Below are 57,671 nucleotides of genomic sequence, written 5' to 3' on the forward strand. Positions count from 1 at the left end.
CCGAAAAAGACCAAACCTTGTGGCATGCTCCCGGTTTGTTTGATAAAGTGTCCGGCGAAATCGTCAAGAAGAAATTCAATACGCCTCAGCCGCCCAAGTACCAGGATGTGTTTGGTCACAGCATCATAGAACTGGCAGAAATGAATCCCAAAATTTGGGGTGTTACGCCGGCTATGCCCAGCGGTTCTTCGCTGAAGTTTATGATGGAGAAAATGCCTGACCGTGCCATCGACGTGGGCATTTGCGAACAACATGCAGCTACTGTGAGTGCCGGTTTGGCTACACAAGGCATGCGGGTGTTTTGCAATATCTACAGCAGCTTTATGCAAAGAGCCTACGATCAGGTAGTGCATGATATTGCTATTCAAAAACTACCCGTAACGCTTTGCCTCGACCGTGCCGGTTTGGTAGGCGAAGATGGTCCTACGCATCATGGTGCTTATGATATACCGTATTTCCGTTGCATTCCCAACATGATCATCAGTGCCCCGATGAATGAGCAGGAATTGCGCAACCTGATGTACACTTCGCAACTGGAAAGCACTACGCTGCCCATGGTAATTCGCTACCCCCGTGGCGAAGGTGTAATGCCTGAATGGCGGACGCCATTTGAAGCCATTGAAATTGGCAAGGGCCGCAAGCTGAAAGATGGTGAAGAGGTAGCGATTCTGAGCTTTGGTCACCCGGGCAATTTTGCCAAAAGTGCCATGGTAGAACTGCATCAGTACGGCATCAACCCCGGCCACTACGATATGCGTTTTGCCAAGCCATTGGATGAAGCCTTGCTGCACGAAGTATTCAGCAAATACAGCAAGATTGTAACCATTGAAGACGGCACCACTATTGGTGGTTTCGGTAGTGCTATACTAGAATTTATGGCACAGCATGGTTACAGTGCTCAGGTGAAAATGCTGGGCATCCCCGATCGCCTGGTAGAGCATGGCACACTGAAAGAGCTGCATGCAGAATGCGGTTACGACGCCAACGCCATTGTAGCTACTGTAAAAGAACTGATGAAAGACAAAGTACAGGTAACCAGCGGCGCATTGCTGCAATAAAGACCTGCTAGAATAATACGATACAACGCCGGCCATTGGTCGGCGTTGTTGTTTTTGCGCCAATTGGTTTCCGTTATATTCGTAGCCATGAACATGGCAAATCTATCAGGCTTCTCCCGTTGGCAATATGCTGTGGCGGCGCTATTGCTGTTGCTCATCGAAATAGCGATAGCCCTGTTTGTTCACGACCGCTTTGTACGGCCTTACATTGGCGATGTGTTGGTGGTTGTCCTCATCTATTGCAGCGTTAAATCTGTGAAACCTTCTTTGCCATGGCGCAGCACCGCCATAGCAGTATTGCTTTTTGCCTTTGCCATTGAAGGCCTGCAATACTTGAAGCTGGTGCGTTTACTAGGTTTGCAACACAACCGGCTGGCCCGCACCATCATTGGTACCGATTTTGCCTGGGCCGATATGTGGTGCTATGTAGCCGGCATTGCGTTGGTTTGGTGGATTGAATTTCGAAGAGAATCATCATCCCGGAAAGTTGGCAGTTGGCGGGAAAATCTGTGAATCTGCGGCTATTTTTTTCGCCATAAATGCACAGATTAAAACAGCAAAACAATAGTTGTACAACAGATATTCAGCAATCTTTAAAAATGATAGGTGGTTGCTTGTTGGTCTTTAACCAAACTATATCATCTGCATTGTATCATGCCTCTATGGTGATTCGTTTTTACAGAAACGAAAAACATGATGCGAATAAGAATGCTGCTATTGCTCAGCGTTGTTTTTACCCAAGTTTTTGCCCAACAATACAGCACTGCTGCAGGCATCAGATTGGGTGGCGACATTGGACTTACCTTACAACAACAGGTGGCAAAAAATATAACGGTAGAAGCCTTACTGCAACAGCGCATTTTACATCGCCAAACCACCGGCACGGTCTTGCTGGAAAAACATTTCCCATTGGCAGGCAAAGGCTTTAACCTCTATGCCGGGGCTGGTCCGCATATTGGGCACTGGGGACGGCGCAACCCCGAAGCAAACAGCAACAACCAATTGCTGTATGGTGCCACGGTAATTGCGGGCCTTGAAATCAAACTCGGCAAGCTACTACTGAGTGCTGATTACAAACCAGCTGTCAACATCAAAGGCGGTTGGCAAACCTTCGACAGCCAGACCGGATTATCGGCCCGCTACATTTTTATTAAAAAAGCCCGGCCTGCTAAAAAGAAAAGAGAGCCTATTCATTGGCCATGGCAGAAAAGAGACGCATAGGTATTTCAGACGCTATCGAAACATACGCCAAAACTTCTTCATTCATACTAACACCATATCTGTTTCAAGTAGTTGAATGAGATTGTACCTTCATGATAATCACATCATGAAACGCAACCGCCATCAGTTTTTATTGAGTCAGTATCATCACAACCATGCCGTGCAATTGGTGCATGGTGGTAAATCGTATTTTGATAAGCTGATTGCAATGATTGATAGTGCCAGCAATTGCATCCATTTACAAACATATATTTATGAAAATGACGCAACAGGGCAGCAGGTTACGCAAGCCCTGATAGCAGCTGCGGGTCGTGGTGTGGCGGTATATGTATTGCTCGATAGCTACGGCTCAGAAGGCTGGAAACAAAGCTGGCCTGCCGCACTGGAAGCAGCAGGTGTTCATTTTCGTTGGTTTAGCAGCGTTGCCAACAATCAGCATTTTTATCTTGGTCGCAGGCTGCACCACAAAGTGGTAGTGGCCGATGCGCAACGTTGTTTGGTAGGTGGTGTCAACATCAGCAACCGGTACAATGATTTGCCCAATGACCCTGCCTGGCTCGACTGGGCATTGTACTGCGAAGGTCCTGCCGCAGCTATACTCGATGTAGTTTGCCTACGCATTTGGCAGCGGGATGTGAGCCGCAAAAAAAGACTGACCGCTCAACAATTCGACTGTGATACCAGCTTGCACAACTGCATGCCCGTAAGAGTACGCAGAAACGATTGGGTACGAGGCCATGTGCAAATTACCCGCAGCTATCTGGAAATGTTTCGGGAGGCCCAATCGCACATCATGATGATGTCGAGTTATTTTTTGCCCGGCAGAAAAATGCGCAAAGCCATGCAGCAAGCTGCCAACAGAGGCGTCAAGGTTTGTGTGATTACTGCAGGAAAATCAGATGTAAAAACCGCAAAATATGCAGAGCGGTATTTATACAATTGGATGCTGCGCCACAACATGCAGATCTATGAATACATGCCCCATATTTTGCATGGCAAACTCAGCACCTACGACGGCAAATGGGTAACTGTTGGCTCATTCAACGTGAACAACATCAGTACTTTTGCCAGTGTAGAATTAAACATGGATGTATTGAACGACCGCTTTGCACAAGACGTGGAAGTGCAACTCAAATACATCATGCAGCACCAATGTACGTTGGTCGACAATGACTCGTTTACCCGACAAACCAAGTGGTATCATCGCCTGTGGTACCGCATCAATTACGATTTCATCCGCATCACGTTCTTCTTATTTACGTTTTACTTCAAACAAGAAAAGCGTCAACGCTAGCTACTCTCCAATTGTTCTCTTGACCAGCCCCTTTGCTACCTGCCAGTTCCAGCCTTTAAAACGACCACGCTGCACAATCACTTTGTTGTCATCGGGATGTTGTAAAAAATAATGGAACACAAAACGACCCCGTGGGTTTTGCCAGCCCAGCATTTGGCCAAACCGAAGGTCGTTGAACACCAGGCTGTCATTCCATTGTTCTACCGTATAAAACTCTTGCGAAAAACGAATGAGTTGCTGCACATCCGTATGATCAGCTATGGTATCGAGCAAGTGTTGATTGCGGGGAAAATATTCGAAGTGTATGCTGTCGGTTGTATCAAATAAAGAACGAAAGCCTACATGATAGCCGCTATCGTTACCAGCCACCACAAACCACAGCCAGTTGTTGAGCGGAGCCGGTGTGGTAAAATATCGTTGGTGTGGAATGTGCTGTTGTGCAAAAGCCTTCTTCACCGTACTATCTATCGTCCATTTATTGAAGCTGCAATACACGAGGTATAATGCGGGCATGAGTAAGCCCATCATCCACCACATTTTTCTTTTTGCCGCAGGCTTTTTGCTCCACCAAATAGCCACACAAGCCATTGCCGGAATGATGCTGAAAAACGGATCGGCCACATACACAGCATTGAAAGAAATCCGCTCATGACTGAATGGTTCAAACCAACCGATGCCATAGTTATTAAACGCATCCATAAACAGGTGCAATCCAACTGCCACCCCAAAAAACAACAGCCACTGTGCCATGCGAATGTTGTGTGGGCGGTGCAGCCTGTCGGCGGCCAACGCCAGTGCTGGCGTAGCAATTAACCCAAACAGCAGCGAATGCGTAAAGCCACGATGAGCTAGCAATTCTTCCGCAGTAGGCATCCAAAAGCCAGCTACAAAATCGATGTCGGGCAGGCTATTGGCCAGTGCGCCCCACAGCATGGCTTTTTTGCCCAGCTTTTTGCCCAGCATGGCTTCGCCAATGCAGGCGCCAATGGCTATGTGCGTTAAAGAATCCATGCCGCAATGATACAACGGATTTTGACCATGCCCCGCTAATCGAGGGTGAGTACTTGCACACCGGTGCGTTGCTCCATGGCTATGATGATGCGTTCGATGGTTTTGTTGTTGTAATAAAATTCAATGCTGCCTTCGTCGAAAGGTTCGGATAAAATAATGGCGGATAAATACATGGACAGCTCCAGCAGCGATGAGCGGTAAAAACTAAACTTAGGATTGCGCAGGTTGACCCAACCTCTATGCCATGCATGCCAGTTGAACTCGAACACCACCCCATAACTCAGCAATAACTGATGCCATTTTTTAAACACCGGATGATGAAGCACATTAATAGTAATGCCAGTATTGCAAAAATGCAGATAGCCTTCAAACAGTTGCTGCCATTGGGCTGGCGTTATATCGCTCAGCAATTGACGCTGCCGCTCAAACACCGGATCTTTTGCATTGAACTGATGCCGTTTGTAAGCCTTGTAATGATCGTACACTTCGTGCAGGTACCATTCCAATGCCCAGCTGTCTTGCAAAATAAAAGCATCATCGGGTACTGCTTCTTCCGAATCCAGTTTCATTGTTTCTGTAAGTAGCACAGGCGTTTCAAAAGCTGTGATAGCAGGTTGCACTTGCCCATTGCCCCGCCAGCGAAGTATGCCGGCACAATTGCCTTGCAGTACTATTTGCAGCCGGCTCTGCGGACATTCCAAATAGCCATCGTTGTTGAGCTGCATGAGCACCTGCTCGCCATGCAACAAACATTCGGGGCAATATCCATCAAATTGTACCATGTGTAAACGTCAGAAATTTATGCATTTTAAACCTGCCGCAAACTACAGGCCATTCCTTTTTTACAAAAAGACCTTCATCATCTTTTAAAAAAAACATGCACAAGCCAAAGCCTGTGCATGCTGTCATTAAAACCAAGTTGTTCGTAAAACGCTTATTGTTCTGTTGCCGTTTGGCCCAGCAGTTCTTTATCAATCACTGATTTCAGTACATGCTTGGGCAGTGCTCCGGCCTGCATCATAGGTTTGCCTTCCATGGGTATGAACAGCAAAGAAGGAATGCTCTGAATACCAAACACCATGGAGAGTTCTTGTTCGGCATCGGTGTCTACTTTATAAATGTCTACCTGCCCGGCGTATTCATCGCTAAGTTGCTCCAGCACGGGAGCCACAGCTTTGCAGGGGCCGCACCAGTCGGCATAAAAATCAATGAGGGCGGGCTTATCGCCGCTAAACGCCCATTCGGTAGCGTTTTCGTAGTTAAATACTTTAGCCTTAAAATCGGCGGTGGTCATTTTTATTGTTGCCATAATAAATCGTTTACAAATGTTTGAATTGGAATGGATGTAGCACAAATGTAGCCCCCATCACAGCAACTGAAGGGGATATTCGTCACACAGAAAGCGCAGCAAAACAAGTAGGTCCCATTAACAGGCCGGTTTGCCGCGGCCCCAAAGCGGGCTATGGCAGGCGGCGGATGTAAAGAACTGCAAAAGGGGAGCCATAAGTATCAAACATTACCCATCGGTTTAACAAATACACCTTTCTTTGCCACCTAATTTATTCTGACAAATGAACAAGCTGATTCTGGCACTGGCCGCCGTAGCGCTGTTGGGTGCATGCAAACAAAAAGACGCCAACAGCCTCGAAGGAGGTTCGGTAAAAATTAAAGGTACCATTGCCGGTGTAGATACAGGCTGGATTGAAATGATTGTGCCTTCCCGTGAATCTGAAAAAATAGATTCCATTAAAATTGATAAAGCCAGCTTTGAATATAAGCTGGATGTAAAATCGCCCGACCTGCTGGTGATGCGTTTATCGGGCACTCAGGGTGCAGAGCTGGCCTTTTGGGGCGACCCCGGTACAGTAACCGTTACTGCCAATAAAGACTCGATGTGGACATCGAAAGTAGAAGGCGGCGCTACCCAAAAACTGTTTAAAGATGTAGAAGGCAAGGTTCGCTCCATTATGGAAAAAGGACAACCCCTGTACGCCAGCTACATGGCGGCGCAGCAGCAGCAAAACATGCAGGAAATGCAGCGTATAGAGCAGCAAATGATGGGCCTGCAGGCGCAAGCCAAAGAAGAAGCCGTAAAGTTTGCCAAAGCCAACAACGGCAGTGTTATTGCAGCTTACCTCGGCCTGGTATACCTCGGCCAGCAGCCCGGTAGCGAAAGCGAATTGAAGAAACTGTACGACACCCTTTCTCCCGCAGTAAAAAATACATTCTTTGGTAAAAAGATGAATGAGATTGTAACTGCGTCTGCAGCTACTTCCATTGGCTCACCCGCTCCTGAGTTTGCCATGAACGATGCCAGCGGCAAACCCGTTTCGCTCAGCTCTTTCAAAGGCAAAGTGGTACTGGTAGATTTTTGGGCCAGCTGGTGTGCTCCCTGCCGCGAAGAAAACCCCAACGTGGTGGCCGCTTACAATCAGTTTAAAGACAAAGGCTTTACTGTATTCGGCGTATCGTTGGATAAAGACAAAGCCGCTTGGGAAAAAGCCATTGTAGATGATAAGCTTGCGTGGACGCATGTAAGCGACCTGAAATACTGGGACAACGCCGCTGCCAAGTTGTACAAAGTGCAATCTATTCCTGCCAACTTTTTGCTGGATAAAGAAGGCCGCATTATTGCCCGTGACCTGCGTGGCCCGGCCCTATCCGCTAAGCTGGCCGAAGTGCTGAAGTAAACTCCTGAAAGTAGTAGACATAAAAAAGCAAAAGAGGAATACCAACGGGTATTCCTCTTTTGCTTTGGGCTTGTGTTGTAATTTTAAATACTACTTCATTTTAAAAAATGACAGGCCCCTTCCTATGCTTCAATCCCATATCTCAAAAAAACCGGTTCGCCATTCAGAGGCCATTTTTGGCCACGACATAAGAACGGCCATTTTCAACCTCATACTGGCCAGCCATCCCGATTTTACAGCAGACAGTGTACTGTCGATAGACGAACTGAACCAATTTAGGCGGCAATACCTGGCAGAACTGGTGATGCAGGAAAAAGGTGAACTGGCAGCCATCGACCAAGATGTAATGGCCGCCATTCAAACAAACACCATTCTCACCGAAAACATTGAACCCAATATAGAAGCCCAACTCACAGCCGGCCAAAAAGCAGCAGATAAAATTGCCAGCTTTGGCGGCAGCTGGGGATTCATTTTGCTCTTTTTCGGATTTATTCTGGCATGGATGTCCGTCAATATCTGGGCACTCAACAGCAAAGCCTTTGACCCCTATCCCTTCATTTTGCTCAACCTTATTTTATCATGTGTGGCCGCTATTCAGGCCCCCATCATCATGATGAGCCAAAACCGGCAGGAGCAAAAAGACCGGCAAAGGGCCGAGCAGGACTATAAAATCAACCTGAAAGCAGAGTTGGAAATAAAACTACTGAGTGAAAAAATGGATCACCTCCTTATTCATCAAAACAAAAAACTGCTGGAAATACAAGCCATTCAAATAGACTATCTCGAAGACCTGATGAAGAAGATGGGAAAAGCCTGAGTGCAGCTTTTTGCTATAGACTTATGATGGAAAAGCTTGTAAAACACCAGCCACTTTACCCATCAAAAAAAGCCGGCCCAGTATTACCTGAGCCGGCTTTGTATGTTTTGCTTCGTTGCAGCTTATGCCAGCTCGAAGCGGTCGAGGTTCATTACCTTATGCCAGGCGGCTACAAAGTCGTGTACAAACTTTTCGGCACCATCGGCGCAGCCATATACTTCGGCTATGGCACGAAGTTCTGTGTTGCTGCCAAAGATGAGATCAACACGGGTACCGGTCCATTTTACAGCACCGGTTTTGCGGTCGCGGCCTTCAAACAAATCCTGCTTATCGCTGGTAGCACGCCAGGTGGTGCTCAGGTCGAGCAGGTTTACAAAGTAATCGTTGCTCAGTACACCGGGGCGGTTGGTAAATACACCATGAGCCGAGCCATCATAATTGGCGCCCAACACCCTCATGCCACCCACCAGGGCAGTCATTTCAGGCGCAGTCAGGGTCATCAACTGTGCTTTGTCTACCAGTATATCTTCAGCCATGGCCGCACAGCGGTGGTTTTTGGCATAGTTGCGGAAGCCATCTGCCATGGGTTCGAGCACAGCAAATGAAGCTACATCGGTTTGGTCTTGAGAGGCGTCGGTACGGCCGGGGGTGAAGGGTACTTTTACAGCTACACCTGCATCGGCTGCTGCTTTTTCAATAGCAGCTACACCACCCAGCACAATCAGGTCGGCTATAGAAATTTGCTTGCTTGTTTGCGCCGCATTAAATGCCTGCTGAATGCCTGCCAGCACATCGAGCACCTTGCTCAATTGTGCCGGGTTGTTGGCTTCCCAGTATTTCTGAGGTGCCAGGCGCAAACGGCCGCCATTGGCACCGCCACGCTTATCGCTGCCGCGGAAGGTAGAAGCCGAAGCCCATGCAGTAGACACTAATTCTGCCACCGTGAGGCCGCTGGCCAACAGCTGCTTTTTCAATTCGGCTACATCTGCATCACTTACCAGTTCGTGCTGTACGGCAGGCACGGGGTCTTGCCAAATGAGCACTTCCTTTGGAACTTCGGGGCCAAGGTAGCGGCTCAGCGGACCCATGTCGCGGTGAGTAAGCTTGAACCAGGCACGGGCAAATGCATCGGCAAACTGGTCGGGATTTTCGTAGAAACGGCGGGAGATTTTTTCGTATGCCGGATCAAAACGCAATGATAAGTCGGTAGTAAGCATGAATGGCTTATGAAACTTACCGGCCACATGTGCATCGGGCACGGTGGCTTCTGCATTTTTAGCAATCCACTGGTGAGCACCGGCAGGGCTCTTGCTCAGCTCCCATTCGTATTCAAACAAATGGCGGAAAAAATCGTGGCTCCATTTTGCAGGCGTGGTTGTCCAGGCACCTTCCAAACCGCTGGTAATGGTATCTTCTGCATTGCCTTTGCCGAAGCTGTTTTTCCAGCCCAAGCTCATTTCTTCAATAGGAGCACCGGCTGGTTCGCGGCCTACGTACTTGCTTGGATCGGCGGCACCATGGGTTTTACCAAAAGTGTGGCCGCCGGCAATAAGGGCAACAGTTTCTTCGTCATCCATAGCCATGCGGGCAAATGTTTCGCGGATGTCACGTGCTGCTGCAATAGGGTCAGGGTTGCCGTTGGGGCCTTCGGGGTTTACATAAATCAAACCCATTTGCACCGCACCCAGCGGGTTTTCCAAATCGCGGTCGCCGGTGTAGCGTTTGTCGCCCAGCCACTCGCTTTCGCTACCCCAGTAAATGTCTTCTTCGGGTTCCCAAATGTCTTCGCGGCCGCCGGCAAAGCCAAAGGTGTTGAAACCCATGGTTTCCAATGCCACGTTGCCAGCCAAAATCATCAGGTCGGCCCAGCTAAGGCTTTTACCATATTTCTGTTTGATGGGCCACAGCAGCAGGCGGGCCTTGTCGAGGTTACCATTGTCGGGCCAGCTGTTGAGCGGCGCAAAACGCTGGCTGCCACTGCTGGCGCCACCACGGCCGTCGGCTATGCGGTAGGTACCGGCGCTATGCCAGGCCATCCTAATCATGAAGGGGCCGTAATGGTTGTAGTCGGCAGGCCACCAGTCTTGTGAAGTGGTCATCAACTCAGCCAGGTCTTTTTTCACCGCCGCCAAATCCAATTTCTTGAAAGCCTCGGCATAGTTGAAGCCTGGCTCCATGGGGTTACTCATCGATGAATGCTGACGCAGGATGTTCAATTTCAACTGATTGGGCCACCAATCGCGGTTGGTGGGCGCAGAGCCAGCGGTTCCTTTGTTCATAGAACCGTTGTGAAACGGGCACTTACTAATGTCGCCCATAGCATGCGAAGCTGTGTTTTGTTCCATATACTTTTTTAATTGATTGATATTTCTCAGGCCGCCAAACATAGAACATCGGCAGCATAAGTTTTATTTATAATTATTATCGAATTATAGTCAAAGACTATAATTTTTATATCAACTGCAACAGGCATTATTTCTCTGCAATAATTGGCAACGCAAAGCATATAAAAGTACCAAAACAAGTTGGGCTTTCCTCGAAAGGAAAGTTTAATTGCAGGTTATTTTCATGTGGTAAAAAGTAGCTTGGCTCATAGTTTGCTGACTGGTTGTGCAATTGCTTTCGAGTCGTTTTTTCCCAATCAGCCATGGTATATGCCGATGGTCATGAAATGTTGGGCAAATGCAGTGCAGCACTTATTTTCACTACATGGCACACGTACTCGAAGTAAACAACCTTGTAAAACACTATGGCCGCATACAGGCACTCAAAGGTGTAAGCCTTACGATACCTAAAGGCACGGTGTATGGCATTCTTGGCCCCAACGGCAGTGGCAAAACCACTATGCTGGGCCTAATTATGAACATATTGCAACCCACCTCGGGCAGCATTCAACTGTTTGGCGAAACACCCACCGCAAACCATCGCAAAAAGATTGGCACCCTGTTGGAAACGCCCAACTTTTACCACTACCTGAGTGCCGTGCAAAACCTGCGCATTGCAGCCGCCATTAAAGGAGTGAGCAACCCCGACATAGATGGCGTACTGGAAAGGGTAAACCTGCTGCAACGCAAAGACAGTCCGTTTCAAACCTACTCGCTGGGTATGAAACAACGCCTGGCCATAGCCAGTTGCCTCATTGGCAACCCGGAAGTGATGGTGTTTGACGAGCCCACCAACGGCCTCGACCCCGTGGGCATTGCAGAAATACGTGACCTGATTAAAAAGCTGGCACTCGAAGGCAAAACCATTATTATGGCCAGCCACCTGCTGGATGAGGTTGAAAAGGTGTGTACCCATGTAGCCATTTTGAAAAAAGGCGAACTCATAGCCAGCGGTCATGTAGATGAAATACTGGCGCATGATGATGTAGTAGAAGTTGGTGCCGCTAACGGAGCTGCATTAATGCAGGCACTCCGCAGCATGCCACTCAATACCGGTGTGCACGAAGCCGAAGCTGGCAAATGCAGCATTCACTTTGCACAGGGCACCGCCGATCTGGCTGCGGTAAACAAATATTGTTTTGACCAGGGCATTGTACTCAATCATTTACAACAGAAAAAGAAAAGCCTCGAAAGCAAGTTTATTGAACTGACTGAATGAGCAGGAAATATTGAATAAGAAATAAGGAATGAAGAATAAGAAATTGAAAAACTTACTCTGATTTATTTGCCTTTTTGCATTTCGCTTTTTGCTTTCAGCCTTCTGCTTTTAGCCTCTTAAAAAACATATTATGAAATCGCTACTACAAATAGAATGGATGAAAATAAGGCACTACAAAACCTTCTGGATTTTGTTTGCCCTCTTCATCATCTCCGTGTTTGGTTTGAACATGATTGTGTTCAAAGTAAAACAAGCCATTGACGAAGCCGACCCCTTGCTGAAAGCCATGACCAGCGGGCCTTTTGGCTTTCCCGAAGTATGGAAAACTGTTGGCTGGCTCACCGGCTGGCTGCTGTATTTTCCGGGCTTCATCATGATCTTTTTGGTGACCAATGAATTTACCTACCGCACCCACCGGCAAAACATTATTGATGGCTGGAGCCGCAAACAGTTTGTGAATGTAAAACTGGTGATGGCTGCCATCCTTGCTGCTATTTGCACCCTCATGATGGTGTTGGCATCGCTGGTGTTTGGCTTTGCTTCGGGCACTTCATTTTCTGTAAGCAACCTCGAGTTTATCGGGTACTTTTTCCTTACCAGCTACACATATATGCTCTTTGCATTTATGCTGGCGTTGTTTCTGCGGAGAGCGGCGTTGTCGGTGGGCATCTTCTTTATCTACGCCCTTATTTTCGATAACCTGATTAGTGGTTTCATTAGCGGGCAAACCAACACGCCATTGGGTAGCTACATAGCACCATTGCAGGTGGCTGATGATTTGTTTCAGATTCCGTTTATTGGTAAAATGCTGCCCAACCGGCCAGAGCTGTGGATTCTGCTGGTCATTATTGCTGCATGGATTGTGTTCTACCACTTTATATCGCTGCGCAAATTTGAAAAACAGGATTTGTAAAGCAAACAATCTGTATCAATAAAAACGGGCAAGCATCTGGATGCTTGCCCGTTTTTATTATTTCTCAATTTTTTCTTGTTGTTGCGAACAGATTCGCTTACAACTACGAAACTGATTGTAATGTGTCATTGTTACTTTCTTTTTCTTGAAAAAAAGAAAGTAACCAAAGAAAATTCAAGGCAAACCCGATGCCTCCGGCCGTTTTGCCCGGCCAACGCCTCCCCCTGTGGCACTCAATGACAAATCCATTTTTTAAACAAAGTCTACCCTAAAAATGCACTACCGATAGTTTGATAATTGCTTACTTCCCAGCCAAATCTTGCAATGCTTTTTCTATGGTTGGAAACTGAAAAGCAAAGCCCGCTGATTGAATTTTATGTGCCGAAACATTCGTGCTTTTCAATACTTCCACACTGCGTTCGCCCATCATAGTTTTGAGCACAAATTCGGGTACGTTCATTTTGACGAACGCTTTGCCGTGCATGGCTTTTGCCAGTATTAGCGTCAATGCTTCGTTGCTTATAGGATGTGGGGCTACCGCATTGTACACACCATTTACCGAAGGTTCATACAAGGCGTAAATAATCATGCGGCAGAGGTCGTGAATGTGAATCCAGCTCACCATTTGCCTGCCATTGCCAAGTACACCTGCCACCCTGAATTGCAGCGGTTTTTTAAACTCAGCCAAAGCGCCGCCATCTTTCGCCAGTACAATACCAATGCGGGGTATCACCAAGCGGCGGCCCATGCTGGCTACGGGTGTTATAGCGGCTTCCCACAAACGGCAGGTTTCACCCAAAAACTGTGCATCTGCAGGATCCGTTTCTACAAACGCCGGATGACCCGGCACATCGGCACCATACCAACCAATGGCTGATGCACTCACTACTGTACTGATTTTATTGTCGAGGGTACGCAAAGCTTCCGCAATGAGCTGCCCGCTTTGTACACGACTGTCAACAATTTCTTTTTTGTAAGCATCGGTCCATGGCTTGGCTACCACAGGGGCGCCAGCCAAATGCACCACCGCATCTGCTGCTGCCACCGCAGCAGCATCTATAAAGCCAGATGCTACATCCCATTTGGCAAAAGACAATCCTTGTTTGGCAGGCTGATGGGCGGGCTTTCGGGTAAGCACAATCACTTCGTGACCCGCCGCCAACAACATGTTGGTGAGGTATTGCCCTACCAAGCCTGTGCCACCAGTAATCAATATGGTTTTAGGATGCATGTGTACAATTTATGATATAACAGCAACGCTGCTACACTGTTCGGCAAAGATGCCCACAAAAAAATTGCCCCGCTAAAAATAGCGGGGCCTTACTTCAACTAAAAACACAATCTAAGCTAATACGACTAATCAGGCTTTTCACCATGCAGGAAGTTGTTCAACGTACTGATGGTGGCCTGGTTGTTATCATCTGATTTTACCTGAGCACGGCTGTAGAAATCTTCTACATTGGCAATGCTGTTGTGCAGGTTCATGTCACGGCGCAAGTAAGCAGGCACCTGCTCAAACTCGCTGTTGGTATCGAGGTGAGAAGGATTGTAGCTCAGGTTGCGCAACCGGTTGATGCGTTCCTTTGCCCGGCGCTTTTGCTCTTCATCTTCAGATAAATCTTGTGCACTGCTATTGTCGAACATGCTGATTTGGCCATGCTCTGCAACAGGTGAAGTTGACTCTTCGAAAGAGAGGCTGATGCCAGATACTGCAGCGGCTTCTTCGTTGTACTCTTCCTGCAAAGTAGGCTTCCAAGGGTCTGCCGGTGTTTCCGTTACCATGGGTGCCACAGGTGCCGCAGGTGCTTCTACTTCAGGCATTTCCTGCATGGTGGGCATTACATTTTCCTCAGCAGACGTTTCCTCTTTTTGCACCGCAGGTGTTTCTGCATAAATCTGTGCTGGTCTGCTTAAAAAGCCCGGTGTAGGAATAACAACTTCTTCTTTTACTTCTTCTACCGCAGGAGGAATAACAGTAGGTGCATCTTCTACCTGCAATTCAAACATGAATGGCATGGTCGGTTCTTCTTCTACAGCACGAAGTGTTTCCATCACCGTTGTTTCAGGAGCGATGGTTTCTGGTGCCATGGCTACAATAGTTTCCTCCTCTTCTGTTTCCACTTCAGGTGTGGCAGGAGTTGCTACTGTTGCAGTCAGCTCGGGTGTTTCCAGTGTAAACACTTCAGCTGTTTCTTCATTCACAACGGGTGCAGCGGGAGCTACTTCTGTTGGCTTATGAAAAAATACTTCTTCAGTTTTAGCCTCAGTAGCATTCATGTCGAGGGTGAGCACAATTTGAGGCTCAGCTACCGGCATGGCTTTGGGAGAAGCTGTTTTTACAGCACTTGCTTTTTCAAACGGGTCTTTGTGATCAAAACCCGTAGCTATGATAGTTACACCCAATTGGTCGCCCAGATTTTCATCGTAGCCCATACCCATGATAACGTCGGTATCGTCACCGCTTTGCTCACGTACATAGTTCTGAATGGCTTCCAGTTCTTCCATGGTGTATTCATACTCACCTTCAGCAGAGCTGATGTTGAGCAGAATCCATTTGGCACCGCGAATGTCATTGTCGTTGAGCAATGGTGAATTAGTAGCAGCTTCGATGGCTTTGATGGCACGGTTTTCACCAGCGGCAGTAGCACTACCGAGGATGGCCACACCGCCATTGCGCATTACAGTACACACGTCGGCAAAGTCAACGTTGATGTGACCGTTGGCGTTGATCACATCGGTGATACAACGGGCCGCAGTAGTCAAAACATCATCGGCTTTTGAAAATGCTTCTTTCATCTTCAGGTTGCCAAACTGACTGCGCAGTTTATCGTTGCTGATCACTAGCAAGGTGTCTACATGCTCTTTCAATTCTTCAATGCCTTTGCGGGCTTGCGCCATACGCTTGGGGCCTTCAAACTGAAAAGGCGTAGTAACAATACCAACGGTAAGAATGCCAAGGTCTTTACAAATTCTGGCTACAGTTGGTGCGCCACCAGTACCTGTACCACCACCCATACCGGCAGTGATAAAAGCCATCTTGGTATCGCTTTCGAGAATGCGGCGAATTTCTTCGAGGCTTTCTTCAGTAGCTTCTTTACCAACCTGAGGGTTGGCACCTGCACCCAAACCTTGTGTGAGGTGTGGGCCCAACTGAATTTTATACGGAACGGGTGAACTATTCAATGCTTGTGCATCGGTATTGCAAATGATGAAATCAACATTTTGAATTTGCTGCCGAAACATGTGGTTCACCGCATTGCCGCCACCACCACCAAAACCTAAAACCTTGATGATGTTGGACTTTTCCTGAGGCATATCAAAGTGGATCATAATGTTTGTTTTTTGTTGCCTTCTTCACAGGCGGGTTAGTAAGTAAAAAACGAATGGATATATGGGGAGGTGATTATTTTAATTCTGTATCGTCCTCTTCTTTGAAAATGTCGTAGATCGAATCCTTGAGCTTATCCCAGATGCTCTTGCGACCTTCCATGGTGGCAGGAGGCACTGGTGTTTCTTCAGGAAACTCGTCGGCAACGATAGTCACTTCCGGTGCTTTAAACTGCTCGGGCACTTTAATTGAAAACTCAGCATTTGAAGTCACGAATTCTTTCTTCTTCCGTTCGAAATCTGAGTATCCTTTTAAAATCAAACCAATACAGGTAGCATACATCGGCTTGGTCAGCTCATCAATGTAACCACTGCTCAAATGCTCGTTGGGGTAACCAATGCGGGCATTCAAACCGGTTTGATATTCGGTGAGCTGCAACAAGTGCTTGAGCTGCGAACCACCACCGGTAAGGATGATGCCGCCATTGAGCTGCTTGTTGTCCATGCCTACCTGCTTGAGGTGATAAATCACGAAGTCGAGAATTTCACTCATGCGGGCCTGAATGATTTGCGACAAGGTTTTTACACCAACCTGCTTGGGCTGCATGCCACGAATACCGGGGATGGTAATGATGGCATTTGCTTTTGCTTCCTGACTCAGCGCACTACCAAACTGCACCTTCATGGCTTCGGCCTGGCTCTTGAGTACACCCAATCCGGTTTTGATATCGTTGGTGATGTTTTCGCCACCAAAAGGAATCACCGCAGTGTGCTTCAATATGCCTTCGTGAAAAACAGCGAGGTCGCTGGTTCCGCCACCAATATCGAGGATGGCCACACCTGCTTCGAGGTCATGATCACACATAACAGCATCTGCAGAAGCGAGGGGCTGCAGCACAATATCTTTGATGCTGAGTTCGCTGCGGTTTACAGCACGGGTGATGTTACGGATAGCGTATTTATCACCGGTAATGATATGAAAATTGGCACCCAGTTTTACACCACTGTAGCCAATAGGATTTTTAATGTTTTGAAAATTATCTACGTTGAATTCTTGCGGAATAACGTCGATAATTTGATCGCCTGCAGGGATGTAGGTTTTGCGCTGATCAGCAATCAGTTTATCTACATCAGCCTGAGAAATTTCCATTTCCATTTCCTGACGAACGAGGTCGCCACGGGTTTGCAAGCTCTTGATGTGATGGCCGGCAATGCCCACATACACTTCGCTGATGTTGAGACTGGGGTTGCTCTGGCGACAAGCGGCCATAGCTTCTTTTACCGCCAATACAGCGTTGTCGATGTTGAGTACCTGGCCATGCTGTACTGAGTTGTTGGAGCTGGCTTTACCAAAGCCAAGAATCTCCAGCTTTCCATACTCATTCTTGCGGCCGGCAATAGCAGCAATTTTGGTAGTGCCTATATCAAGGCCTACAATGATGGGATTCGTGTTACTCATATAGATCGTGTTTTAGTTGTTGTTATTGTTGGGTGATAAAATCGCTTTCGGGGTTTTGACTGAATCATTGTTTTTTGGTGTGATGGGTTTATTGTTGGCAGCAGGTGTTTTGTTGTTGGTTGTTGCCGGCAATTCTGTTTTGATACCGGTTTCTGCTTCTTGTACAATTCGTCCTTGTCCGGCAGTCATTTCAATAGCGGTAGCATTCACTTCATTCTTGCTTTGCTCTACCAACTGATTGAAAAGTTTCAATGCCTGTGCGGCATCTACACTACGCAAACTGTCGGCGCCTTTCGATGCCACAATTTGATTTTTGAAAGCCACGCTAATCCGTGAATACGCATCAATGGGTTGCTTCGCCATTACCTGCTGGTAAAAGAGTTTCAAACGTTGCAGTTTGTTTTTCATATCGCTGGTATCACCCAGGTCTACGGTATGAAAACCAATGGCAGGATACAACTCAAAACGATTGCCCGGCATGTATTCAATTTGTGCAGCCTGCGCATCCCAAAATTCATCTTGATGCATAGCGGCCACCACTTTTAAGACTGCTGCAATGGCTTGCTTGTGCAATGCTTTATTGTTGTTGTTCAACGCTGGCAAACCAGTGAACACAGGCACTTCGGCACGGTCGCTGCGGCTGATGGGCAACTGCATACCGGCACTGTCTATATAGAAAGTAGAACCTTGTGTATCAAAAATTCTGGCCAGCGGTACCCGCTCCTGAATATTCACATGCAGCACCGCTTCATTGTCCACATACAACTGTGCATCTTGTATCCAGATTTCTTTACGCAGTCGCTCTTCCATTTTGCGCAAATCAAACTGATGGATATCTGATTTCAGGTTGCCGCCTACTGATGCTGCCAGCATGTTGCGTACATCTTTCTCTTCAATAAAGATTTTGCCTTCTACAGCATCGATATTGATGATAACACCAGCACATGGTTTTGTTTCACGTACCTGCATGCTAGTAAACATGAGTACCACAACTCCTGCTATCAGCAGCAACCAAACCGTGTTGCCCAGTATGCGATATATTTTTCTTTTACTCAATTGGCGTGATACAGTTTTTCTTTTACCAATGGCAGCAATGTGTCTATGTCACCGGCACCTGCTGTTACCAGCATGTCGGGTTGATGAATATCTAAATCGGCCATCCATTCTTCCTTCGTCAATACCTGTACTTTATCCTTCGGCATACCTGCAGCTATGAGCTCACTGGTTACACCGGGCATGGGCAATTCTCTGGCCGGATAAATGGGTAACAGCACTACTCTGTCGGCGATGCTCAGCACTTCTGCAAAGGCAGCAGCATGGTCTTTGGTGCGGCTAAACAAATGCGGCTGAAACACCACCGTCATGGCGAGTGCAGGATACAATTGTTTGGCACTGTTGAGCAATGCCCGCAGTTCTTCGGGATGATGTGCGTAATCATCGATAGCTACTTGTGTGCCGGTCGATTGATTATTCCACAGGTATTCAAAGCGACGCTTCACCCCTTTGTAATCAGCTACTGCTGCAATGATTTTATCATCATCAATACGCAACATTTTCGCCACAGCAATCGCCACCAGCATGTTTTCTACATTGTGCATGCCGCCAATGTTCAGCTGCACATTGCGAATCCACTGACCAGCCACATACGCATCAAACAAATAACCGCCTTGCTCAATGCGAATGTTGTCCGCATGAATATCAGCCGGTATATCATCATGACTGTGGCAATCTTCGCCACAATCATGCGTATGCAGTTCGTTAATCAAACTATAGGTGAGCTGCCGTTGAATGGGTGCTTCATCCAACCGCTTCAATTGCTTTTTGCGAATGAGTACACCAGCTGATTTAATGCGTTGTGCAAACTCTACAAAAGCATCTTCCATGGCTTCTACCGTTCCGTAGATATCGAGGTGATCGGCATCCATCGAAGTGATGGCGGCGATATCGGGCGACAGCTTGTGGAAGCTTCTGTCAAACTCATCGGCTTCTACTACACACACGTTATTTTCACTGCCCCAGAAGTTGGTGCCGTAGTTGACAGACACACCACCCAAAAACACATTGCATCCATACCCAGTGTGGCGCAGTAAGTGGCCCACCATGGTGCTGATGCTGGTTTTGCCATGCGTACCGGCAATGCAGATGTTGAAGCTATCAGCTGTAATGATTTGCAAAATATCGCTGCGCTTCACTACTGTATAACCATTGTTGCGGTACCAGTTCAACTCTTCGTGCTGAGCAGGAATAGCAGGCGTGTACACTACGAGTTGAACGTCTTTGTCCAGCAGCGCTACCTCATCTGTATAATGAATCAATGCACCTTCTTCACTCAGCTGTTTGGTGAGTATGGTTTCGGTTTTATCGTATCCACTCACTACCACGCCTTTGTGCAGGAAGAAGCGGGCAATGGCACTCATGCCAATACCACCGATACCGATGAAGTAGATGCGTTGTATGTCTTTAAGCGATAGCATGTATCGAATTCAATATCTCTTTAGCAATAATGGTATCAGCATCCAACCTGGCCAGTTGCTTCAGTTGCTGCTGCATGTGTTGGCGTGTGTGTTGGTTGTGCATGAGTTCGAGTACGGTAGGCACCAATTTTTGTTTGGCATCTGCATCGGCTACAATGGCAGCAGCTCCGGCATTTACCAGTTGCATAGCGTTGGCCGTTTGGTGATCTTCCGCTGCAAAAGGGAAAGGCACAAACACTGCAGGTTTGGCTACAATGCAGAGCTCAGCTACACTCATAGCACCTGCCCTGCTCACCACTATATCTGCTGCTGCATAGGCAGCACTCATGTCTTCAATAAATGCACTCGTCCACACTTGTGGGTTATTGGCAGCGGCTGCTTTCGCTTCTGCTGCAAACAACTTACCGGTTTGCCATATCACTTGCCAACCCGATTGCAGCAATGCAGGCAGGTTATGTTCGATAGCCTGATTGATGCTGCGGGCACCGAGGCTACCACCAATTATGAGCAGCACAGGCACATTAGGCTGCAAGCCAAACTGCTGGCGGGCTGCAGCAGCATCTTTTTGAGGAGCCTCAATTTCTTTGCGCACCGGATTGCCCGTAATCATCAGTTTGCTGGCAGGAAAGAATTTTTCCATGCCTGCACCCGCCACAAAAACTTTGCTGGCATTTTTACCCAGCATTTGATTGGCCTTTCCTGCAAAGGCATTGCTCTCATGCAGGAAAGTGGGAATGCCTTTTTGCTGTGCCAACTTCAGCACCGGAAAACTGCTGTAACCACCTACACCAAACGCGGCTGTTGGTTGAAAGCGTTTGAAGATGCTACGCACCTGCCAAAAACTTTGGATGAGCTTGAATGGCAACGACCAGTTCTTCCAGAGATGCGTTCTGTTGAATCCAGCGATGTCCAATCCTTCAATATTGAAACCAGCTTGTGGTACTTTTTCCATTTCCATTTTACCCTTGGCGCCAACAAATAAAATGTCGGCATCGGGCTGCAATGTTTTAATGGCTTTGGCCACCGCTACTGCAGGAAAAATATGGCCACCAGTACCGCCACCAGCTATAATGATTCTTGCCTTACTCATGCTGCCACCTCCGCTTTTGCTGGTTCTTCTTTGCCTTCGAGTTGCTCAATATTGCGGGCAATGCTGAGCAGGATGCCAATAGAAAAACAAGTGAACAAAAAGGATGTACCACCCATACTTACGAGGGGCAGGGTAACACCTGTAACGGGCACTATATTTACGTTGACCGCCATGTTACTGATGGCCTGAATGGCCAGCGTAACACCGAGTGCCAACGCCAGAAACGTTCCGAATGCATAAGGACATTTGCCCACAATGCGTATGCAGCGATAGAGAAATGCGAGGTACAAAAACACCATCAGCATGCCACCCAAAAAGCCATACTCTTCAATAATGATGGCGTAAATAAAATCGCTGTACGGATGGGGTAAAAAGTTGCGCTGTTCACTATTGCCGGGGCCAAGACCAATCCAGCTGCCTTTAGCAATAGCTACCTTGGCTTGTTGCACCTGATAAGGAACGGCATCGCCTTCGGCATAGATAAAATCCTGAATGCGGCTTACCCATGTACCAATCCGGCCTTGCTTGCGGATATTCTGCACCACTCCGCTTTCGTTATTGGCTGCTACAGTTGCTGCTTCCGACTTGTGTGTAAACACTGCAGCAGCAATCAACATTACAACTGGAATAGCAGCAATACCGATAGTCAACAACAAATGCTTGATGGAAGCACGACCCATAAACAACACCAACAAACCCGTAGCACCCGTGAGCAAACAAGTACTGAGGTTGGCCGGTGCAATCAACAAACAAGTAATGCCGATGGGTAACAACATCGGTAGATAGCCCTTCTTAAAATCAGTAATCACATTTTGCTTTCGGCTGATTTGCCTTGCCAAATACATGAACAAAGCCAGACGTGCAAAGTCAGAAGTTTGAAAAGTAAGGTTGATTAGCGGGAGTTTAATCCAACGGTTTGCTTCGTTGAGATTGGCACCAAACAACAAAGTATACAGCAAGAGCGGAATGGAAGCGATGTACAACCACAACGCCACTTTGCTGAAGAAGCGGTAATCGACCAAATGTGTGAAGTAGATAATACCAACACCTATTACAATAAACGTAATCTGGCGGAAAAGATAATACTCGGTATTGCCCTTGTTTTGTTTGTATGCCAGCGATCCGGTGGAGCTGTACACTGCCAACAAACTGATGACCACCAGTACGGCCACGATGCTCCAGATCACCCGGTCGCCACGGGTTTTGCCCGACAGCAATAAGAGTTTACCTGCTGAGAAATCTCCCAGGTTCAGTTCATCCGATATGTTTTTCCAGGCGCCCAATTACAGTTCTTTTACGGCCATTTTAAATTGTGTTCCGCGGTCTTCGTAGTTCTTAAACAAATCGAAGCTGGCACATGCAGGAGAGAGCAATACTGCATCACCTTTCTCCGCCAGTTTGTATGCTGCCATTACAGCTGCTTTTGCACTATCTGCATCAACAATCGCTGGTACTTTACCTGCAAACGCTTCATGTATTTTAGCATTGTCTACACCCATGCAGATAATTGCTTTTACCTTTTCTGTAACCAAATCTTCAATCACGGTGTAGTCATTGCCTTTATCTACACCACCCAAAATGAGCACCGTTGGCTTGGTCATGCTTTCCAATGCATACCAGGTGCTGTTGATGTTGGTAGCCTTGCTATCGTTGATGTATTCAACACCACGAATGGTAGCTACGGGCTCCATGCGATGCTCGAGACTTTCGAATGTTTGAATGGCTTCTCTAATCTTGTCCTTCCTGATGTCCAGCACCGTTGCAGCAATCCCCGCAGCCATAGTATTGTATTGATTGTGTTTTCCTTTCAATGCGAAGTCATGAATACTCATCCTTACTTCTTGTTCCTTTACTTTTATGAGCATCTCCTCGTCTTTGATATAAGCGCCCTGGCGTACTTCTTTTTTCATGGTGAATGGCAATAGGTTAGTTAGGTTACAGAATTTATGTTGGTTAGCTACGGTTACTTCGTCGTCGGCGCAGTAGATGCAATAGTCACCCGGCTGCTGATTTTCGGTGATGCGAAACTTCGCATTGATATAGTTTTCGAATTGATAGTTGTAACGGTCGAGATGGTCTTCCGTAATGTTGACCAACACGGCAATGTCAGGTCGAAACGTAACGATATCATCCAGCTGAAAGCTGCTGATTTCGGCTACATACAAAGGCTTTGGATCGATGGCTACCTGACGGGCAATGGAATAACCAATGTTGCCCACCAGAGCACAATCTAATCCGCCAGCTTTGCAAATAGCATAGATGAGTGAGGTAGTGGTGCTTTTGCCATTGCTACCGGTAATGCCGATGATTTTGCTATCGCCTTTGTAGCGGTATGCAAATTCCACTTCGCTAATCACCGGAATGACTCGGGCACGAATGGCTTTTACTACGGCAGCTTTCTCAGGAATGCCGGGGCTCTTCACTACTTCATCAGCTTGCAGTATCCGTTCCATGCTGTGCGAACCAGATTCATAAGCAATGCCATGCTGCATCAATTCAGCCTCGTAAGGTTTGCTGATAGCTCCGCCATCAGATACAAACACGTCGTATCCTTTGGCTTTCGCCAATATGGCTGCACCAACACCGCTTTCGCCTGCACCTAATATGATGAGTTGTTTACCCAATTTCGTTTATCGCATTTTGAGTGTAATCACTGAGAAGATGGCCAGAATGAGTGTGATAACCCAGAACCGCACCGCAATCTTGCTTTCGTGGTAGCCGAGTTTTTGGTAGTGGTGATGCAGCGGACTCATGAGAAAAATGCGCCGCCCCTCACCGTATTTTCTTTTGGTGTATTTGAAGTAGGATACCTGCAGAATCACACTCAGATTTTCAATGAGGAATACACCGCAGAAAATAGGAATAAGTAATTCTTTACGCACAATGATGGCCAGTGAAGCAATGATGCCGCCCAATGCCAAACTACCTGTATCACCCATGAATACTTGTGCGGGATATGCATTGTACCACAAGAAGCCTACGCATGCTCCTATGAAAGCACCAATGAAAATTGAGAGCTCACCCAAATTGGGGATGTACATGATATTGAGATACTCGGCAAAGCGGATGTTACCACTCGTGTAAGCAAACAATCCTAATACTGCACCGATGATTGCCGACACGCCTGTGGCCAATCCATCCAGACCATCAGTAATGTTTGAACCATTGCTAACCGCTGTAATAATGAAGATGACTACAATGATGTACAGAATGTATGTGTAGTCTTCCCATGTTTTTGGCAGCAACTTGGCGTAGTTGAATTCATGTCCTTTTACAAAAGGAATGGTAGTGATAGGCGTTTGTACTTTTACAAAACGGTGTTCTTCACCATCAATGATTTTTACGGTTTCACCTACCAAACGTTCTTTAGATTGAAGCACTACCTGTTGGTTGGTGCCCACCACTTCTCTTTCTACCACTACCGATTGATTGAAGTACAAGGAGGCGCCAACAATCAAACCCAAGCCTATTTGTCCGGCTACTTTGAACTTGCCAGCCAAACCATCGGCATCGGCTTTTTTATACTGGATACCTTTGGCCTTGGCTATCCGCTTGGCACGTAGTTTCAGGTAGTCATCAATAAAACCAATCATACCACACCATACCGTTACAAGCAGCATGAGTATGATGTAAATGTTTTCAATTTTGGCAAACAGCAAAGTGGGTACCAAAATGGCCAGCAAAATGATAAAGCCACCCATGGTTGGTGTGTTGGCTTTGTCAACTTCGCCGGGCAAACCGAGCTCACGTACCGCTTCGCCCACCTGCATGTTTTGCAAACGCTTGATGATGCGTTTTCCAAAAACGGTGGTGATTACCAACGACAACATAACAGCCAACGCCACCCTAAAGGTGATGAACTGAAACAGTCCGGCACCCGAAAGGTCAAACTCGCTGTGAAGCCAATTGAACAGGTGGTAGAGCATAGCTGGTTGGTTGTTCGGTTGTTAATTATTTACTGAGTTCCTGAAAGTTGTTGATGAGTTCTTCTTTGTCGTCGAAGTGATGTTTCACTCCGTTGATATCCTGGTATTTTTCGTGGCCTTTTCCTGCCACCAAAATGATATCTCCGGGTTGAGACAGCATGATAGCTGTACGAATTGCTTCCCTTCTATCGGCAATCACCACGCACTTGCGTTTATGCTCACTCTTCATATCCCGCAGCATATCGTTCAAAATTTCCTGCGGGTCTTCGGTGCGTGGATTATCGCTGGTCAAGATGGCCTTGGTGCTGTATTCACAAGCAGCGGCAGCCATCAGTGGTCGTTTGGTTTTATCGCGGTCGCCACCACAGCCAACTACTGTAATCACTTGCTCATTACCTTGCTGCAACTTTTTAATAGTGGCCAGTACATTGAGCAATGCATCTGGCGTATGTGCATAGTCTACAATGCCGATTACTTTTTCATTGGCTGAAACGGTATAATCAAAACGGCCTTCAGCACCATGCAAATTGCTGAGCACCGCCAGCACCTGATCGGCATCTTCGCCCAGGTTTACAGCAGCGCCATACACAGCCAGCAGATTGTAAGCATTGAACTCGCCAATCATGCGGAAGTGTACTTCCTTGCCATTGATATCCATGATTAAACCAGTCAGGTTGTTTTCTACAATCTTGCCTTTGAAGTCAGCTGCTGTTTTCAGCGCATACATCAATCGGCGTCCGTTGCAGTTTTGCAGCATGATGGTTCCGCGTTTGTCGTCGGCATTGCTAATCGCAAATGCATCGGCAGACAAACCATCGAAGAAAGCTTTCTTCACCCGGATGTACTCATCAAATGTTTTGTGATAATCGAGGTGGTCGTGGGTGATGTTGGTAAACAATGCGCCATCGAAATGCAAACCTGTAATACGATGCTGATGAATAGCATGACTGCTGCATTCCATGAACACGTGAGTGCAACCCGCATCTACCATCGTCCGCATCAAACCATTGAGGCTGATGGCATCGGGCGTAGTATGTTCTGCGGTGTACGCTTCATCGCCAATCAAATTATTAACGGTAGAAATGAGGCCACATTTGTAGCCCAATGCAGTAAAAAGTTGATACAGCAATGTAGCAACCGTTGTTTTGCCGTTGGTGCCTGTTACACCAACCAGCTTTACTGCTTTAGATGGGTGATTGAAAAATTCATTGGCAACAATCGCCAGTGCTTCAGAGGTATTCTTCACCAGCAAATAGGTCACAGCATCTTCCAACGTTGATGGCAAAGTGCTACACAATACAACGGTAGCACCATTTGCAATGGCTGTATTGATGTACTGGTGACCATCTTGCTGCCAGCCCACAATAGCGGCAAACATATAGCCAGACTTCACTTTACGGCTATCAATAGCCAAACCAGCCACAGACTGATCGGCCTTGCCGGTCAACTGCAGCACCTCAACTTCTTGTAATATGTTGCGAAGCGTTTTCACTTGTTTAGTTCAATTGTAGATGAATGGTTTGTCCTTTGCTGATGGGTGTACCGGGTAAAATAGATTGTGCCACTACCTTGCCCCTGCCTGCAACCGTTACCATCAACCCTTTTTCCTCACATACTGCCAGTGCGTCTTTCAAGCCTACACCTTGCAGCGGAGGCATCGCCGCATCTTGTTTATCTGCGCTGCGCAAAATCTTTCCTTTGCCAGCGCTATTTTCAAACAAGGCTACCATGCTATTGGCGCTGCTGTCGCTCATGCGCCAGCCAAAAAAGCCAGCCAGTTTTTTCAGCGTTTGCTGACGTGCATAAAGTTGAAAAGAAGTACTGTCTGCTTTGCCAGGTTGCACCTGTGGCTGCTTAAACAAATGGGTAGCATAAATGCGGTCAGCTACTTCGCGGAACACTGGTCCTGCTACAGAAGCACCGTAAAACTTAGCAGCATGCGCCTTGTTGCGAATCACCACTACAATGGTGTACTGCGGATCGTTGGCAGGAAAATAACCGGCAAACGAAGACTGGTACATTTTATCGGCGTAGGTGATGCCTTTATCGGCTACCAATGAGGTACCTGTTTTACCAGCGAAAGAGTATGCATCAGTTTTCATTCCACGGCCGGTGCCATTCAGTACCACACCTTCCAGGCTTTGGCGAACCTGTGCAATTACTTCGCGGTCGGCTATCTGTGCATTCAATACAACGGGCTCGTATTGCTGCACTATTTTACCATCTTTCAGCAAAGCATTTACCACATAAGGTTTCATCATTTTTCCGCCGTTGGCCACAGCGTTGTACAGCATGGCTGTATGCATGGGCGTAATGGTGAGGTTGTAGCCAAAACCCATCCAAGGCAATGTGGTATTGCTCCAATGCCGACTACCGGGTTTATAAATATTGGGGCGAGATTCACCCGGTAAATCAATACCTGTAATTGAATCCATACGCCAGTTGTGCAAGTGTTGCAAAAATTCAGATGGCTTATTGCCGTAATGATAGTAGGTCAACTTGGCCATGCCCACGTTGCTGCTCTTTTCAAATGACTGCTGAATGGTTGCTGCATGCATGCCGTGTACTTCACTATCAAAAACTACCTGACCAGCCACTGGCCAACGACCACCTTCTAAATCTATTATGCTATTCAGCGACACTTTCTTGTCTTGCAATACTGCCATCAGTGTTACCAACTTCCAGGTAGAGCCGGGCTCACTGGCAGAGAGTGCATAGTTGTAATCTTCCCAGTAGTTACCATCGCTTTGCCGACCTAGGTTGGCTATAGCTTTTACCTTTCCGGTTTTTACTTCCATCACAATGCAGGTGCCACGCAATGCTTCATTTTCTACCATCATTTTCTGCAAAGCCTGCTGGGCTATTTCCTGAATGTTAACATCCAGTGTTGTAACCAAATCGCTGCCATCCTGCGGCTCTTGGTCGGTGCCTTCTATTGGCACACCCGCTCCTCCGGCGATATAGCGTACAAGACGCTTACCATCGGTACCACCGAGGTATTGATCATACTTTTTCTCCAATCCTACTTTGTTGCTTTCACGGGCAATACCAATGGTACGGTTCGCCAACAATTTATAAGGATAAAGTCGCTTCATCCGCACCACTGCAATGAAACCGCTTTTGTTTTTGCCCAGTTTTACCAAGGGCAATTGCTTGAAGTCTTCGTAGTTGGCAAATGAAATTTTCCGCTTGAGTAACACAAAACGGTCTTTGCTGCGGAAGCCCTTATCGAGCAACTTCTTGTATTCTTTTACTGTACGGTCTTTGAAGAGTTTGGCCAAGCCTATAGCCAATGAATCGGCATACTGATGATAGAGCTGCCCTTCTTTTTCAATCAAACCATCGGCTTGAAAATCGATATAGATATCAAACTCCGGAACAGATGTACTGAGCACTTCACCTGATTCACTGTAAATAGTGCCCCGCTCAGCAGCTATGGATTCAAAACGAATATGAGCACTATCGGCCATGCTGCGCCAGTACTTTCCTTCGCCCAACTGAATAAATAATACCTGCCCCAACACCAAAAGGCATACCCCTACCAACACCAGGAATACGATGTAGGTGCGGGTTAGTATTTCTTTTTTGGTTTCCATGAAAGTGGCGGCTCAGTTTTATCAGTAAATGTTTTAAATCTATGGCGTCGGGGGATTGGAAGATGTTTGCAGCGAATCGGCACGTAGCTGAGCAGGAGGCTCCATACTTCGTTGTAATCCGAGCGGCGCTACGGCTTTGGCCAACTCGCTTTCTTTACTTCGGTAAATAAGTTCGGCTTGTAATGTTTTATAGTGGTATTGCAGTTGCTTCAGTTCCCGGGTGGCTTTGCCGGTATTGCGAATATTGTTGTCGGCGTAATGCCCGTTTCCGATATAGAGTACGGCAAGTATGGCGAGGAAAAAGATGAACGGCACATGCTGTACCATCCATTGGCCTTGAAGCCATTTGCGCCAATTAGTTTTGGCTGGTTTTTGTCCGGCGGCCGTTTCTTGCACTCGTTTCGTTTGTGTTACAGGGTTAGTAATGTTGTTTCAGTTCTTGCTTTGTTCACTTTGCTCCTTCTTTCATAGCGGCTACCCTAAGTCGGGCACTTCTGCTTCTGTCGTTCATTTTTACTTCTTCAGCACTGGCTTCTATGGGCTTTTTGCTAATGAGCTCAAATGGAGAAGCGCTGCTGTGCCCGTAAATCGGATCTGCTTCGCGACTGAAAGTGCCATCTCGCAGAAACAGCTTTACCAGCCTGTCTTCCAGCGAGTGAAAGGTGATGACGGCCACTCTTCCATCAGGCTTTAGCACCTGAGGCAGTTGCTCCAGCCACTCTTTCAGCACGGCCAGTTCTTCGTTTACTTCTATGCGGATGGCTTGAAAAACCTGTGCGTAGTAACGATTGGGGTTTCCCTTTGCCAGCGGCTCCAGCACGGTCAGCAAATCCTGGATGGTTTGCAGCGGCCTTTTGCTACGCTCTTGCACAATAGTTGCGGCAAGGGTGCGGGCATTGGTCACTTCGCCATACATGGAAAACATGTTTTGCAGCGCAGCAGCATTGTATTCATTTATAATAGTAGCTGCAGTTTTGGGCTGGCGCTGGTCCATCCGCATATCCAGCTCCGCATCAAAACGAAAGCTGAATCCCCGGCTGGCTTCATCAAACTGATGGCTGCTTACACCCAGATCGGCCAAAACACCATCCACCGGCAATGCACCGTGTAACCGTAAAAAACGGTGCATGTAGCGAAAGTTTTCTGGCACAAACAAAATGCGGGAATCGGCGGGCAGGTTGGCCGCAGCGTCCGCATCCTGGTCGAAGGCAATGAGCTTGCCCTTGGGGCCCAGTTGACTGAGGATGGCACGGCTATGACCGCCACCACCAAAAGTGCAATCCACATAAATCCCGTCGGGGCGTATGTTGAGGGCTTCAATGGTTTCCTTCAGCATTACCGGTATGTGGTAGCTATTGCCCCCCATTGCGGCAGCGTTGCTGGAGGCGGCGGCATTCTGTTGGCGTTGTTTCTTTCCCATACCCGTTGCTTTTAGCCCTGAGTAGAAGAACCGCTACCTAAAATTGCCGAAGCCATACCACTGAGTTTTTCAGGAGTCAGTGATTCAAAGAGCTTATTGTATTTGGTTTTATCCCAGATCTCAATTTTATCAATGTCACCTGCCAGCACAATGTCTTTGTCGAGGCCAGCGTACTCCGACAGGATTTTGGACAAGTTGAGACGGCCCGCAGAATCGAACTCTACATACACGGCACCAGCTATGAGGGCTTTGCGCACCATGCGGTTTTCGCGGCTGTCGTAAGGGTTCACTTCGCGGAGGCGGTCTTCTACTTTTTTCCAGTCATCAAGCAGGTACATCCACAGGCATTCATCCATCCCCCGGTTGATCACCAGCGTAGTGGTGCCCTCCGGCATCTGTTTTTTGAGGCCGGCAGGTAACAGGAAACGCCCTTTGGCGTCTACTGTTGCTTCATATTCTCCGAGAAATCCTGCCATTTGAATGTTTTACCACTTGGTTACACAAAATAACATTTTTTCCCACTTTCTAACACCAAATGAAAATCCCCCACTTTTCCACAACACGAAACCATTTGGCAGCAAGGGTTTGGGGCCATTTTGGACAGTTTAATATAGAATAAGCTGTGGATAGCTGTGTATAACCTGTGGATATACCTGATATGTAGTAGTTACTTCCATTCAGGTTGCAACAAATTCACTGTAATTCAATGATTTAGAAAATGGCTATTTGTACACAGCTGTGCGGGAAAATGAGAATGGGCTGAAAATCCTGCATTTCATGGCCAATTTAGTTGCGGACCGCAACTGTTAAAATTTGACATATGTCAAATTTTGAAGGCTGAATATTTGGCTATTCAAGTTGCAACATAGAGTTTTGCCGTATAAATACTACAAGACACACCGGTTAGTATTCTACACCCTGACACTTTCTCCACTACACCCTTATCGTTACCCTCACCCTAGATCTGATTAATATCCCCCGCCCCGCCTTAATCATCCCTATTCCGGACAAACCCAATCCGGTGCGGACAAAACACTTTTAGAATGCAGAACCTGAGAATGCTGCTGGAGCATTGGGGCCTTTATGCGCCTAATGCAAGCATGCTCAAGCAAAGATTGGCTGTTCGAACAACGCTTTTATTTCTCCTTTTATCATTTACCGGAGCAAGTGTACAGGCGCAAATTGGTATCCGTTTGTTAGACAGGGAGGAATCCTCTACAGACGGTTTTTCATTTACTACAGATGCTTACACGCCAAGAGCAGGCAGTGTACTTTTAGCGATAGTAACCAATAGTAGTGGTACTGCCAATAATGCTGATAGCTATGCACAACCTACAAGTGCAACTGGCAATGGCCTAACCTGGACCCGCATGAACAGTGTGTTGTTTGCCAGTAACAATCGCCGCCTTACTATTTTCAGAGCATATACAGGAAATAATGTAACACAAGGCGGTTTTACTGTAAACTTTCCCGGAGAAGGAAATGGTCAGCGCCGTAGAAGTGCTACCATTCAAATCATCGAATTGGTGGGTGTAGAAGTAACCGGCACCAATGGGAGCGACGCCTTTGCCGCAATAAATACTGCAACTGGAACTAGCAGTACCGCCATAATAACCGTGGGTGGAGCAATTGATTTTGCCGGTACAGGCATGCTGGGCATTTTTGCTACTAATGACAATGCCTTTGCAGGCCAAGAGGAGAATGGTTGGGATATGCTTTCCAACGTTGATATATCGAGTGAAAACCTGAGTGCGGGTATTAGCTATGCGCTGAATACCTACGACAATAGTGCCCGCTTGACGGATATGACCGGTAACTGGGCAGCCATCGGTATTAGACTGGCACCTGCTGAGTATTATTTCAATTTTCCAGTAGTAAGCACAAGTCCTGCATCTAACAATCAGAACTACAATATTTCATCCAACGGTATAACAAGCAGAAATGGAAATGCCAGTGGGTTAAGCCTGAACATGAGTACAGCTGCCGCCACTTTTGTAAACAAGGGCGGGAGCTTGACTTTTAACAACGTTAATTTCAGTAGTGGTTCGAGCTTTATTGCTGATCAATCGTCTACCACAAATTTTCCGGCCAACAGCCAGCTGAATAACAACTCCAATTTGTTTGTGGCTAATGGAGCTACTCTCAATGTAGCCGGTGCCTTTACAGTAAATGGTGGTGGACATCTCCGCATTTATGGTACTGTTGTAATTAATGGTAACCTCACTATTAATGGAGATTCAAAATTATTTATTGGCGGTACTGGTCGCCTTGTAGTAAATGGATCATTTACTATGAATGGACAAAGCTTCACACTGGTAAATGGTGGTGAATTTAGGAATAATGAAATGGTAACCCGTGGCGGTGCCAGTTTTGAAATGGCACAGGGTGCCAGTGTTGAAACCAGCGTGTACGAAGAAAACAATCAACGCAACGTAATGAGGATGGGACCTGGTGCCGGTTGCTTTGGGTTGTATGGTCCAAGCGGAAGGCTCAACACTCAGAATAATGGTTTCCAACCCATTACTGACGATGCTACTTTGAAAGTTTGCTTACCCAGCAATGGTGTAAATGTTGGCAATAGCTTCACCAGTACCAACAAAGGCAATGCCAATGTAACGATAGGTTGTACGGCCTGCGCCTTTTTACTGGGTACTACCACTTTGCCCATTACACTCAACAGTTTTGATGGCACTATGCTCAGCAATGGTATGAGCCAACTGTTTTGGAGTGTAGCCAACAATGAAGAAGTAGCCGGCTTTACCATTGAATACAGCACAGATGGTTCATCATTCAGCACAGTAGGCAACATTAAAAAAGGAGCAAACAGCAGCTACGGCTTTCAGCACAAGAGCAGCCACAACGGCCTTATTTTTTACCGCCTTTATATGACGGATAAAATGGGAAAAAGCACTTACAGCAGAACTGTAAGCATGCTCAATGGCAAACAAAACAGCAGCCGCATTATTGCAGTAAAACCAACAATCACCAGCAGTACAGTACGCATAGAAATGTACGCTGCCACTACACAGCAAATTACCTACAGCATTGCTGATGCTGCGGGCCGGATACTAATGAATAACAAGCAAACCGTTCAAACAGGAATGGCTCAGGTAAGTGTAGATGTAAGCCGCATGCCAGCTGGTATTTTGTACCTGCAAATTCAAACCCAGGATGGCCAACGCAGCGTACAAAAACTGATGAAGCAATAAACATTTATTATTTACAGCATTGTTGCAACGTAAAAAGGGTTGTATGATTCAGTTCATACAACCCTTTTGATTTTATAATCATTTCTGCATCACTTGAACTTCCCAGCCAAGTGTACTTACTTAAAAAGTAGGACACCTGCTGGCCCGTGGAGTACGGCCACTAAATGTGCCGAACTTAATTACTGAAAATTCAATGGCCCCATTGCCATTATTGTATTGCTTTAATGAAGAAGTAGTGGCATCATAACTCATGGTAAACCGAACATCTTTCCATTGTAACCCCAGCATGGCAATAGCCGCATCGCCCGGCCTGAAATAAGCACCACCAATTACTTGCTGCTCTCCGTATTCGCCCAAATTGTATTGTGCCATTAAGCCCCCAACTATTTCGCTGCTACCAGCCTGCTGACTGTAATACACGTTGGGGTTAATGATCCATTGGTCGTTCAATTTTACTGTTGCATTTACAAATGCGTTGTACCTTGCAGGCACTCTGTTGTTGCTCAATGCATCATTAAAAAAAGATTCTCTGGGCCTGTTTAAATGCAACATGCTCACTCCGGCATTGAAGTAAACTTTATCGGATGGAAACAATGCATAGTTAAGCCCCGCTTGCAAATCGAGGTAACCAATTTGTGAAAAGGCGAATGCTTCACCACTGGTAATATTGGCATCAAAGAATTTACCGTTCCACTGATTTTCCCAGGTGAAATTGGCAATGTCAATTCTTTTGGATGCAACACCAACATTAAAGCCAGCTGAAATCAAACTGTTGTAGCCAAGTTCCTGATGCCAGGCAATGCTACCGTAAGCTTTGGTAGAAGTAAGATTGCCGGAACCCGCAACATCTCTCAACAATACACCACCTACCCCCAACCAACCAGTTGACGATTCATCCCGCAACAATTGCACATCTCCCCACAAGCTCATTGTTTTATAAGGCACAGGCAAGCCCCACCACTGATTGCGGTAGCTGCCTCCAATGCGGTAATCAAAATCCGGGTTGAAGCCGGTATTGGCAGGATTAGTGAGCAAAGGATTGTTCATAAACTGGCTGAAATGAAGATCCTGCGCCAACAACGGTTTTGTACTGATGCACATGGCAGTAAACAGCAGTGCTCCGCCGATTACCAGATGTGCCCTCTTTTTCAATTGTTGATATGCACCCGTCATAGCTTGCTCTCCTTACCTGATTAATGTAATACTGCCCGATTTTTTCACCTTCTCTCCTGACACCAACTCCGCTTCTAATGTATACCCGTAAGCATCCATGGGCTGTGGTTTGCCTTTAAAAATACCATCCCAGCCACTGCGTGGCACAGTAGTTTCGTACATCAGCTGGCCCCAGCGGTTATAAATCCTAAACATCATTTTGCTTACGCCGTATCCAAATACCACAGCTCTGTCATTTACACCATCGCCATTGGGGGTAAATGCAGAAACCACATCTATTACAGGATTGATGATTGAAGGAACTGGCTTACATACTGTATCGGGGCAACCAAACTCATTGACAGCAATCAAACAGGCATTGTAGGTTCCGGTTTGGTTGTACTGGTGGCGAACAGTGGTGTCTCTCCTGGATGTAAGCAATGAATCGCCATCGCCAAAAAGCCACTTGTATTGTGGTACTACTGTGCTGAGGTTTGTAAATGTTGTAATTACATTTTCCTGAGCAGGCAGTGGCGTAAAAGAAAAGTCTGCTGTTGGCTTGCCGCTTACAGTAATGGTTTGCTGCACAGAGTCAATAATGTTGCAAGTATTGCTATCAATCACCACCAGCTTTACTACATAAATACCAGGTACGGAGTAGGTTTTTACAGGATTGGCTGCGGTGCTGGTAGTACCATCGCCAAACTGCCATAAAAATTGCTGCCCGCCTAAACTGTTGTTGGAAAATACAGCTGCATAAGGAGCACAGCCAGATACAGGCGTATCAAAACGGGCATCAACCAAAGGACTCACCCGAAGCAACAACCTGAATGTGTCTGGCGCATTGCAGTAATTCGTGTCCGTTAATACTAATTGTACATTGTACGTACCTGCACCCGGAAAGGCATGTGTAACAGGACCATTGCCTGTGACTACAGGTGCAGAATTATCACCAAAAATCCATGTAAAAGAATTGGAGCGGAATGGCTTTCCGGTAAATGGTACGCTCAAATTATCGAACCTGTAAGTATTGCTTTCGCAAGGTGCCAATTTGGTAGCAGCAGCACTAACACTGGCAATATCATCCCGAATGCGAATGGTTACATAGCTGGTATCTCGCGGATAACATTTAGTACTGTCTACTGATATCAAGCGTACCCTATAACTACCCACAACATTGAAAGTATGCGCAATGTTATTCGTGTTGGTGATTGATTGCGTTCCATCGCCAAAATCCCATTCGTAAGAACGGGCTAAATTCACAGTATCACGAAAATTCACGGTGATAGGTACACAACCCGATGTGTCGCCATCTATGGAGCCAATAGATGATTTTACACCACTACGAATGCCCGATAAATCGAAATTGACTTTGATAACTGCCTGGTTACAGTTGCCGGAAGGGTTGGTTGGGCCAACTACACCGGGCGTAATTGGAAACTGGCCGGGGCTACAGTTGGCACAAATGCCTTGATAGATAGCGCCAGCCGCATCGAACCTACTGGTACCACCATCTACGTGGTCAGCACCAGCATTGTCACCTGGTGCATTTTGCTGCCCGAAATAGGAACCAAACAATTGACGGGTAGCATCTTTTTCTAATACAAAAAAGTAAAAATCACGACCATCGGTTTGTGATTGTATGGCATCCGGTGTAATGGTAAGACCAAGTGTACCACTTGCTGCAAATGAGTTGTTACCTGGTGTTACGTTTATTACCGGGCCGCCCCAGCCACTTACATACACATTCTCGCATCTATCTACCAAAAATGCGGTGGGGCTAATATTGGGCGTACCAACGTTGGTGCCAAAAACGGTGCTGTATATCCATGTACTTAAATCATTAGTAAGTTTCGCTATAAACTGCTTACCGCCAGTTTGAGAAAAAGCAGCATTGCGAACGGGAAAAGCACCTGTTGATGTACCCATGCAATACACAAATCCGAAACGGTCGAATTGAATACCATACACCTGATCGAGGCCACCAGTGCCAATAAAAGTTGATCGTATAAGACTGCTGCCCGTAGCTGTTACTTCTGCTATAAACCCATCTGCCAAACCACCCTGATATGTTGCACCTACAGTGCCAGTTTTATTACCCGGAAAATTGGCACTTGTTGTACCACCGCCTACGTAAATATTTCCCGCAGGACTAACAGCCAACACATACGCAGCATCGTCTGCAGTACCTCCTAAATAGGTAGAAAAAGTGAGACCGGCAAGGTTGGGTGGAAATTTGAGCAATAATGCATCCTGACTGCCTTGCAGCGTTGTTTGTATAGCCCCTGGCGTTATTGGAAAATCGCCACTCCGGCTACAACTGGCTACCAAAATATTACCGGCTGCGTCTAAGATAACTTCACTTCGGGCGTCATCGCCATAGTTTTGTTGTAAACTGCTGGCAGAAACAGGCGTGGTATATTTATGTTTAATATTTACACCATCATCTTCCAATCCACCGAGCATAATCGAACCTACCAAGCCAGAACCTGCAGCATTAAGCTTTGTTACCACAATATCCCATTTGCCACCGGGGCCTAAACGGGGTGTAGTGGTAGGATAATCGGTCGACGTTGTACGCCCTGCCATCACCAAATTGTTGGCATTATCTACTATCAAACTGTGTGGCTGCTCATTGCCGGTACCCCCTAAGAAAGTGGCATAAATACGTGCCGTTCCGGTGGCATTAAACTTCATGATGGCTATATCAAAACCACGAACCTCACCTGTGCCATTGTTGCCGCCACGATAGGTAGTTTGAAAAGCCCCGGGAGTAACAGGATAGCCACTGCCAAACACAATGCCGCCTGCGTACAAATTGCCCGCAGCATCATAGGTTGCAGTATAGCCCCAGTTGTCAGATGTACTACCGGTAAAAGATGAAAACACCAACGTTGGATCTATAACTAAGGTTTGAGCAGGATCATATCCGTTTGCTTTTATGCGAACAGTATTGCCATCGAGTACATAACGGCAACTGATTTCTTTGCGCTGGCCGTTGATTAACTGATAGCTGTAGGGGGCTTTTTCTACCACTTCGCCAATAGAAGTTTTTATCGCTAAATCGCCATTGCTACGCAAAGACAATTTGACATCTCCCGTGTAGGCAATGGCTACATCTTGCAGACGGGCATTAGGTTGCAACACCAAATCATATTTCAGAAAACCGCTTTCGCTGTAATACCGCACATCTATACCGGGATACATGCCTTCTGCCCATACTTCGGCAAAAGCATGTACGTTACTGGCCCATTTAGAAGGGTCATTTCCAATAATGTAATTGAAATAGCCCGGCAGCTGTTTCGCTTGTTTAAAAACAACTTTAGCATTGGCATTTACAAAAGAAACATCATAGGCATGCGAACGTAAGGTTAACACTGGTTCATTTCCACTACCCGATTCACCATCGTTTATATTACTGGCTTGAATTGCAGCTGCAGCTTTCGGGGAAATGTTTTCGAGTCCATGGCCGGTCAACGCATTTTTAACCGCCTGCAGTTCTTCGGGCGGATGCTGTAGCACCCGGTAACCATTCTTTTTCAGGAAAAATGCACCCGTAGATAGTTCGCCTTTGAACAGTACATCCTGATGCCACTGGCCTTTGTTTTCGGTGTACTCAAAAGTTTGGGCCTGCACCTGCCCCGCAAACAGGCAGGCTACAATAACGAGGTATAGGTATATGTATTTCAAAGCAATATTTAAGTTACGATTACAAACGCTTAGCAGCCTATATTTCTTGTTAAGAAATCTTAGACCAGAACGTTTTTCCTTTTTTTGCCAGCAAATGTTGACGCAAAGCAGCATGCTCCGGCCTTATAAGTTCTACATCTTCTTCCAGCAAATTCTCTGCCATTCGTTGCGCAGCTTCCATCAATGCTTTGTCGTGCATAATAGAGGCCAGTTTAAAATTGAGCATTCCGCTTTGGCGGGTGCCTTCTATATCGCCGGGGCCACGCAACTCCATGTCTTTTTCTGCTATGCGAAAACCATCGTTGGTTTCACACATAATCTTTAACCGCTCCCGGGCATCGGTGGTTAATTTAGGGCCGGTTAATAAAATACAAAAGCTTTTTTCGCTGCCGCGGCCCACCCTGCCCCGCAGCTGGTGCAATTGGCTCAAACCAAACTTTTCGGCACTTTCTATTACCATCACACTGGCGTTGGGTACGTTCACCCCCACTTCAATTACGGTTGTACTCACCATAATCTGAGTGTCGCCTTTTACAAACCGTTGCATGTTGGTGTCTTTTTCTTCGGCACTCATACGACCATGCACCATGCTGATGTAAAACTTCGGTTCCGGAAAAAATGCTTTCACATTTTCGTAGCCCCGCATCAGGTTTTCATATTCCAGTTTGCTGCTTTCTTCTATCAGCGGAAAAATGATGTATGCCTGACGGCCCTTCTGAATTTCTTCGCCCACAAATTCCAGCACGTTATGCCGGCTGCTTTCGTAGCGGTGCACAGTGGTAATGGGTTGCCTGCCGGGTGGCAGTTCATCCATCACCGAACAATCCAAGTCGCCAAACAAACTCATGCTGAGTGTACGGGGGATGGGTGTTGCCGTCATCACCAATACATGCGGTGGTATCTCATTTTTTTGCCACAGCTTACTGCGCTGCTCTACCCCAAAACGATGCTGTTCATCAATCACCACAAAACCGAGGTTTTTGAATTGCACCGTGTCTTCTATGAGTGCATGGGTACCAATGAGGATATGAATTTCTCCATCAACAGCCCGTTGTAAAATCTTCCTGCGTTCGGCGGCTTTTACACTACCCGTAAGTAAGGCCACCGTAACGGGCATGTCTTTCAGCAATTGGCTAATGCCCGCAAAGTGTTGCTGCGCCAGTATTTCCGTGGGTGCCATCAGGCAGCTTTGAAAACCATTGTCGGCGGCCAACAACATGCTGAGCAAAGCCACAATGGTTTTGCCACTGCCCACATCGCCTTGCAGCAAGCGGTTCATTTGATGGCCACGACCACAGTCGGTGCGTATCTCTTTAATCACCCGTTTTTGCGCATTGGTGAGTGCAAAGGGCAAATGATTTGCATAAAACTCATTGAACAACGCCCCCACCTGATGAAAGATGACGCCCTTGCTCAACTGATGGCGTTTGATTTTTACTTGATTGAGTTTGATTTGCAGCACAAACAATTCTTCAAACTTCAAGCGACGGAGTGCGGCATCATAAGTGGCTTGGTCTGGCGGAAAATGAATGTTACGATATGCATCAAACCGGGGCATGAGTTTACCCGCTGCCATAATAGATGCCGGTAAAAACTCGGGCACATCACGGGGAGAAATTTGCGGCAATAATGCAGCTGTTAACTTGCCCAGTGCCCTGCCCGTTATAAATTTTGTCTTGAGCTTTTCGGTAGTCGGATATACAGGTTCCAAAAAATTTCTGCCTGCTACATTTTCCTCATCAGCGGGTTCTATTTCGGGATGTGTAATGCTGGGTCGGTTTTTAAACCAGGCTACTTTGCCATACACTACATATTGCCTGCCGGGCACCAGCATTTTCTTCACCCATTGCACGCCCTGAAACCAGGTGAGTTCTAATTCTCCCGTGCCATCCCGCAAAATAGCCGACAGCCTTTTGCGACCCTTGTCGCCTATTTCTTCCGGCTCGCCAAGTATGCCCCGCACCTGCACCATTTCCATACCCGGCGCTATGGCCGATATAGGAAACACCCGTGTTTTATCAATGTGCCTGTACGGAAAATGCTCCAGCAAATCGCCAAAGCTGTGAATGTTCAATTCTTTGCGCAGCATATCGCCCCGTTGCGGTCCCACACCTTTCAGGTATTCAATGGGCGACTCTAATATGGATGGTCCATGCTGCATGCGTGGCTAAAATACATCATGCATGCAAGCGGAGAGTATTTGCCATTTGAAGATGCATTTTTTACAGAAAATTTATTGTGGCAAACACAATAAAATGCATGCTACACAGGCAAGAAAAAAACTTCATGAGCAGTTAAACCATCATTGTTTTTTCCCATCTCTACTCTTGCTAACAACACTTGTTCATTGCATTAATCAACAAAACAAACACTATGAAACGCAACCATTTTTCATTTGGCCTTTCCCTGTTGCTGCTTGCTTTTACCCTTGTTTTTGCTGCCTGTTCTAAATCGGGAGCCGATGAAAGTAGTTCGTCAGTGGCACTCTACCTGACGGACGGACCGGGTGAGTTCGATGCCGTCAACATCGACATTCAAAAGGTGGAAGTAAAAGTAGACACCAACCGGGCACACAAAAACGATGACAACTTTGGCCGTGGCGACAATGACAATGATGATCATTTGGGCCGCAGCGATGCCTTTGGTTTTTGGGTAGATCTGAACGTAACACCGGGCGTGATTGACGTACTCACTTTGCGCAATGGTATTGAGCAAAAGCTGGGCGAAGCCGGCATTAGCGGTGGCACGGTGCGTAAGGTGCGCATTACCCTCGGCAGCAACAACACCGTGGTAAAAAATGGTGTTACCTACAACCTCACCCTTTTCAATCCGGTGAACAATTATGTGTACATCCAACTGTTTGACAAGCACCGCGAAAGAGGCATTGGCAATGGCATCAAAGTATGGATGGATTTCGACGTGGCCAGCTCTATTGTAGAAGTGAATGGTCAGTTTTTCCTGAAGCCGGTGATTCGTCCTTTCTGCAACGCCAATTTTGGTACGGTAGCCGGTACCGTAAAACCTGCTGAAGCCAAAGCTGTGGTGCGCATCAGCGATGGCGCCGGTTTCAATGCCGTAGCACTGCCCAACCGCGAAGGCAACTACAAACTGCGTGGCCTGCCCGATGGTACGTACACTGTAACCTTTGAAGGTATAGCCCCCTACATTGCCCAAACCAAGACAAATGTAGTGGTGAAAAAAGGGGAAACCACCAAGCTCGAAACCGTCACATTGTTGAAATAAATAACCCCTGGAAAGTTGATCGTAAAAAGCCATCCATGTGATGGCTTTTTTTATGCAGGCATTTTTTCTGAAAAGCCTTGCAGCAGCGCAGAAAGCACGGTTTCAACACGGGTGAAATGTTATCTTCGCCGCCCTATGAGTAAAGAACGAGTGTTGACGGGCATCAGGCCCACCGGTTTTCTGCATTTGGGCAACTATTTCGGGGCCACCCGCAATTTTTTGCAAATGCAACAAGCGTACGATTGTTATGTGTTTGTGGCCGACTGGCATAGCCTCACCACACACCCCGATACCAAGGAACTGCAAAACAGCGTACGCCGTGTGGTAGCCGAAAACATTGCCTGCGGTCTCAATCCCGACGAAATAACCTTGTACGTGCAAAGCGATGTGCCCGAAATTTCGGAGCTCTATCTCTACCTGAATATGCTGGCCTACAAAGGCGAGTTGGAAAAGACCACTACGTTTAAAGAAAAAGTTCGTCAGCACCCCGACAATGTGAATGCCGGTTTGCTCACCTATCCGGTGTTGCAGGCGGCTGATATTCTCATACACCGGGCAGGCAAAGTGCCCGTGGGCAAAGACCAGGAGCAACACCTGGAAATGGCCCGCAACTTTGCGCAGCGTTTCAATTTCCGCTATGGTGCTGGTGAGGAAATTTTACCTGAACCACAAGCGTTCAACTACAGCGGCGGTGAACTCATTAAAATTTTGAGCCTCGATGGCAATGGCAAAATGAGCAAGAGCGAAAATGCGATGAACACCATTTACCTCTGCGACGAAGCTGATTTGCTGCGCAAAAAAATTATGAAGGCCAAAACCGACCAGGGACCTGCAGAGCCCAACAGCCCCAAGCCCGATTATATCGAAAACCTGTTTACCCTCATGAAGCTGGTGAGCAGCGCCGATACCGTGGCCAAGTTTGAAGCCGACTACAACAACAGCAGCACCGGCAATGTGGTGATTCGCTATGGCGATATGAAAAAGCAACTGGCCGAAGACATGGTGAATTTTCTGCAACCCATCCGCGAAAAAACCAATGAGCTGCTCAACAACCCCGAAGCACTGGGCAAGGTGATGCAGGCCGGCAAAGACAAAGCCCGGGCCAGCGCCGCCGAAACCATCCGCATGGTGCGGGAAGCCGTTGGTGTGAAATACTATTAATCATTTTTTATCTGTAGGTCGGCAATTGGTTGGCAGAAAGGTCGTTTTCCCTAACTTGTACCCCGCTGCTGTATTGCCGCCATATCAACATTTTTGATCCATTTTAAATAGCACTTTCTGCTCATGGCAAAATCGAAGAAGCCGAAACACATAGCGATTGCAGGCAATATTGGTGCCGGCAAAACCACCCTGACCGAGCAACTGAGTAAACACTACCGCTGGATACCTCAATTCGAAGATGTAGAACACAACCCCTACCTCAACGATTTTTATGAGGACATGCCCCGCTGGAGTTTCAACCTGCAGATTTATTTTCTGAATAGCCGCCTCAACCAGATTCTGGAAATTCAGCGTGGTAATGAAACCATTATTCAGGACAGAACCATTTATGAAGATGCCATGATTTTTGCGCCCAACCTGCACGACATGGGCCTCATGAGCAAACGTGATTTCGATAACTACTACAAGTTTTTTGAAACACTGCGTAGCATGGTTCAACCACCAGACTTGCTCATTTACCTCAAAGCATCGGTACCCACGCTGGTAGGTCAAATTCAAAAGCGTGGCCGTGAATACGAAGAAAACATTCGCCTCGATTATTTGAAAAAACTGAACGAATACTACACCCGTTTCATTGAGTCGTACACCGAAGGACCTGTGCTGGTGATTGATGTAGACAAAAACAAATTTGCAGAGCGGGAAGAAGACCTCGGCGAAATTTTGCAAAAGATAGACAGCCAGTTGTTTGGTTTGTTTTAACCGAAACGACTATGCTTCAAATAAAAAACCTGCTGACAATATCAGCAGTTTTTTATTGATAAATATTGAACTGATTTTAATTGACCTGGAACGCTTGTAAGCGATAGCCAAAAAACGGATCGGGTGCTGCCACCTGAATGAGGCCGATGCCTCTGGCGTACCAGCTTTCGAAGCTTACCACATCTACAAAAGGTGCTACAGCCGTGGCTTGTAGCTGCTGCGTAGTTCTCACTTTAATTACGTTTCTATACACTTTGCCATCTACTGCCGCATCAATATTGCGTTGCGTTATGTCCATTTTCAAACGCATTTTCACCGGTACTGATGCTGCAGTTGTATTTACTTCGGGGCTAAACCATGTAGTACCTGCAGCTGCATTGTCTTTCAAAAAAATCCATTCTCCGGCAATCACTGAGTCAGACAAGCCAAACTGGTCTAAATCATCGTAAGCAAAATATTCGCCCGGTGCTTTTCTGTACAAAGAAGTGTCTGTAACAGCAGTGTGATATACATTTTGGAAAATATCGTACTGCCTGCCCGTAGCTGCCAGCGTGATGGTTGTACCTGTAGCTATAGATCGCACCGTATCTGATGGCGCAGCTGCCGGATCGTTGGAAACATAGTTCCACCAGCTGTTTAATGTGGTGGGGAAATAATCGAGCCCGGTACTCGCAACAACAGGCAGCACTTCTAATGAAAAAGTACAGCTGCTGGCTTTAAATTTTACTGTGTAGTTAAATAAGCCAGGATTGAGGGGTGTGCCCCATGCCTGTAATTTTATTGTTGAAATACCTACGTTTGATACACTGCCAGTGTCAGAAAAATATAGTCCGTTTTCAGTCTCAGTAAAAATGATGTAATCACCTGCCTTTGTAAAGTTCACATCCACCAAAAGATATTCTGCAGTATCACTGGCAATACCTTGCCCATAGACACCTGCAATCGTAATATTAGCGCAGGCATAGGGGTCTCCGACCAGCCGACCTTCTGCTGTGTTACCTACAGGCAGTGCGCCAGATTCGAGGCTTAGTTCTTTGGAGCAACCGATCCAAACAAAAGCGGCAAGCAGTGTGAGATATGGTAAGCTTTTTTTCATGTGCAATTTTTATGTCACTATCAGGAAACCTGTGCATCATCTGTGGTAGCAGAGTTTGTTTCAACAGTGGGATGCGTTTTTGCTGGTTCTTCTTTTTTGAAAAAACGATTTTGAAAGAGTAATATTATAATTAGCCCGATAGAAATGCTGGCATCGGCAATATTGAACACAGGGCTAAAAAACAAAAACGGTTCGCCTCCCCATACCGGCAGCCATTTTGGAAACGTGCCTTCTACCAACGGGAAGTACAACATGTCCACCACTTTGCCGTGTAAAAAACCAGCGTAGCCACCACCTTCGGGCATAAAGGCCGCTACTTTTCCGGTTCCGTATTCACTGGCTTCAAAAATCATTCCGTAAAACATAGAGTCGATGAGGTTGCCAATAGCACCTGCAATAATCAATCCTACACAAATGATGAACCCCGGATGTTCTTTCTTTTTAATCAGCTTGCCCACATAGTACAAGCCAAACACTACCGCCACCATTCTGAATACGGTGAGTGCAATTTTGCCCCAGCTACCGCTACCGCCAAGTTTCCAGCCCCATGCCATGCCTTCATTTTCTACAAAATGTAGTTTAAACCAGTCGCCAATCATATTGTGCTCTTCGCCCAAAAAATAATTGGTTTTAATGTAAAACTTGAACCACTGGTCTACAATCAAAATCAGCAGAATGAGGGCAATGATGTGTCGCTTTTTCACAGAATGAATTTGAAAATGTTGGTGGCAAAGATAACCGGAATAGCCCCTGCAAAATAGGTGCTGTGGGTATTAAGAAAAACCTATGGCCTTAGCTACTCGGCTTCTACATACACCCGCTTTACCCGCTGGCTAATGCCCGTCATAATTTCGTACGTAATGGTGTGGCACCAGCCGGCTACCGCTTGTATACTGATGTGGTCGCCAAATACTTCTACCAAATCGCCAGGCTGAACAGGTGGTAAATCCGTAACATCCAACATGGTCATATCCATACATACATTGCCCACCACAGGGGCTGTTTGTCCATGCAACCACATGCTGCCCACTCCATTGCCCAACTGCCGCGGATAGCCATCGGCATAACCAATGCGAACGGTGGCTATTACAGAAGGCCGTTGCAACACTGCCTTGCGGCCATAGCCCACTGTTTCACCTGCAGCTACTTTTTTTACCTGTGCTACGGTGGTGTAGAGTTTCATCACCGGTTGAAGGCCTGAAGTGCCACCATACAAACCAACACCCAACCGCACCATATCAAAATGTGCAGAAGGATGCCGCAAGATTGCCGCTGTGTTGGCGCAATGCTGTATAAATGAATATCCCAATCCGGCCGACAATAACGAGCATGCATTGCTGAACAACCTAATCTGCTCTTGGGTAAATGCATCAGCAGCAGCATCTTCACTAGCCACCAAATGTGTAAATACAGAACGTACTTGTAATACCTGCTGTTGCTGCAGCAGTTGCAATAGCATGGGCACGTCTTCAACAGCAAAGCCCAGGCGATGCATGCCCGTATCTACTTTAATATGAACGGGCCAGCTCTGCACACCGCGTTGTTTGCACCATTCCAGCAATGCCTGTAGCAATTCAAATGAATACACTTCGGGTTCCAGATTGTATTGCTCCATTACATCGAAAGATGGGGGATCGGTATTCAATACCATAATGGGCAAATGAATGCCCGCCTGACGCAATGCCACACCCTCATCGGGATAGGCCACTGCCAGATAATCTACACCACTAAACTGTAAGGCCCTCGCAATTTCTGCATCGCCACTGCCGTAACCGGAGGCTTTTACCATAGCCATTATTTTTACACCGGGCTGCACATGTTTTTTATAAAACTGCAGGTTGTGCTGTACCGCTGGCAAATGAATCTCCAGCACCGTTTGGTGTTGCTGTGCTTCCAGTTGCTGCGCTACTTTTTCCAGAGCAAACTGACGGCCACCTTTGATGAGTATGTCTTCTCTTTCAAAATGCAAGTTTGGCAATGCTGCCAGCAATTCGCTGGTTTGCATAAATGTATGCACGGGAAAAGATAACATTTCCGTTTGCTGCAATACCTGCTGCCACACCGGCCCTACTGTAACGAGGCGATGAATTGCTTTGGTTTGCAACAATTGCAGCAGTTGCTGATAATTTCCAAGATTGCCGATTCCTACAGACAAGTCGCTCAGCACAATGCTGCGGTGTTCATTTCTGCTTGGCTGAAACAGTAATTCAATGGCTTGTACCAGCGACGTAAAATCGTTGCTATAACTATCGTTGAGCAGGTTGCAATGACGAATGCCTTTTTTCCATTGCATCCGCATATCCAATGGCCGTAGCTGCGCAATTCGTTGTTGAATGATGTCCCAACCATAACCTGCATACAGCATATAGCACACTACATGCATCGCATTCATGATGCTGGCATCGTCGGCAAATGGGTAACGCAATGAATAATATGCTGCCTCGTATTGAAAATCCACCTTTGCAAATGATGGCTCTTTTTTTATTTCCAATAACTGCAACCATACTCCATCATGATAACCCCAGTTGAGCAATTGCCCTTTGAATTTTTTTGCTATTGATGCCACAGCCGCATCATCCGTATTGCAAATGATGGCTGTACAGCTTTGAAAGAGTCGCCATTTTTCCTGCAACTTTTCCTCTACAGTGGCAAAGCCTTCTGCATGTGCATCGCCCAGCATGGTGAAGATGCCAATGGTCGGTTGAATGATGGATTGCAAAGCCTGCATCTCACCCCGCTGTGAAATGCCAGCTTCAATAATGGCGAGTTGAGTATCAGCCTGCATGAGCCACACACTCAACGGCACACCTATTTGTGAGTTATAACTCTTGGGGCTACGGGCAATTTGTACATCGTGATGCAACACTTCGTACAGCCATTCCTTAACAATTGTTTTTCCATTGCTACCCGTAATGCCAATAACCGGACAATGAAATTGCCGGCGATGTGCAGCAGCCAATTGTTGCAAAGCTGTCAACGTATCAGGTACTTGCAGGAACACCGCATCTTCCATTGTTTTTTCTGGCAAATGATGACAGAGAAAAACACGTACCCCTTGCTGATAAGCATCTGGTATAAAACTATGGCCGCTGCGCTGTGCGGTATCAATAGCAACGAAAAGCGTTTCTGCAGGAAATGCCATTCGCCGCGAATCGACAGACAAGTAACGGATGGCTACATCATTGCTGCCATGCTGCGTTGCTTGCATCATAGCAGCCAGCACAGATGTATGATACGTTTCTGTCATGCAGTTATTGTTTAGGCAATACAGAGTCGTCTACCACATCTGGTGGCATATTTTTCTTTTTCATAAACAATGAATAGAAAATAGACCCTGTGATACACAATGCAATTACACCGAGTGAAATACCCACCTGAACGGGTTTACTCACCCACATATTTATCCAGTGCTCACCCAGCATTTTTACACCAATAAATACGAGCACTATGGCAATGCCTTGCTGCAGGTAATCAAACTTATTAACCGCACCCCGCAGCAGGAAGAACAATGAACGCAAACCCAACACGGCAAAAATATTGCTGGTGTAAATAATCAACGGATCACGGGAGATGCCCATGACTGCAGGAATAGAATCCAACGCAAATACAAGATCGATAGCCGCCAGCAATACCACCACTACAAACAAGGTAGTGTACACAGGCTTGCCATTTTCCCGAATCATGAATTTACCATCGCCATCAGTTGCTGTGAGTGGCATAAACTTTTTGAGCAGCTTGTAGATTTTCGATTCATGCGGATCGAAGGCTTCATCTTCATTGGAGGTAAACATTTTGTAGCCGGTGTACACCAGAAACACCCCGAAAATGTACAATACCCAATGAAACTTAGCCACCAATGCCACACCCACCGTAATGAACAAAATGCGGAATACAATAGCCATTAAAATACCAATGAGCAACACCCTCGAATAGTTTTTGGGCTGCACATTAAAAGAGTTGAAAATGAGAATGAACACGAAAATGTTATCGATGCTCAGGCTCCATTCCATAAGGTAGGCACTCAAAAATTCGAAAGCCAGTTGGTACTTACCTACAGCTACATCGGCAGTCGTATTTTCTGTAGCCAGTTGCGGCCCTTCAAACAACAAAAAAACAAAAAAAGCCAGTGCCAAACTCACCCAAAAGAAGGTTTGGTACAAAGCCGATTTAATGCTGATGATTTTGTTTTTCTTACTCAACAAACCCAGATCCATTACCAATGCAATGGACAATACGATGCCGAAAACGAGGTAAACAATTTGATGTGCACTCATGCCTTATGGTATAATTGAAAATTGAAATGTTTTAGCGGGTGTAGCGTTTGCGGCGCAGCCATTGCATAATGCCTGCGGCCATCAAAAGCAACAGCAATGGTAAGCCAATGTTCAGCATCCGCCATTGGTTGCCGGAGGCTTCCAGCTTTTTAGGATCGAGCAGGCGGAGTGTAAAGTCCTTGCTTCGTGTGGCCATGATGCCAGTCTCGTCCGTCATGTAATCAATGGCATTGAGCAAAAAGTTTCTGTTGGCAAACTGGTATTGTGTGTAGGGGTTGGTACCCATGGCCAGCGGGCCTTCGCGGCTGAAACCGTTGAGTACCCAGTCGCCATCGCCGGTAATCAACACCTGGCCGGGCTTGCTGGCACTAGCCAAAAAAGGAGTACCCATTGCAGCCAAAGAATCTGCCACAGTTCTCGGCAAGCGGTTCGCAAACAAACTATTGAATTTGCCTTGCAACAAAACCGCCAGTGGCACATTGCTCTGCTTAAATGCAGATGCGTTATCCAGCTTCTTTAGTATCTCTACAGTTACTATCAGCGGTGCATTTTCGGTACGGGTAGTATTGCTACTGGTAAGCAAAATATTTTTCTCAATGCCTTCCGCTTTTACAGTGTCAATGCTGTTGGGAAACTGCATGACCACCGCATCCAGATTTTTGGCAATGGGGTGATTGCTTTGGCTGTATAGTAAAGGAAAATACGGCCATGGCAACAATTCAATTTGTGGTTGATCGCCTACCATGCCCACGGCTTGCGGCAGCACATCGCTCTGCTTATCCTGCACCAGATTTTGATTGATGCGGGCTCCGTATTTGAACATCAAATCATCAATGCGCAAATCACGGCCATAGGCTGTAAAATCTTTACCGCTGCGCACCAGGCTGTCCATGTCAGCATGCAGGGCATCCATCAGCAACAACAGTTTGCCACCCCGCATCAGGTACTGGTCAATTTTTAATTTGTCTTCATCGCTAAATGGCGTAGACGGTTTTACAATCATCAATGCTTTGATGCTATCGCTGATGTAAGGTTGCTGCTGCAGGTTCAGCAAGAAGAAACGATACTTCGATTGCAGTGTTTGGCTGAGGTCGTAGGTTTCGGGCCCCATGGGCTCGCCATTGCCCACCGCATAGGCCACGGTAGGCACATAGCTGTTTTGCAGGCTATTGATGGCCGACGCAAACAGGTATTCCATTTGCGCCTCAGCATTGTTGATGGTTTCAAACTGCAGGCCTGCAGCATTGGGATTGAGAAAACCTTTATTGCCCTGACCTTCCAATAAATTCACGGTAGTAAAATCATCGCCGCTACGCACCAGTGCTACCGGATAGTTGAACACCGCAGCGGAACCTGTTTTAGTAACCTCATTCAATTTTACCGCACTGCTTTTGAGCCACGTGGTTTTAAACGTATCATCCAGCGGAAAACGAACGGAGTCGTTCATGAAATCGTCTGGCGACACAAACCGGTACGTTAGATTGCCGTTGCTGATACTGCGACAGTCGGCCAAAAAACGATCGGTGGCTTGTGCCAGTTTGCGAAAGCCCGATGGCAAATCATCGCCACCCAACAGTACGGTTATTTCTACTGGCGCTTTCAGCTGCTGCAGCAATTGCTCACTGGCATTGCTCACAGTGTAGCGTTGCTCTGCAGTGAGATCTACGCGGTATTGCCACTGTGCACTCACCAAAATGAGGGCTACAGCTGCCACTACCACTAACCAACCGGTATATTTTTTCATCATCCTGTTTGCTTCAAAAAAAATCAATTAACGACGGGCCAGCAACGAACGGGTGCCATACAAAAACAAGCCAATGATGACACTGAAATACAACACATCATTCAACGCAATTACACCGCGGCTCACATTTTTATAATGTTCATCCATACCCAGCAACGCCACCCAATAATCAGCACCACCTTGTAATGCAGGAATGCCTGCAACCGCTGCAAAAGCACTGTACAACACAAAGCTCATGAAAGCCGCCAGCAAAAAACTGACGATGGGATTGGCAGTGAGGGCACTGCTGGCAATACCAATAGCGGTGAATGCACCAGCTAATAATATCAATCCGATATAAGAACCTGCTATGCCGCCTGTATCAATACTGCCGTTGATGCTGAGCATGCTGATAGTAACGACATACAACAAAGTAGGCAATAATGCCAGCAACACCACAGTAAGCGATGCCGCATATTTGGCCCATACAATTTGCCAAAGGCTGACAGGTCTTGTTTTCAACAGTTCCCAAGTGCCGCTCTTAAACTCATCGCTCAGGCTGCGCATGGTAACGGCAGGTACCAACAGTAGCAGCACCCAAGGTGCCAGTTCAAAATATTTATCGAGAGTGGCATAGCCAAAATCGAAAATGCTGGTATCGGGAAAAACAAACAGAAACAGGCCCATGAGCAGCAAAAACAAGCCAATGCTCAGGTAGCCCGTAAGACTGCTGAAAAACTGCCGGAGTTCTTTTAGAAAAAGTGCTTGCATAAAGTGTACAAATTAACGGCTAAGAACTGACATCAATGCGATGCAATCAGGCGGTTTATCCAAAGCTTTTCTAATGTTTTATAAAAAAACGACTGCCCAAAAGAGCAGTCGCCTATGTTGACAAAAACTAATTCGCTACTATTTATACCGCAAAACTTTCGCCACAACCACAGCTGCGGCTGGCATTGGGGTTGTTGAAATAAAACCCTTTGCCATTGAGGCCATCGCTAAAATCGAGTTCGGTATTTACCAGATACAAAAAGCTTTTGAGGTCGCACACCAGTTTCAGGCCTTTGTCTTCAAACACCTGATCCATGGGCTTTTGCTCATTGTCGAAATCCATTTTGTAGGTAAGACCGCTACATCCACCACCTACTACACTTACCCGCAAAAAGTAGCTGTCGTCGCCGGCAATACCTGCGTCCGTCATCAGGGCGTCTACTTTCTTTTTGGCCTTATCGCTTACCGTAATGGCATTGTCTACTGCTATACTCATATCCAAATCAATTGGTTGGTTGGCTATTGTCAAAAACCGTTCCGTGGCAAATGTACTGCCAATTTGTACGTACAAATGAAGAGGTAGCTGGCAATTTCCTCATTTCAAAACAAGGATTCCTGAAAGCGCAAAACAGCCGGTAATGGCTGCTTTGCATCTTAGATTACCTTGAAAAAAATCCGTGTATTAGTGTACCACGCTGTCTTCAAATTGCAACGCTTCCATGCCATTTTTTACACGGTAGTCGTTGATGGCTGCTTTAATGGCGTCTTCGGCCAGTACTGAGCAGTGAATTTTTACAGGTGGCAGGTTCAGCTCTTCTACAAACTCCATGTTGTCTACAGTAAGGGCTTGGTCAATGGTTTTGCCCTTGAGCCATTCTGTAGCCAGGCTTGAAGAAGCGATGGCAGAGCCGCAGCCAAATGTTTTGAATTTGGCATCGGTGATGGTGCCGGTAGCGTCGTCTACTTCAATTTGCAAACGCATTACGTCGCCGCACTCAGGAGCACCCACGAGGCCGGTACCTACATTCTTTTTTGCTTTGTCCAGTGTGCCCACATTCTTGGGGTTCTGGTAGTGGTCAATTACTTTTTCTGAGTATGCCATGGTGTTTAGTTTTTTAGTTGACTGGTTAACAGGTTGACAAGTGAAATACAAATTAGTAGAAGGTGGCCAACACTTATCAACTGGTCAACCTTCCAACTTTCCAACTCCATTAGTGGTGTGCCCACTCAATGGTATTGAGGTCGATGCCTTCTTTGAACATCTCCCACAACGGGCTCATTTCGCGGAGCTTGAGCACGGTGTTGGTGATTTGCTCAATGGTATAATCAATTTGTTCTTCGGTAGTGAAACGGCTGAGGCCAAAACGCAATGAAGAGTGGGCCAGATCGTCACCCAGGCCCAGGGCTTTGAGCACATAGCTAGGCTCGAGGCTGGCGCTGGTACAAGCCGAACCAGAGCTGAGTGCAATGTTCTTATTGAAGCCCATCAACAAACCTTCACCTTCTACATACTTAAAGCTGATGTTGCTCACATGGGGCAAACGATGAGCAGGATCGCCGTTTACGTAGGCTTCTTCTATTTTCAGCAGAGCCTGCTCCAGCTTGTCGCGGAGGCGGCTGGTATGCGCAGCATCTTTGTCCATTTCGAGGCGGGCCAGTTCGCAGGCTTTACCAAAACCTACAATGCCGGGTACGTTCAGCGTACCGCTACGCATGCCACGTTCGTGACCGCCACCGTCCATTTGGGCAGTTACTTTTACCCTTGGGTTTTTGCGGCGTACATACAGGGCACCAACGCCTTTTGGACCGTACATTTTATGGCCGGTAAATGCCATGATGTCGATGCCGTCGGCTTTTACATCTACAGGAATTTTACCCACTGCTTGTACCGCATCGCTGAACAACAATACGCCGTGCTTTTTGGCAATGGCACTGATTTCGCGGATAGGCTGAATCACACCAATTTCGTTGTTGGCGTACATGATGGCAATGAGGATGGTAGTAGGCTTAATGGCCGCTTCCAATTCTGCCAGGTCTATCAAACCACTGGGCTTTACATCGAGGTAAGTTACTTCTGCACCCTGCTTTTCGAGGTGCTTGCAGGTATCGAGCACAGCCTTGTGCTCAATGTTCATGGTGATGATGTGGTTACCCTTGCTGGCATACATTTCAAATACGCCCTTGATGCCGAGGTTGTCGCCTTCGGTAGCACCACTGGTAAAAATAATTTCTTTCGGATCAGCATTGATGAGCTGAGCTACCTGCTCACGGGCATAGTCTACGGCTTCTTCTGCCGCCCAGCCAAAAGGGTGGTTGCGGCTGGCGGCGTTGCCAAACTGTTGGGTAAAGTAAGGTACCATAGCGTCTACCACACGTGGGTCGCAAGGGGTAGTTGCATTGTTGTCGAGGTAAACAGGTAATTGAAGATTCATATTTTTCACTTGGTATTTTACGAAAATAATAGCCTGCACCGGTAGCAGGTGCTGGCTAATCAGTACTAACAACACAAATGTAGTTCATTTGGTTGCCTGCAAAAATCCAAACCCGTATGGCACAAGGCTTTTTCCACAAATCGTAAGGCTAGGATGGGGTAAATTTGCACTGACAACAAAGCCTGCCAGTCATGAAAAAAATTGAACACATCGGCATTGCCGTTTCTACCCTTGAAACTGCCATTCCTGTATACGAAGCCCTGCTCAACACCCCCTGCTACAAAACTGAGGAAGTAGCTTCAGAAAATGTAAAAACGGCCTTTTTTCAGGTGGGTCCCAATAAAATAGAGCTTTTAGAAAGTACCGACCCCGACGGCGTCATTACAAAATTCATTGGCAAAAAAGGCGAAGGCCTGCACCACATGGCCTTTGAGGTAACAGATATTTTCGCCGAAATGGAGCGGTTAAAAGCGGCGGGATTTGTGCTGCTGAATGAGCAACCCAAGCAGGGCGCAGATAATAAACTGGTTTGTTTTGTACACCCAAAAGGCACTAATGGCGTGTTGGTAGAACTTTGTCAGGAAAGGAAGAATAAGGAATGAGGAATGAGGAATGATGAATGATGAATAAGTAATGACATCGGAACCGAATGCTTTCGGTCTTTCGGACTGCAGACTTTCAACACAGCCCGCCCTAAAGGGTACTCCCCAAGGAAGGGAGAAAGCTATAGCCTTTCGGTCTCCGGACTTTAACAAGCTCAGACTTCGTCACCGACTCCGGTCTTTCCGTCTCCGGACTCCGGACTTTCGGTCTTTCGGTCTATAATCCCAATTTCTCTACCGCTTGCAGTGCCGCCATTTGGCTGGCGTCTTTTTTGTTGAATCCACGGCCGGCGGCAATCACTTCGCCATCCAGCTTTACGCCCACAATAAACAGGCGTCGGCCCCGCTCCTGCTTTTCTTCCAGTGTTTCAAAATCAATACTGCGACTTTGCTTGTTGGCCCAGCCAATAAGCTTGTTTTTGATGTTGATGTCTTGCAGTTCCAGATCATCGAGCAATAGGTGGGGCAATATGATGCGTTTGGTAACCCAACGCAATGTTTGCTTGTAGCCCTTATCTAAATAGATGGCGCCAACCAAGGCTTCCAGCGTGTTGCCAAAAATCTGGCTGTTTTTGAGGGCACTGTCAATTTTGTTGAACTGGGTAATTTTTTTCACCCCCATTTTAAGGGCAATATCATTGAGCATTTGTCGGTTTACCATTTTACTCCGCATTTCCGTCAAAAAGCCTTCGCCTTTTTTAGGATAGCGCATAAACAGGTAATCAGCTACCACTGCACTCAAAATAGCATCGCCCAAATATTCGAGGCGTTCGTTGTTTTCTTCGGCAGTTTCTTTTACCGAGCGGTGGCTCAGTGCCGTCAGGTACAGTTCTACGTTGCCTGGTTTAAAACCAAGCACATTTTTCAGCTGCTCCCTGAAATTTTCCCGATGCTTATCGGTGCTAAATAAATCGGTAATCCAACTCACACAACAGACGTAATTAAGAAATGAAAATAGCCATGCTGCTGCGCCTTATGCTACAAACTTCTTCACAATCACACAAGCATTGTGCCCGCCAAAACCAAAGGTGTTGCTCAGCGCAGCATTTACCGTACGGTATTGTGCTTTATTGAAGGTGAAGTTTAAGCGTGGATCCAGTTCAGGATCATCGGTAAAGTGATTAATGGTGGGAGGAACCACATCATGCAACACAGCTTGTATGCAGGCTACTGTTTCTATTACGCCTGCGGCACCCAGGCAGTGGCCGGTCATAGATTTGGTGGCACTGATGTTGAGCTTGTAGGCGTGTTCGCCAAAAACAGCTTGTATGGCTTTTACCTCGGCACCATCACCAATGGGGGTAGATGTACCGTGGGTATTGATGTAGTCAATTTCTTCGGGGCGCATGCCGGCATCGGCCAAGGCTGCCAGCATTACATGCTTGGCACCCAACCCTTCGGGGTGAGGGGCGGTAATATGATAGGCATCGGCACTGGCTCCGCTACCGGCGAGTTCGCAAATAATGCGGGCACCACGGGCCTGAGCATGTTCCAGGCTTTCGAGGATCAGGGCACCGGCACCTTCTCCCATTACAAAACCATCGCGGTCTTTGTCGTAAGGACGGCTGGCTGTTTCGGGGCTGTCGTTGCGTTCGCTCATGGCCTTCATAGAGTTAAAGCCACCAACACCTGCTTCGCTAATCACCGCTTCGGAGCCACCAGCCAAAATCACATCGGCCTTGCCTGCCCGAATGAGGTCGAGGGCTACGCCAATGGCATTGGTAGAAGAAGCACAAGCACTGGTAACAGCAAAGTTGGGACCACGCAAACCATGCCGCATCGAAATTTGGCCTGCAGCAATGTCCAAAATCATTTTGGGAATAAAGAAGGGATTGAAACGAGGCGTTCCATCGCCTTTGGCGAAATTGATTACTTCTTCCTGAAAGGTGATGAGGCCACCAATACCGCTGGCAAAAATGACACCGGCACGGTCTACGTCTATATTGTCTTTATTCAAACCGGCGTCTGCCATGGCCTGGTCGCTTACTACCAAAGCCAACTGACAATACCGGTCGAGTTTACGAGCTTCCTTTCGGTCGAGATAGTCCTGCGGGTCAAAATTTTTCAGTTCGCAAGCAAAACGGGTTTTGAATTTCGATGCATCGAAAAGGGTGATGGGACCAGCGCCACTTACACCATTTACCATGTTTTGCCAAGTATCTGCTACTGTATTTCCCAAGGCGCTGAGGGCACCAATGCCGGTAACTACTACTCTTTTTTGGCTCATAAACAATCGGATATCTGCTGAATAAAAAATGGGGAACACACCTCTGGCGCATGCCAAAAAAGGAGTGTTCCCAATAAGATTAAAGAAAACGATTACTTGGCGTGTTCTTCCAGGTATGTTACAGCCTGACCTACCGTTGTAATTGTTTCTGCCTGCTCGTCGGGGATAGAAATGTTGAATTCTTTTTCAAATTCCATGATGAGCTCTACGGTATCCAAAGAATCGGCACCGAGATCGTTGGTGAATGAAGCTTCTGTAGTTACTTCTGCTTCGTCAACACCAAGCTTGTCGACAATTATTTTCTTTACTCGAGTTGCGATGTCGCTCATGATATGAGATTTTAGTACGGCGCAAAAATAGAGTTTTTGAGAAACAAACAAATAAACCTCCCTTTTTGTGTACAACTGATTGGGGAAACTTCGCCAATGGCTGCTTGTTGCAGGCTAAAAAGATGTGTTGTTTCACCGCTTTTGCTTGTTTGAATTCCTGTAATTTCGCTTCCCCTCATCAGCCGGCAACGGCTTTCACACCTGCTTCCTAGCATTTTCATTCCCTGTTGTAGCCCCTGTCAGGCTCAACTTACAGATTTATCATAGCAAGCAAAAAGGAGGCTGAAAACGTGAACAACTCAGTCCTATTGCCTGCAAAAACATATTCAGGTGAAAGCAATCATTCCCGTAGCGGGAGCCGGCACCAAACTCCGGCCACATACATATACACAGCCAAAAGCATTGATTCCCATTGCCGGCAAAACCATCCTCAGCTTTATTGTAGATCAACTGCAGGAAGCCGGTGTAAAAGAATACATCTTTATAGTAGGCTACCTCGGCGAAAAAATCAGGGACTTTGTACAACAAGCATACCCGCATTTGCAAACGCATTTTGTATACCAAAATGAACGTCAGGGTACCGGCCACGCCATTTTGCTTTCGCAAGACATTGTACAAGATGACGAACTTATAGTAGTACTGGGCGACACTATTTGTGAGTATGACGTAAAAGATGTGGTGAACAGCCTGGTGAGTATGCTCGGCATTAAAAAGGTAGATGACCCCCGCAGTTTTGGTGTAGCCGAGCTCGACGATGATGGCCATGTAGAACGGGTGGTGGAAAAACCAGCTATTCCCAAAAGCAATATGGCCCTGGTGGGTATCTATAAAATCAGGGAAACCCATTTATTGTTTGAATGCCTGCACCAAATTTTATCGCAAGACATACGTACCAACGGTGATTATAACCTTACTGATGCATTGCAATGTATGATTGGTAAAGGAGCCAATTTTAAAGGCTTTCGGGTGCAAAACTGGTTCGACTGCGGTAAGAAAGAAACCTTGCTGGAAAGCAACGCCACCCTGCTCAAAAAAAATGGCGGCAATGTAAATCCGTTACAACACACGTTTGAAAACACTATCATCATTCCGCCGGTGAGCATT

At 46.7% G+C, this 57,671-nt stretch carries 47 protein-coding genes (2 of these 47 cut by a window edge); 14 read left to right on the top strand and 33 right to left on the bottom strand.

What is annotated here, in order from left to right; translation table 11 throughout:
* The 4 genes from dxs to V7Q13_RS04400 all read left to right on the top strand — a co-directional run.
* Nucleotides 1–1,058 carry the 3' portion of a 1-deoxy-D-xylulose-5-phosphate synthase gene (gene dxs, locus V7Q13_RS04385; protein WP_333799464.1) on the top strand. 880 nt of this gene lie to the left of the window's left edge, so only the last 1,058 of its 1,938 coding nucleotides appear in the window; its start codon lies beyond the left edge, outside the window; the stop codon is at nucleotides 1,056–1,058.
* Nucleotides 1,059–1,151: 93 nt separating this feature from the next.
* Entirely contained in the window at nucleotides 1,152–1,571 is a 420-nt protein-coding gene (locus V7Q13_RS04390; protein ID WP_333799465.1) for a ribosomal maturation YjgA family protein, read from the top strand.
* Between the two features lie 180 nt (nucleotides 1,572–1,751).
* On the top strand, nucleotides 1,752–2,279 hold the full coding sequence (locus V7Q13_RS04395; protein WP_333799466.1) for a hypothetical protein: 528 nt from the start codon (nucleotides 1,752–1,754) through the stop codon (nucleotides 2,277–2,279).
* 106 nt (nucleotides 2,280–2,385) lie between these two features.
* Complete coding sequence (locus tag V7Q13_RS04400) at nucleotides 2,386–3,573, top strand: phospholipase D-like domain-containing protein (protein WP_333799467.1); 1,188 nt, start codon at nucleotides 2,386–2,388, stop codon at nucleotides 3,571–3,573.
* Here the strand turns inward: V7Q13_RS04400 and V7Q13_RS04405 are convergent, their stop codons facing one another.
* From V7Q13_RS04405 to trxA, 3 genes are all read right to left on the bottom strand, one after another.
* The gene (locus tag V7Q13_RS04405; RefSeq protein ID WP_333799468.1) at nucleotides 3,574–4,584 is read right to left on the bottom strand and encodes a metal-dependent hydrolase; all 1,011 of its coding nucleotides are present in this window, start codon (nucleotides 4,582–4,584) and stop codon (nucleotides 3,574–3,576) included.
* A gap of 35 nt (nucleotides 4,585–4,619) precedes the next feature.
* Complete coding sequence (locus V7Q13_RS04410; protein WP_333799469.1) at nucleotides 4,620–5,366, bottom strand: DUF6508 domain-containing protein; 747 nt, start codon at nucleotides 5,364–5,366, stop codon at nucleotides 4,620–4,622.
* A gap of 152 nt (nucleotides 5,367–5,518) precedes the next feature.
* A complete protein-coding gene (gene trxA, locus V7Q13_RS04415; protein ID WP_333799470.1) occupies nucleotides 5,519–5,893 on the bottom strand; it encodes a thioredoxin in 375 nt (124 codons plus the stop codon).
* A 262-nt stretch (nucleotides 5,894–6,155) separates the two neighbouring features.
* On the opposite strand from trxA, the gene V7Q13_RS04420 reads away from it, so the two are divergent.
* The gene (locus V7Q13_RS04420; RefSeq protein WP_333799471.1) at nucleotides 6,156–7,274 is read left to right on the top strand and encodes a TlpA disulfide reductase family protein; all 1,119 of its coding nucleotides are present in this window, start codon (nucleotides 6,156–6,158) and stop codon (nucleotides 7,272–7,274) included.
* 124 nt (nucleotides 7,275–7,398) lie between these two features.
* The gene (locus tag V7Q13_RS04425; RefSeq protein ID WP_333799472.1) at nucleotides 7,399–8,091 is read left to right on the top strand and encodes a DUF1003 domain-containing protein; all 693 of its coding nucleotides are present in this window, start codon (nucleotides 7,399–7,401) and stop codon (nucleotides 8,089–8,091) included.
* Nucleotides 8,092–8,213: 122 nt separating this feature from the next.
* On the opposite strand, the gene katG is transcribed toward V7Q13_RS04425, so the two are convergent.
* Nucleotides 8,214–10,436, bottom strand: coding sequence for a catalase/peroxidase HPI (katG, locus tag V7Q13_RS04430; protein WP_333799473.1), 2,223 nt, complete (start codon nucleotides 10,434–10,436; stop codon nucleotides 8,214–8,216).
* Nucleotides 10,437–10,800: 364 nt separating this feature from the next.
* Between katG and V7Q13_RS04435 the strand changes: the two genes are divergently transcribed.
* On the top strand, nucleotides 10,801–11,694 hold the full coding sequence (locus tag V7Q13_RS04435) for an ABC transporter ATP-binding protein (RefSeq protein WP_333799474.1): 894 nt from the start codon (nucleotides 10,801–10,803) through the stop codon (nucleotides 11,692–11,694).
* A 130-nt stretch (nucleotides 11,695–11,824) separates the two neighbouring features.
* Complete coding sequence (locus tag V7Q13_RS04440) at nucleotides 11,825–12,607, top strand: ABC transporter permease (protein ID WP_333799475.1); 783 nt, start codon at nucleotides 11,825–11,827, stop codon at nucleotides 12,605–12,607.
* Between the two features lie 301 nt (nucleotides 12,608–12,908).
* Here the strand turns inward: V7Q13_RS04440 and V7Q13_RS04445 are convergent, their stop codons facing one another.
* From V7Q13_RS04445 to mraZ, 14 genes are all read right to left on the bottom strand, one after another.
* Nucleotides 12,909–13,838 carry a TIGR01777 family oxidoreductase gene (locus tag V7Q13_RS04445; protein WP_333799476.1) on the bottom strand — a complete coding sequence of 310 codons (930 nt, stop codon included), beginning with the start codon at nucleotides 13,836–13,838 and terminating at the stop codon, nucleotides 12,909–12,911.
* A 125-nt stretch (nucleotides 13,839–13,963) separates the two neighbouring features.
* Complete coding sequence (gene ftsZ / locus V7Q13_RS04450) at nucleotides 13,964–15,937, bottom strand: cell division protein FtsZ (RefSeq protein WP_333799477.1); 1,974 nt, start codon at nucleotides 15,935–15,937, stop codon at nucleotides 13,964–13,966.
* 73 nt (nucleotides 15,938–16,010) lie between these two features.
* The gene (gene ftsA / locus V7Q13_RS04455) at nucleotides 16,011–17,393 is read right to left on the bottom strand and encodes a cell division protein FtsA (protein WP_333799478.1); all 1,383 of its coding nucleotides are present in this window, start codon (nucleotides 17,391–17,393) and stop codon (nucleotides 16,011–16,013) included.
* A gap of 12 nt (nucleotides 17,394–17,405) precedes the next feature.
* The gene (locus V7Q13_RS04460; protein ID WP_333799479.1) at nucleotides 17,406–18,449 is read right to left on the bottom strand and encodes a cell division protein FtsQ/DivIB; all 1,044 of its coding nucleotides are present in this window, start codon (nucleotides 18,447–18,449) and stop codon (nucleotides 17,406–17,408) included.
* Complete coding sequence (gene murC / locus V7Q13_RS04465; RefSeq protein WP_333799480.1) at nucleotides 18,446–19,867, bottom strand: UDP-N-acetylmuramate--L-alanine ligase; 1,422 nt, start codon at nucleotides 19,865–19,867, stop codon at nucleotides 18,446–18,448. The genes V7Q13_RS04460 and murC overlap by 4 nt, the downstream gene beginning before the upstream one ends.
* Nucleotides 19,854–20,957: an undecaprenyldiphospho-muramoylpentapeptide beta-N-acetylglucosaminyltransferase gene (gene murG, locus V7Q13_RS04470; protein WP_333799481.1), complete on the bottom strand. Its 1,104-nt coding sequence runs from the start codon at nucleotides 20,955–20,957 to the stop codon at nucleotides 19,854–19,856. The genes murC and murG overlap by 14 nt, the downstream gene beginning before the upstream one ends.
* The gene (locus V7Q13_RS04475) at nucleotides 20,954–22,240 is read right to left on the bottom strand and encodes an FtsW/RodA/SpoVE family cell cycle protein (RefSeq protein ID WP_333799482.1); all 1,287 of its coding nucleotides are present in this window, start codon (nucleotides 22,238–22,240) and stop codon (nucleotides 20,954–20,956) included. The genes murG and V7Q13_RS04475 overlap by 4 nt, the downstream gene beginning before the upstream one ends.
* A complete protein-coding gene (gene murD / locus V7Q13_RS04480; protein WP_333799483.1) occupies nucleotides 22,241–23,581 on the bottom strand; it encodes a UDP-N-acetylmuramoyl-L-alanine--D-glutamate ligase in 1,341 nt (446 codons plus the stop codon).
* 6 nt (nucleotides 23,582–23,587) lie between these two features.
* On the bottom strand, nucleotides 23,588–24,883 hold the full coding sequence (gene mraY, locus V7Q13_RS04485) for a phospho-N-acetylmuramoyl-pentapeptide-transferase (protein ID WP_333799484.1): 1,296 nt from the start codon (nucleotides 24,881–24,883) through the stop codon (nucleotides 23,588–23,590).
* Between the two features lie 25 nt (nucleotides 24,884–24,908).
* Nucleotides 24,909–26,375, bottom strand: coding sequence for a UDP-N-acetylmuramoyl-L-alanyl-D-glutamate--2,6-diaminopimelate ligase (locus tag V7Q13_RS04490; RefSeq protein ID WP_333799485.1), 1,467 nt, complete (start codon nucleotides 26,373–26,375; stop codon nucleotides 24,909–24,911).
* 4 nt (nucleotides 26,376–26,379) lie between these two features.
* Nucleotides 26,380–28,479, bottom strand: coding sequence for a penicillin-binding protein (locus V7Q13_RS04495; protein WP_333799486.1), 2,100 nt, complete (start codon nucleotides 28,477–28,479; stop codon nucleotides 26,380–26,382).
* Between the two features lie 39 nt (nucleotides 28,480–28,518).
* On the bottom strand, nucleotides 28,519–28,875 hold the full coding sequence (locus V7Q13_RS04500) for an FtsL-like putative cell division protein (protein ID WP_333799487.1): 357 nt from the start codon (nucleotides 28,873–28,875) through the stop codon (nucleotides 28,519–28,521).
* Between the two features lie 52 nt (nucleotides 28,876–28,927).
* Entirely contained in the window at nucleotides 28,928–29,899 is a 972-nt protein-coding gene (gene rsmH, locus V7Q13_RS04505; protein WP_333799488.1) for a 16S rRNA (cytosine(1402)-N(4))-methyltransferase RsmH, read from the bottom strand.
* 11 nt (nucleotides 29,900–29,910) lie between these two features.
* A complete protein-coding gene (mraZ, locus tag V7Q13_RS04510) occupies nucleotides 29,911–30,375 on the bottom strand; it encodes a division/cell wall cluster transcriptional repressor MraZ (RefSeq protein ID WP_333799489.1) in 465 nt (154 codons plus the stop codon).
* 567 nt (nucleotides 30,376–30,942) lie between these two features.
* On the opposite strand from mraZ, the gene V7Q13_RS04515 reads away from it, so the two are divergent.
* Complete coding sequence (locus tag V7Q13_RS04515; RefSeq protein WP_333799490.1) at nucleotides 30,943–33,108, top strand: T9SS type A sorting domain-containing protein; 2,166 nt, start codon at nucleotides 30,943–30,945, stop codon at nucleotides 33,106–33,108.
* Nucleotides 33,109–33,228: 120 nt separating this feature from the next.
* Here V7Q13_RS04515 and V7Q13_RS04520 read toward each other — a convergent pair whose 3' ends face one another.
* From V7Q13_RS04520 to recG, 3 genes are read right to left on the bottom strand one after another with little or no spacing between them, the layout of a single operon-like run.
* Nucleotides 33,229–34,260, bottom strand: a complete 1,032-nt coding sequence (locus V7Q13_RS04520) for a PorP/SprF family type IX secretion system membrane protein (protein ID WP_333799491.1) — start codon at nucleotides 34,258–34,260, stop codon at nucleotides 33,229–33,231.
* A gap of 33 nt (nucleotides 34,261–34,293) precedes the next feature.
* Nucleotides 34,294–37,950, bottom strand: a complete 3,657-nt coding sequence (locus V7Q13_RS04525) for a DUF7948 domain-containing protein (RefSeq protein WP_333799492.1) — start codon at nucleotides 37,948–37,950, stop codon at nucleotides 34,294–34,296.
* Between the two features lie 49 nt (nucleotides 37,951–37,999).
* Nucleotides 38,000–40,111, bottom strand: coding sequence for an ATP-dependent DNA helicase RecG (gene recG, locus V7Q13_RS04530; RefSeq protein WP_333799493.1), 2,112 nt, complete (start codon nucleotides 40,109–40,111; stop codon nucleotides 38,000–38,002).
* Nucleotides 40,112–40,323: 212 nt separating this feature from the next.
* Between recG and V7Q13_RS04535 the strand changes: the two genes are divergently transcribed.
* From V7Q13_RS04535 to V7Q13_RS04545, 3 genes are all read left to right on the top strand, one after another.
* Nucleotides 40,324–41,193, top strand: a complete 870-nt coding sequence (locus tag V7Q13_RS04535; RefSeq protein ID WP_333799494.1) for a DUF4382 domain-containing protein — start codon at nucleotides 40,324–40,326, stop codon at nucleotides 41,191–41,193.
* Between the two features lie 135 nt (nucleotides 41,194–41,328).
* A complete protein-coding gene (gene trpS, locus V7Q13_RS04540) occupies nucleotides 41,329–42,354 on the top strand; it encodes a tryptophan--tRNA ligase (protein ID WP_333799495.1) in 1,026 nt (341 codons plus the stop codon).
* A 123-nt stretch (nucleotides 42,355–42,477) separates the two neighbouring features.
* Nucleotides 42,478–43,113, top strand: coding sequence for a deoxynucleoside kinase (locus tag V7Q13_RS04545; RefSeq protein WP_157479584.1), 636 nt, complete (start codon nucleotides 42,478–42,480; stop codon nucleotides 43,111–43,113).
* Between the two features lie 76 nt (nucleotides 43,114–43,189).
* Here the strand turns inward: V7Q13_RS04545 and V7Q13_RS04550 are convergent, their stop codons facing one another.
* The 9 genes from V7Q13_RS04550 to V7Q13_RS04590 form a co-directional block, all read right to left on the bottom strand.
* The gene (locus tag V7Q13_RS04550) at nucleotides 43,190–44,209 is read right to left on the bottom strand and encodes a hypothetical protein (RefSeq protein WP_333799496.1); all 1,020 of its coding nucleotides are present in this window, start codon (nucleotides 44,207–44,209) and stop codon (nucleotides 43,190–43,192) included.
* Between the two features lie 20 nt (nucleotides 44,210–44,229).
* Complete coding sequence (locus V7Q13_RS04555) at nucleotides 44,230–44,913, bottom strand: lipoprotein signal peptidase (RefSeq protein ID WP_333799497.1); 684 nt, start codon at nucleotides 44,911–44,913, stop codon at nucleotides 44,230–44,232.
* A gap of 92 nt (nucleotides 44,914–45,005) precedes the next feature.
* Complete coding sequence (locus V7Q13_RS04560; protein WP_333799498.1) at nucleotides 45,006–47,456, bottom strand: bifunctional UDP-N-acetylmuramoyl-tripeptide:D-alanyl-D-alanine ligase/alanine racemase; 2,451 nt, start codon at nucleotides 47,454–47,456, stop codon at nucleotides 45,006–45,008.
* 4 nt (nucleotides 47,457–47,460) lie between these two features.
* Entirely contained in the window at nucleotides 47,461–48,483 is a 1,023-nt protein-coding gene (locus tag V7Q13_RS04565) for a TerC/Alx family metal homeostasis membrane protein (RefSeq protein WP_333799499.1), read from the bottom strand.
* A gap of 31 nt (nucleotides 48,484–48,514) precedes the next feature.
* Nucleotides 48,515–50,230, bottom strand: coding sequence for a gliding motility-associated ABC transporter substrate-binding protein GldG (gene gldG, locus V7Q13_RS04570; protein WP_333799500.1), 1,716 nt, complete (start codon nucleotides 50,228–50,230; stop codon nucleotides 48,515–48,517).
* 24 nt (nucleotides 50,231–50,254) lie between these two features.
* Nucleotides 50,255–50,977 carry an ABC transporter permease gene (locus V7Q13_RS04575; protein WP_333799501.1) on the bottom strand — a complete coding sequence of 241 codons (723 nt, stop codon included), beginning with the start codon at nucleotides 50,975–50,977 and terminating at the stop codon, nucleotides 50,255–50,257.
* 142 nt (nucleotides 50,978–51,119) lie between these two features.
* Complete coding sequence (locus V7Q13_RS04580) at nucleotides 51,120–51,473, bottom strand: HesB/IscA family protein (RefSeq protein WP_333799502.1); 354 nt, start codon at nucleotides 51,471–51,473, stop codon at nucleotides 51,120–51,122.
* Nucleotides 51,474–51,659: 186 nt separating this feature from the next.
* The gene (iscU, locus tag V7Q13_RS04585) at nucleotides 51,660–52,079 is read right to left on the bottom strand and encodes a Fe-S cluster assembly scaffold IscU (RefSeq protein ID WP_333799503.1); all 420 of its coding nucleotides are present in this window, start codon (nucleotides 52,077–52,079) and stop codon (nucleotides 51,660–51,662) included.
* A gap of 109 nt (nucleotides 52,080–52,188) precedes the next feature.
* Nucleotides 52,189–53,409: an IscS subfamily cysteine desulfurase gene (locus V7Q13_RS04590; RefSeq protein ID WP_333799504.1), complete on the bottom strand. Its 1,221-nt coding sequence runs from the start codon at nucleotides 53,407–53,409 to the stop codon at nucleotides 52,189–52,191.
* A gap of 191 nt (nucleotides 53,410–53,600) precedes the next feature.
* Here V7Q13_RS04590 and mce point away from each other — a divergent pair, with 191 nt between their 5' ends.
* The gene (gene mce / locus V7Q13_RS04595; protein ID WP_333799505.1) at nucleotides 53,601–54,011 is read left to right on the top strand and encodes a methylmalonyl-CoA epimerase; all 411 of its coding nucleotides are present in this window, start codon (nucleotides 53,601–53,603) and stop codon (nucleotides 54,009–54,011) included.
* A 217-nt stretch (nucleotides 54,012–54,228) separates the two neighbouring features.
* Here mce and rnc read toward each other — a convergent pair whose 3' ends face one another.
* From rnc to V7Q13_RS04610, 3 genes are all read right to left on the bottom strand, one after another.
* Nucleotides 54,229–54,939 (bottom strand): ribonuclease III, encoded by a 711-nt coding sequence (gene rnc / locus V7Q13_RS04600; protein ID WP_333799506.1) that lies wholly within the window; start codon nucleotides 54,937–54,939, stop codon nucleotides 54,229–54,231.
* Nucleotides 54,940–54,984: 45 nt separating this feature from the next.
* Nucleotides 54,985–56,238 (bottom strand): beta-ketoacyl-ACP synthase II, encoded by a 1,254-nt coding sequence (gene fabF, locus V7Q13_RS04605; RefSeq protein WP_333799507.1) that lies wholly within the window; start codon nucleotides 56,236–56,238, stop codon nucleotides 54,985–54,987.
* Between the two features lie 92 nt (nucleotides 56,239–56,330).
* Complete coding sequence (locus V7Q13_RS04610) at nucleotides 56,331–56,567, bottom strand: acyl carrier protein (protein WP_147189896.1); 237 nt, start codon at nucleotides 56,565–56,567, stop codon at nucleotides 56,331–56,333.
* A gap of 330 nt (nucleotides 56,568–56,897) precedes the next feature.
* Here V7Q13_RS04610 and V7Q13_RS04615 point away from each other — a divergent pair, with 330 nt between their 5' ends.
* Nucleotides 56,898–57,671, top strand: partial view of a sugar phosphate nucleotidyltransferase gene (locus tag V7Q13_RS04615; RefSeq protein ID WP_333799508.1) — the 5' portion only. The gene runs 222 nt beyond the window's last position; 774 of the gene's 996 nt are visible here — the first part of the coding sequence; it begins with the start codon at nucleotides 56,898–56,900; the stop codon falls past the right edge of the window.

It is taken from the genome of Phnomibacter sp. (genome assembly GCF_036803085.1).
Taxonomy (GTDB): Bacteria; Bacteroidota; Bacteroidia; order Chitinophagales; family Chitinophagaceae; genus Phnomibacter.

Excerpts from the sequence above, each read along its gene's own strand:
- V7Q13_RS04390 (WP_333799465.1), top strand. The coding sequence starts at position 1,152 with ATGGCAAATCTATCAGGCTTCTCCCGTTGGCAATATGCTGTGGCGGCG.
- V7Q13_RS04395 (WP_333799466.1), top strand. The coding sequence starts at position 1,752 with ATGATGCGAATAAGAATGCTGCTATTGCTCAGCGTTGTTTTTACCCAA.
- V7Q13_RS04400 (WP_333799467.1), top strand. The coding sequence starts at position 2,386 with ATGAAACGCAACCGCCATCAGTTTTTATTGAGTCAGTATCATCACAAC.
- V7Q13_RS04405 (WP_333799468.1), bottom strand. The coding sequence starts at position 4,584 with ATGGATTCTTTAACGCACATAGCCATTGGCGCCTGCATTGGCGAAGCC.
- V7Q13_RS04410 (WP_333799469.1), bottom strand. The coding sequence starts at position 5,366 with ATGGTACAATTTGATGGATATTGCCCCGAATGTTTGTTGCATGGCGAG.
- trxA (WP_333799470.1), bottom strand. The coding sequence starts at position 5,893 with ATGGCAACAATAAAAATGACCACCGCCGATTTTAAGGCTAAAGTATTT.
- V7Q13_RS04420 (WP_333799471.1), top strand. The coding sequence starts at position 6,156 with ATGAACAAGCTGATTCTGGCACTGGCCGCCGTAGCGCTGTTGGGTGCA.
- V7Q13_RS04425 (WP_333799472.1), top strand. The coding sequence starts at position 7,399 with ATGCTTCAATCCCATATCTCAAAAAAACCGGTTCGCCATTCAGAGGCC.
- katG (WP_333799473.1), bottom strand. The coding sequence starts at position 10,436 with ATGGAACAAAACACAGCTTCGCATGCTATGGGCGACATTAGTAAGTGC.
- V7Q13_RS04435 (WP_333799474.1), top strand. The coding sequence starts at position 10,801 with ATGGCACACGTACTCGAAGTAAACAACCTTGTAAAACACTATGGCCGC.
- V7Q13_RS04440 (WP_333799475.1), top strand. The coding sequence starts at position 11,825 with ATGAAATCGCTACTACAAATAGAATGGATGAAAATAAGGCACTACAAA.
- V7Q13_RS04445 (WP_333799476.1), bottom strand. The coding sequence starts at position 13,838 with ATGCATCCTAAAACCATATTGATTACTGGTGGCACAGGCTTGGTAGGG.
- ftsZ (WP_333799477.1), bottom strand. The coding sequence starts at position 15,937 with ATGATCCACTTTGATATGCCTCAGGAAAAGTCCAACATCATCAAGGTT.
- ftsA (WP_333799478.1), bottom strand. The coding sequence starts at position 17,393 with ATGAGTAACACGAATCCCATCATTGTAGGCCTTGATATAGGCACTACC.
- murC (WP_333799480.1), bottom strand. The coding sequence starts at position 19,867 with ATGCTATCGCTTAAAGACATACAACGCATCTACTTCATCGGTATCGGT.
- murG (WP_333799481.1), bottom strand. The coding sequence starts at position 20,957 with ATGAGTAAGGCAAGAATCATTATAGCTGGTGGCGGTACTGGTGGCCAT.
- mraY (WP_333799484.1), bottom strand. The coding sequence starts at position 24,883 with ATGCTCTACCACCTGTTCAATTGGCTTCACAGCGAGTTTGACCTTTCG.
- V7Q13_RS04495 (WP_333799486.1), bottom strand. The coding sequence starts at position 28,479 with ATGGAAACCAAAAAAGAAATACTAACCCGCACCTACATCGTATTCCTG.
- rsmH (WP_333799488.1), bottom strand. The coding sequence starts at position 29,899 with ATGGGAAAGAAACAACGCCAACAGAATGCCGCCGCCTCCAGCAACGCT.
- mraZ (WP_333799489.1), bottom strand. The coding sequence starts at position 30,375 with ATGGCAGGATTTCTCGGAGAATATGAAGCAACAGTAGACGCCAAAGGG.
- V7Q13_RS04515 (WP_333799490.1), top strand. The coding sequence starts at position 30,943 with ATGCAGAACCTGAGAATGCTGCTGGAGCATTGGGGCCTTTATGCGCCT.
- recG (WP_333799493.1), bottom strand. The coding sequence starts at position 40,111 with ATGCAGCATGGACCATCCATATTAGAGTCGCCCATTGAATACCTGAAA.
- V7Q13_RS04535 (WP_333799494.1), top strand. The coding sequence starts at position 40,324 with ATGAAACGCAACCATTTTTCATTTGGCCTTTCCCTGTTGCTGCTTGCT.
- trpS (WP_333799495.1), top strand. The coding sequence starts at position 41,329 with ATGAGTAAAGAACGAGTGTTGACGGGCATCAGGCCCACCGGTTTTCTG.
- V7Q13_RS04545 (WP_157479584.1), top strand. The coding sequence starts at position 42,478 with ATGGCAAAATCGAAGAAGCCGAAACACATAGCGATTGCAGGCAATATT.
- V7Q13_RS04550 (WP_333799496.1), bottom strand. The coding sequence starts at position 44,209 with ATGAAAAAAAGCTTACCATATCTCACACTGCTTGCCGCTTTTGTTTGG.
- V7Q13_RS04560 (WP_333799498.1), bottom strand. The coding sequence starts at position 47,456 with ATGACAGAAACGTATCATACATCTGTGCTGGCTGCTATGATGCAAGCA.
- V7Q13_RS04565 (WP_333799499.1), bottom strand. The coding sequence starts at position 48,483 with ATGAGTGCACATCAAATTGTTTACCTCGTTTTCGGCATCGTATTGTCC.
- gldG (WP_333799500.1), bottom strand. The coding sequence starts at position 50,230 with ATGATGAAAAAATATACCGGTTGGTTAGTGGTAGTGGCAGCTGTAGCC.
- V7Q13_RS04575 (WP_333799501.1), bottom strand. The coding sequence starts at position 50,977 with ATGCAAGCACTTTTTCTAAAAGAACTCCGGCAGTTTTTCAGCAGTCTT.
- V7Q13_RS04580 (WP_333799502.1), bottom strand. The coding sequence starts at position 51,473 with ATGAGTATAGCAGTAGACAATGCCATTACGGTAAGCGATAAGGCCAAA.
- iscU (WP_333799503.1), bottom strand. The coding sequence starts at position 52,079 with ATGGCATACTCAGAAAAAGTAATTGACCACTACCAGAACCCCAAGAAT.
- V7Q13_RS04590 (WP_333799504.1), bottom strand. The coding sequence starts at position 53,409 with ATGAATCTTCAATTACCTGTTTACCTCGACAACAATGCAACTACCCCT.
- mce (WP_333799505.1), top strand. The coding sequence starts at position 53,601 with ATGAAAAAAATTGAACACATCGGCATTGCCGTTTCTACCCTTGAAACT.
- fabF (WP_333799507.1), bottom strand. The coding sequence starts at position 56,238 with ATGAGCCAAAAAAGAGTAGTAGTTACCGGCATTGGTGCCCTCAGCGCC.
- V7Q13_RS04610 (WP_147189896.1), bottom strand. The coding sequence starts at position 56,567 with ATGAGCGACATCGCAACTCGAGTAAAGAAAATAATTGTCGACAAGCTT.